This is a genomic window from Dryocola boscaweniae, assembly GCF_025215095.1.
Lineage (GTDB): Bacteria > Pseudomonadota > Gammaproteobacteria > Enterobacterales > Enterobacteriaceae > Dryocola > Dryocola boscaweniae.
In genome coordinates, this window is sequence record NZ_JALHAP010000081.1 from 230,016 (window position 1) to 287,686 (window position 57,671).

A 57,671-nucleotide genomic window follows, 5' to 3' on the forward strand; every position below is an offset into this window, starting at 1 on the left:
ATCATCGTGTTAATCGTGGTGGCCGCGTCATTTCGCTTTATGCAGCAGCGCCGTCAGAACGCTGAAAACGATGCCGCGCCGCTGAGCCAAAAAAGCGTGATAGTGGCAACCAAGCGCGAAACGCCAGCCAATGACAGGCGTTCACGTCAGCGCGAGGTTACGCCTGCCGGTAGCTCGATACGTTATGAGGTGCGGTTCCGCCCACAGACGGGCGGAATGGAGATGAAAATGCGCGTATCGGCAGCGATTTATCATGATCTGAGCGTTGGGGATAAAGGCACATTACAGTACAAAGGAACGCGCTTTATCGGCTTTATCCCTGAATCCGCTCACTGACCTTTGCGCAGATTCTTCTGCCAGGCCAGCAGTTCAAAGACTCCGAAGACGAAGATTTTAAGCTGCTGAACGCGGCTCAGCGGCGGGCCGTCTTTCGGCTGGGTTGATTTCAACAGCGCCAACTGCATGGCGTGCATAATCGCCATAAAAATCAGCGCTACGTTGACAAAAATATTCAGCGGTCGCGGGAAAGGATGGAAAATATTCAGTAACAAAAAGGCCCACACGCACAGCATCAGCAGCCTGCCCAGATTAATCAACATGGTATCTCTCCTTAAGCTTCGCGGTGATAGAGGCGATAGGCGACCTGTCCGGCCACTTTTTCACGGTGTAATGTCCAGCCTGCGGGCACCGGCGGCATGCCGTTTTCCACTTCACTTTCGATGTAGATTAGCGCGTCTTCGGCCAGCCAGCCGTTCTGCTCCAGCAGCTTAAGCGTCTCTTCCAGCAGCCCCTTACGGAACGGCGGATCGACAAACACAACGGTATGAGGTTTGCCTGGTTGTGCCAGGTAATTCAATGTATTGGTGTTTACGACGAGGCCATTTTCAGCTTTCAGCGTGACGAGGTTTTTCTGCAACTGTTGGGAGACATGGCGATCCATCTCCAGAAGCGTAGCGCTTGCGGCATAACGAGACAGTGCTTCCAGCCCCAGCGCGCCGCTGCCTGCGAAGCAGTCCAGCACGCTTGCATCCACCATTGTCGGGGCCAGCCAGTTGAACAAAGTTTCGCGTACCCGGTCGGTTGTTGGACGCAGGCCTGGGCTGTCGGGAACGGGGAGTTTTCGGCCGCGCCATTGGCCGCCAATAATACGGATCTGGCCTGTGCCTGTGGATTGGGGTTTCTTCATGAGACTCACTGCGATGCGATTTTTGACGACTATTCTAGCGGCGCGAAGAACACGGGGAAACCTTATTCCGCCAGAGTGCCGCTAGCTGTGGGAAAGTGATAGACTAACATATTCAATCGATGATTATTTTCAGTGTCCGGGGCAAGTATTCCCGGGCCTGTGCCATGAATCAACAGCGAGGAGTACGTTCGCAAATGGCGAAAGAGAAAAAACGCGGCTTTTTTTCCTGGTTGGGCTTTGGTCAGAAAGAGCAGGAACCGGAACAAGACACAGAACAAAAAGATTTAGCAGAACAACCGGTTGCTGAAGACCTTGTTGAGCAGAATGCTGAGCAAATCGTCGAACCAGAACAGCCCGCGACGGTTGAGGAAATCGCAGGCTTCGCGCAGGACGTTGTAGAAGTAAGCGAGAAGCTGGCCGAAAGCGACGCATCTGAAGCGGTGGCCGAGCCGGAAATTACCAGCGAACCAGCGCCGGTTATCGAATCGGAAGCCGTTGAGCCGGAAGTTCTGCATGAACCAGAATCCGTTGCCCGGCCGCAGGCTGCTATCGAGCATGAAGAGCTGCCCCTGCCCGAAGAAGTCGCGGAAATCGAGCCGGAAGCGGACGAGTGGCAGGCAGAACAAGAGCATATTGTCGACGAAACCGTTGCTGAAATCGAAGAAGTGGTTGCCGCGCATGTCGAATACGCGCCCGTTGAAGAAGCGCCGTCAGAAGTCGATGCTGCTGGACACGCGCAGGAAGAACTCGCGCAGCCTGACGATACGCAGCAGGAACAAGAGAGGCCGACCAAAGAAGGTTTCTTCGCTCGTCTGAAACGCAGCTTGCTGAAAACAAAGCAGAATCTCGGTTCCGGATTTATCAGTCTGTTCCGCGGCAAGAAAATCGACGACGATCTGTTTGAAGAGCTGGAAGAGCAGTTGCTGATTGCCGATGTTGGCGTTGAAACCACGCGTAAAATTATCAGCAACCTTACTGAAGGCGCGAGCCGTAAAGATCTGCGCGATGCCGAAGCGCTTTACGGCATGCTGAAAGACGAAATGGGCGAAATCCTGGCGAAAGTCGATGAGCCGCTTAACGTTGAAGGCAAAACGCCGTTTGTTATCCTGATGGTCGGCGTAAACGGCGTGGGTAAAACCACCACCATCGGTAAACTGGCGCGTCAGTTCCAGCAGGAAGGTAAATCGGTCATGCTGGCGGCGGGCGATACCTTCCGCGCCGCAGCGGTCGAGCAGCTCCAGGTGTGGGGGCAGCGCAACAATATTCCTGTTGTCGCTCAGCATACCGGGGCTGATTCCGCTTCGGTTATTTTCGATGCGATTCAGGCGGCGAAAGCGCGAGGCGTCGATGTGCTGCTGGCCGATACCGCAGGACGTTTGCAGAACAAAGCGCACCTGATGGAAGAGTTGAAGAAAATTGTGCGCGTGATGAAAAAGCTGGACGAAGACGCCCCGCATGAGGTTATGCTCACTATCGACGCCAGTACCGGCCAGAATGCGGTAAGCCAGGCGAAACTGTTCCATGAAGCCGTGGGGCTTACGGGCATTACCCTGACTAAACTGGATGGCACAGCCAAAGGCGGCGTGATTTTCTCCGTGGCCGATCAGTTTGGCATTCCGATTCGCTACATTGGCGTCGGCGAACGAATTGAGGACTTACGTCCGTTTAAAGCGGACGATTTTATTGAGGCACTTTTTGCCCGAGAGGATTAACAATGATTCGCTTTGAACACGTCAGTAAAGCCTATCTCGGTGGACGACAAGCGTTGCAGGGAGTCACCTTCCATATGCAACCCGGCGAGATGGCTTTTCTGACCGGCCACTCTGGCGCAGGGAAAAGTACCCTGCTCAAGCTTATCTGCGGTATTGAACGGCCAAGCGCCGGGAAAATCTCCTTTAGCGGCCACGATATCAGCCGTCTGAAAAGCCGGGAGGTACCGTTCCTGCGACGCCAGATTGGCATGATCTTTCAGGATCACCACCTGTTAATGGACCGAACGGTTTACGATAACGTGGCGATCCCGCTGATCATTGCCGGGGCCAGCGGTGAAGATATTCGCCGCCGCGTGAGCGCCGCTCTGGATAAGGTCGGCCTGCTGGACAAAGCGAAGAACTTCCCGATTCAGCTCTCCGGCGGTGAACAGCAGCGCGTGGGCATCGCTCGCGCGGTGGTTAATAAACCTGCCGTATTGCTGGCGGATGAACCGACAGGTAACCTGGACGATGCCCTTTCGGAAGGTATTCTGCGCCTGTTCGAAGAGTTTAACCGCGTTGGCGTTACGGTTCTGATGGCGACGCACGACCTCGGTCTTATCTCCCGTCGTAATTATCGTATGTTGACGTTAAGTGATGGCCATTTGCATGGAGGCCTGGCAGGTGAATAAACGCAATGCGCTCAATCACATCAAGCGCTTCAGCAACAAGCTGGATAAAATCAATAAGCTGAACAAGTTAGGGGATTTAGGCCGCTCGGTGAAAAAACGCGGTAAAGGGCCTCAATCGAAAGCCCGTTCGCTCAAGGGCGGCGTGAACGAACAGTTCCGCTACGCCTGGGAAGGCGCGGTACAGGACCTAAAAAGCAAGCCGCTTGCCACTTTCCTCACCATAATGGTTATCGCTATTTCGCTTACGCTGCCGAGCGTATGCTACATGGTTTACAAAAACGTGAATCAGGCCGCGACGCAGTATTATCCTTCGCCGCAAATCACCGTTTATCTCGATAAAGCGCTGGATGATAACGCAGCGCAGCAGGTGGTGGGCGCTATTCAGGCCGAAGAGGGCGTGGATAAAGTTAACTACCTGTCTCGCGATGAAGCTCTGGGTGAATTCCGTAACTGGTCAGGCTTTGGTGGCGCGCTGGATATGCTGGAAGAAAACCCGCTGCCAGCGGTGGCGGTGGTTAATCCAAAACTGGATTTCCAGAGCACAGACCATCTGAACACCTTGCGTGACCGCGTGGCGCGTATCAACGGCGTGGATGAAGTACGCATGGATGATAGCTGGTTTGCGCGGCTTGCGGCGTTGACGGGCCTGGTCGGTCGGGTATCTGCCATGATCGGCATCTTAATGATTGCCGCTGTGTTCCTGGTGATTGGTAACAGCGTGCGGCTAAGTATTTTTGCCCGCCGCGACACCATTAACGTGCAAAAACTGATTGGCGCAACGGATGGTTTTATCCTGCGGCCCTTCCTGTACGGCGGTGCGCTGTTAGGTTTTACCGGAGCGTTTTTATCGCTCATTCTTTCAGAGATTCTGGTGCTGCGGCTGTCTTCGGCGGTAACGGAAGTGGCGCAGGTATTCGGAACGAAATTCGATATTTCGGGTTTAGGTTTTGACGAATGTCTGCTGTTGCTGCTGGTATCCGCAATGATTGGCTGGACGGCCGCCTGGATCGCCACCGTGCAACATTTACGTCGCTTTACCCCAGAATAAAATTTTTTTGATATACTTTGTCCCCGGCTTACGGTGTTCCCGTTTGCAGGGGATACAGTCCCGTCTTCGGTTCGACGTATTTCCTGCCGTGTTCGTCGTGCTGTCACATTTTGTGTGTAATCTATACACAGCCATACATTGAACTTGTGGATAAGATCACTGTCTGAGTGTAGTGTGAATGGTACGGTTTGGCGCGTCGACGTGAAGTCAGTGCGTTTGCCATATGAAGAATTGCTGTGGCAACCTGTACGTTAGTCTCTAAGAGAGGGTTTGAATGACCAAAGAAATGCAAAATTTAGCTTTAGCCCCTGTTGGTAACCTGGAATCTTATATCCGGGCTGCTAATTCCTGGCCGATGTTAACGGCTGAGGAAGAGAAGGAGCTGGCTGAAAAGCTGCATTACCAGGGCTGCCTGGAATCAGCGAAAAGGCTGATCCTGTCTCACCTGCGCTTTGTTGTTCACATCGCTCGTAATTATTCGGGCTATGGTCTGCCGCAGGCCGATCTGATCCAGGAAGGTAATATCGGCCTGATGAAAGCGGTGCGCCGCTTCAACCCGGAAGTGGGTGTCCGCCTGGTTTCCTTTGCCGTGCACTGGATCAAGGCTGAAATTCACGAATACGTGCTGCGTAACTGGCGTATCGTGAAAGTGGCAACCACCAAAGCGCAGCGTAAATTGTTCTTTAATCTGCGTAAAACTAAACAACGTCTGGGGTGGTTTAATCAGGACGAAGTGGAAATGGTCGCAAGCGAGCTTGGTGTTTCCAGCAAAGACGTGCGTGAAATGGAATCCCGCATGGCGGCGCAGGACATGACCTTTGACATGGGTAACGATGACGACTCCGACAGCGCGCCAATGGCGCCGGTGCTGTTCCTGCAGGATAAATCGTCTAACTTTGCCGACGGCATCGAAGACGACAACTGGGAATCGCACGCGGCTGATAAACTCAGCGATGCCATGTTAGGCCTGGACGAGCGCAGCCAGGATATCATCCGCGCGCGCTGGCTTGATGAAGATAACAAAAGCACGCTGCAAGAACTTGCTGACCGCTACGGCGTTTCCGCAGAGCGTGTTCGTCAGCTAGAAAAGAACGCGATGAAAAAACTGCGTATGGCTATCGAAGCCTAAGCGTTTTCAATAAGATTGAAAAACCGCCTCCCGGGGCGGTTTTTTTATGCCCGTCATCTCCCGCTCGGTTAATCCCATTCTTAGGTGACAAAATTGTTATTCCAAAAACCGCAAAATCGGGTATGTTTTTAGCACGGAGTGCGGCGAAGGCCTGCGCGGTTATCTCCACATCAAAAATAAAACAGCGCCAAAACAACACAACAAATACCAATCACAACAAGAATGGGGATTCTCAGGATGAAAATGAAGGGCAAAGCGTTACTGGCTGGCTGTATCGCACTGGCGATGAGCAATGCGGCATTTGCAAAGGACATTAAAGTAGCGGTAGTTGGCGCTATGTCCGGCCCGGTTGCACAGTACGGCGATCAGGAATTCACCGGCGCAGAACAGGCGGTTGCCGATATTAATGCGAAAGGCGGAATTAAAGGCGACAAGCTGGTCATCACCAAATATGACGACGCCTGCGACCCGAAACAAGCGGTAGCGGTTGCCAACAAAGTGATTAATGACGGCATTAAATACGTTATCGGCCACCTGTGTTCCTCTTCTACTCAGCCCGCGTCGGATATCTATGAAGACGAAGGCATTCTGATGATTACGCCTGCGGCAACCGCACCGGAACTGACCGCGCGTGGCTACAAACTGACTCTGCGCACCACGGGTCTGGATTCCGATCAGGGACCAACCGCGGCAAAATATATCCTTGAGCATGTAAAACCGAAAAATATCGCGGTCATTCATGACAAACAGCAATACGGCGAAGGTCTGGCGCGTTCGGTTCAGGACAACCTGAAAAAAGGCGGCGCGAACGTAGTGTTCTTTGACGGGATCACCGCAGGCGAGAAAGACTTCTCTACGCTTGTGGCGCGTCTGAAGAAAGAAAATATCGATTTCGTTTACTACGGCGGTTATCACCCGGAAATGGGTCAGATTCTGCGTCAGTCTCGCGCAGCCGGCCTGAAAACCCAGTTTATGGGGCCAGAAGGCGTTGCGAACGTATCCCTGTCTAACATTGCCGGCGCTTCTGCTGAAGGCATGTTAGTGACCAAGCCGAAAAACTACGATCAGGTTCCTGCTAACAAACCAATCGTTGATGCGATCAAAGCGAAGAAACAGGATCCTAGCGGTGCATTCGTGTGGACGACCTATGCTGCGCTGCAATCGCTGGCGGCAGGTCTGAATAAATCAGAAGATCCGGCTGAAATCGCTACTTATCTGAAAGCGAGCTCGGTGGACACGGTCATGGGGCCGCTGTCATGGGATGAGAAGGGCGATCTGAAAGGCTTTGAATTCGGCGTGTTTACCTGGCATGCCGACGGCACGGCGACAGACGCTAAGTAAAACCTGTCGGGCGGCGCTGACGCTTGCCCGACCTACCATTGTTCAGGCGATCGTAGGTCGGATAAGCGCTGCGCCATCGGACATTTATCTTACTTCTCCCAACCGCCGGTCTGCGCCCGGAATCCCAACGCTTGCATAAACGCCGCCATCACGCCGCGGTCTTCCACGCCCACGTCGGCCATCCACCAGTGAGTGACCGCCGGATTATCACGCAGCACTTCTTCCAGTAAATATTGCCCCACGCCGCGTCGGCGGGTAATTTCGCGTACCCGCAAAGAATCCAGCGCGCCCTGCGTCCCTGTGAGCGTAACGCGTACAGCGCCCAGCAGACGCTCATTAAATTTTGCGGCGTAAATACGATGGGTGTCGCTGAGCCTGAGCGAAGCGCTGGAATATTCCGGCCAGATCTTAGCGAGATCGATTTCATCCTGGGCACTACACTCAAACAGACGAATGATGGTGAGTTTCATAAACGAGCTAACCAAAAAGCGGGAAAACACCGAGTGTAACCAATTTATTTGCGCCAGACGCTTTATCTTTTTTCAGCCGTCTGACAGTCGATTGCATTATGTGACAAACATTAAGCAGTTTGAAACGCGTCAGAATGAAATTTGCTCAGTATAAAACCCTAAAACCCAGTGATTTATTCCGCTCTTTATGCCGCTATTTTATGCTGAAAACGGCGCTTTTTTTTGTTTCACTCTGCTCAAATACAGAATAATATCTCCGCTTAATAGCCTGAAAAATAGAGCTTTTGGTTGAAAAATTGTAAATTTTGACGCTAAGCCATTAAAGGCACTGGTAAAAATCATCATTGATTACAAAAAGCACAGTCTGTTTTTTGACCAGCATAAAACCACAAAATCACGAAAGAAATGGGGATTAAAACGGATGAAGATGAACGCGAAGACATTACTCGCCGGGATTGTTGCTTTGGCGGTGTCTCACGCGGCAACCGCTAAAGACATTAAAGTGGCTGTTGTCGGGGCGATGTCAGGCCCGGTAGCGCAGTGGGGCGACATGGAGTTCAACGGCGCTCGCCAGGCTATTAAAGACATCAACGCCAAAGGCGGTATCAAAGGCGATAAGCTCGTCGCGGTTGAATACGACGATGCATGCGATCCAAAACAAGCCGTTGCGGTTGCCAACAAAATCGTTAACGACGGCGTGCGCTATGTGATTGGCCACCTGTGCTCTTCTTCTACTCAACCTGCGTCTGATATCTACGAAGACGAAGGCATTCTGATGATTACCCCTGGTGCGACAAACCCGGAGCTGACAAGCCGCGGCTACGAGATGATTATGCGCACCGCGGGGCTTGATTCCTCCCAAGGGCCGACGGCTTCTAAATATATCCTTGAACACGTTAAACCGCAGCGTATCGCCATCATTCATGACAAACAGCAATACGGCGAAGGTCTGGCGCGTTCAGTGCAGGACGGCCTGAAAAAAGCGGGTGCGAATATCGTCTTCTTCGACGGCATCACCGCGGGCGATAAAGACTTCTCCACGCTGGTTGCTCGTCTGCAAAAAGAAAATATCGATTTTGTTTACTACGGCGGTTACTACCCGGAAATGGGGCAGATCCTGCGCCAGGCGCGCGCTGTAAGCCTGAAAACTCAGTTTATGGGGCCAGAAGGCGTAGGCAACGCCTCGCTATCTAATATCGCAGGCAAGGCGGGCGAAGGCATGCTGGTGACTATGCCAAAACGCTATGACCAGGACCCGGCGAACAAAGCTATCGTTGATGCGCTCAAAGCCGACAAGAAAGACCCAAGCGGCCCGTATGTTTGGATTACCTACGCTGCGGTGCAGTCTCTGGCCACCGCGCTTGAACGCAGCGGCAGCGCAGAACCTGCCGATCTGGTTAAAGATTTAAAAGCGAACGGGGCAAAAACCGTGATTGGGCCGCTGAACTGGGATGAGAAAGGCGATCTGAAGGGATTTGAGTTTGGTGTCTTCCAGTGGCACGCCGATGGTTCGTCCTCCGTGGCGAAATAGGCGAAGGCTGCAATTTAGTCATCCCACCTTCCGGGCGCAAAACCCGGAAGGCATTAGAAAGGTTAAGTTATGTCCGAGCAGTTTCTCTATTTCCTTCAGCAGATGTTTAACGGCGTCACGCTGGGCAGCACCTACGCGCTCATCGCCATCGGCTATACCATGGTGTATGGCATTATCGGCATGATCAACTTCGCCCATGGCGAAGTGTATATGATTGGCAGCTATGTCTCGTTCATGATCATCGCAGCACTGATGATGCTGGGCATCGACGTGGGCTGGATGCTGGTTGGCGCAGGCTTTATCGGTGCGATTATTATTGCCAGCGCCTATGGCTGGAGCATTGAGCGTGTGGCCTACAAGCCGGTGCGCAATTCCAAGCGCCTGATTGCCCTTATCTCCGCCATCGGGATGTCCATCTTCCTGCAAAACTACGTCAGCCTGACGGAAGGTTCGCGTGACATTGCGTTGCCAAGCCTGTTTAACGGCCAGTGGGTTATTGGTGCGAGCGAAAACTTCACCGCCACCATCACCACTATGCAGCTTGTTATCTGGGTCGTAACCTTCCTTGCGATGCTGGCGCTGACGCTGTTTATTCGTTACTCCCGCATGGGCCGCGCCTGCCGCGCCTGCGCAGAAGATCTGAAAATGGCGAGCCTGCTTGGTATTAATACCGATCGCGTTATCTCGCTGACCTTCGTGATCGGCGCGGCGATGGCCGCGGTCGCAGGCGTGCTGCTCGGCCAGTTCTACGGCGTCATCAACCCGTACATTGGTTTTATGGCGGGTATGAAAGCCTTTACCGCAGCGGTTCTGGGCGGCATCGGCAGTATTCCTGGCGCGATGATTGGCGGTCTGATTCTGGGCGTTGCCGAAGCGCTGACCTCGGCGTATCTGAGCACCGAATATAAAGACGTCGTCTCCTTTGCCCTGCTTATTGTGGTGCTGCTGGTGATGCCTACCGGTATTCTGGGCCGTCCGGAGGTCGAAAAAGTATGAAACCGATGCATATTGTTTTCTCTGCGCTTTCGGCTGCGATGTTCTTCGTGCTGGCTGGCGTATTTATGGGCGTCCAGCTTAGCCTGGACGGTACAAAGCTGGTGGTTAACAGTGCGGATACCGTGCGCTGGGAATGGGTGTGGATTGGTACGGCGGTGGTGTTTGTATTCCAGTTGCTGCGTCCGTTATTCCACAAAGGCCTGAAAAAAGTCTCCGGGCCGAAGTTTGTGCTGCCCGCGCTGGATGGCTCAACGCCTAAACAAAAAATCTTCCTGTTTGCCTTGCTGATCCTCGCCGTCGCGTGGCCGTTTATGGTTTCACGCGGTACTGTGGATATCGCAACGCTTACAATGATCTACATCATCCTCGGCCTCGGGCTGAACGTGGTGGTTGGTCTTTCTGGCCTGCTGGTGCTGGGTTACGGCGGCTTTTACGCCATCGGCGCTTATACCTTTGCCCTGCTTAACCATTATTACGGCCTGGGATTCTGGACCTGTCTGCCGCTTGCCGGCCTGGTTTCCGCTGCGGCGGGTTTCCTGCTCGGCTTCCCGGTGCTGCGTTTGCGCGGTGACTATCTGGCGATTGTGACGCTCGGCTTCGGTGAAATCGTCCGTATTCTGCTGCTGAACAATACCGAAATTACCGGCGGCCCGAACGGCATCAGCCAGATCCCTAAACCGACGCTTTTTGGTCTGGAGTTTAGCCGCACCGCGCGCGAAGGGGGCTGGGATACGTTCAGCAACTTCTTCAATATCGCCTACAACCCCGGCGACAGGATTATCTTCCTTTACCTGGTTGCCTTGCTGCTGGTGGTGCTGTCGCTGTTTGTGATTAACCGCCTGCTGCGTATGCCGCTGGGCCGCGCGTGGGAAGCTTTGCGTGAAGACGAAATCGCCTGTCGCTCGCTGGGTCTGAACCCAACGCGCATCAAACTGACTGCTTTCACTATCAGCGCCGCCTTTGCAGGATTTGCCGGTACGCTGTTTGCCGCGCGCCAGGGTTTCGTCAGCCCGGAATCATTCACCTTCGCGGAATCCGCGTTTGTGCTGGCGATTGTGGTGCTCGGCGGGATGGGCTCGCAGTTTGCCGTTATCCTGGCGGCTGTCCTGCTGGTGGTCTCACGCGAGCTAATGCGTGATCTTAACGAATACAGCATGTTAGTACTCGGCGGCCTGATGGTGCTGATGATGATTTGGCGTCCGCAGGGCTTGCTGCCGATGACGCGCCCGCAATTGAAGCTGAAGAAAGAGCAGGTAGAACAAGTGAAAGGAGAGCAGGCATGAATCAGCCATTGTTATCCGTAAACGGCCTGATGATGCGTTTCGGCGGCCTGCTCGCCGTCAACAATGTTGCCCTGGAGCTGCGTCCACAGGAAATTGTCTCGCTCATTGGCCCGAACGGCGCTGGTAAAACCACCGTATTCAACTGCCTGACCGGCTTCTACAAGCCGACAGGCGGCACCATCGTGCTGCGCGATCAGCACCTTGAAGGGCTGCCGGGCCAGCAAATTGCCCGTATGGGCGTGGTGCGTACTTTCCAGCACGTGCGTCTGTTCCGTGAGATGACGGTCATTGAAAACCTGCTGGTGGCGCAGCATATGCAACTGAAAACCGGCGTTTTCTCCGGTCTGCTGAAAACCCCGGGCTTCCGTCGCGCGCAAAGTGAAGCGCTGGATCGCGCTGCCATCTGGCTTGACCGTATCGGTCTGCTTGAGCAGGCAAACCGCCAGGCGAGCAACCTGGCATATGGCGATCAACGTCGTCTGGAAATTGCCCGCTGCATGGTGACGCAGCCGGAAATCCTGATGCTCGATGAACCCGCCGCTGGCCTTAACCCGAAAGAAACGCATGAACTCGATGAGCTGATCATGGAACTGCGAAATCACCACAACACCACCGTGCTGCTGATTGAGCATGACATGAAACTGGTGATGGGCATTTCTGACAGGATTTACGTCGTCAACCAGGGAACGCCGTTAGCCAACGGCACGCCGGAGCAAATCCGCAATAACCCTGACGTAATCCGTGCCTATTTGGGTGAAGCATAAGAGGGCGAGGCAAGAATGGAAAATGTAATGTTGTCTTTTGACCAGGTAAGCGCCCACTACGGCAAGATTCAGGCGCTTCACGAGGTCAGTTTGCATATCAAGCAGGGTGAGATCGTCACCCTGATAGGCGCGAACGGCGCGGGTAAAACAACGCTGCTGGGCACGCTGTGCGGCGACCCACGCGCGTCCAGCGGCAAAATAACTTTTGATGGCAAAGATATTACCGACTGGCACACGGCCCGCATTATGCGTGAAGCGGTAGCGATTGTGCCGGAAGGCCGCCGCGTCTTTTCGCGCATGACGGTGGAAGAGAATCTGGCGATGGGCGGTTTTTTTGCTGAGCGCGAGCAGTATCAGGAGCGTATCAAACGCGTCTACGAACTGTTCCCGCGCCTGTTTGAACGCCGTATTCAGCGCGCTGGCACCATGTCCGGCGGTGAACAACAGATGCTGGCAATTGGCCGCGCGTTAATGAGCCAGCCGCGTCTGCTGCTGCTCGACGAGCCGTCTCTCGGCCTTGCGCCTATTATCATCCAGCAGATTTTCGACACCATCGAGCAGTTGCGTAGCGAAGGCATGACTATCTTCCTCGTCGAGCAAAACGCCAATCAGGCGCTGAAGCTTGCCGACCGTGGCTACGTGCTGGAAAACGGTCACGTCGTTCTGGAAGATACCGGCGAGCGGCTTCTGGCTAACGAAGCGGTACGTAGCGCCTACCTGGGCGGCTAGTTTTACCTGCGGCGGATGGCGCTGCGCTTATCCGCCCTACAATAGGTCGGGTAAGCGCAGCGCCACCCGACATAACTAAATCCTCCCTCTGTCATTTTTCTTTCATCTCCCCGTCACGATCCTGTCACCGCTCGGTTATTTTTCTGTCATTCGCGCATGTCATGTTTTGATGCGAACAAAAACGCGTGTTTTCGCGCTTTTAACCTCATAACAAGAGAGATAAGACATGACTGCATCGTTACGACGTACAGCCCTTTGCCTGGCGCTTGGATGCGCATTCAGCAGCAATGCATTCGCCGCAACCTCTATTCCGTTCTGGCATTCCATGGAAGGGGAGTTGGGTAAAGAGGTGGACTCCCTGGCAAGCCGCTTTAACGAAACGCATCCCGATTACAAAATCGTCCCGGTTTATAAAGGCAACTACGAACAGAACCTGGCGGCGGGTATCGCGGCTTTTCGCTCCGGTAACGCTCCGGCAATTCTTCAGGTTTACGAAGTCGGCACGGCGACCATGATGGCCTCAAAAGCCATCAAGCCGGTGTACGAAGTGTTTAGCGATGCGGGCATTAAGTTCGATGAATCTCAGTTTGTGCCGACGGTTTCCGGTTACTACACCGACTCCAAAAGCGGTCACCTGCTCTCTCAGCCGTTTAACAGCTCCACGCCGGTGTTGTACTACAACAAAGACGCCTTCAAAAAAGCTGGCCTGAACCCGGAGCAGCCGCCAAAAACCTGGCAGGAGCTGGCTGAGTACACGGCTAAGCTGAAAGCGGCCGGGATGAAGTGCGGTTACGCCAGCGGCTGGCAGGGCTGGATTCAGATTGAAAACTTCAGCGCCTGGCACGGACTGCCGGTCGCGACTCAAAACAACGGATTTGACGGCACCGACGCGGTTCTAGAGTTCAACAAGCCGGAGCAGGTCAAGCATATCGCGATGCTTGAAGAGCTCAATAAGAAAGGCGATTTCAGCTACTTTGGCCGCAAAGACGAATCCACCGAGAAGTTCTACAACGGCGATTGCGCCATCACCACGGCATCTTCTGGTTCACTGGCTGACATCCGCCAGTACGCCAAATTCAACTACGGCGTGGGCATGATGCCTTACGACGCAGACGCGCCGAAAGCGCCGCAGAACGCCATCATCGGCGGAGCGAGCCTGTGGGTTATGCAGGGCAAAGATGCGGCGACCTACAAAGGCGTCGCTGAGTTTATGCAGTTCCTCGCCCAGCCGGAAATTGCCGCGGAATGGCACCAGAAAACCGGCTATCTGCCGATCACCAAAGCTGCCTATGACCTGACTCGCGAACAGGGCTTCTACGAGAAAAATCCAGGGGCTGATATCGCTACTCGCCAGATGCTGAACAAGCCGCCGTTGTCGTTCACTAAAGGGCTGCGCCTCGGCAACATGCCGCAGATTCGCACCATCGTGGATGAAGAGCTGGAATCCGTGTGGACCGGTAAGAAGTCGCCTCAGCAGGCTTTAGACAGCGCGGTTGAGCGTGGGAACCAGTTACTGCGTCGTTTCGAGCAGTCTACGAAATCCTGAGTTTGAGCTGTGTCGGATGACGCTGCGCTTATCCGACCTACGAAGTGCTATCTGTAGGTCGGGTAAGACGAAGCCGTCAGCCAACATTTTTCAGTGGCGTAGGGTGGATAAGCGCAGCGCCATCCACCTTCGCCGTTTTAAAGAGTAATGCTATGTCTTCATCTCGTCCGGTGTTCCGCTCAGGCTGGCTTCCCTATGCGCTAGTGCTTCCGCAACTGATCGTCACCGTAATCTTTTTCATCTGGCCTGCGGGCGAAGCGCTGTGGTATTCGCTGCAAAGCGTTGATCCCTTTGGGCTTTCCAGCACCTTTGTTGGCCTGGATAATTTCACCCAGCTTTTCAATGACGGCTACTATCTGGACTCCTTCTATACCACGCTGATTTTCAGCGGCCTGGTGGCGGGTAGCGGTCTGCTGGTGTCGTTGTTTTTCGCCGCCCTGGTGGACTATGTCGTGCGCGGTAGCCGCTTATATCAGACGCTGATGCTTCTGCCCTACGCCGTTGCCCCGGCGATCGCCGCGGTGCTGTGGATCTTTTTGTTCAATCCCGGGCGCGGCCTGCTTACGCACGTACTGGAGCAGTTCGGTTATCACTGGAACCACGCTCAGAACAGCGGGCAGGCGATGTTCCTCGTGGTGTTCGCTTCGGTCTGGAAGCAAATCAGCTACAACTTCCTGTTCTTCTTTGCGGCTTTGCAATCTATTCCTCGCTCGCTGGTGGAAGCTGCCGCTATCGACGGCGCCGGGCCGGTGCGCCGCTTCTTTAAACTGTCGCTGCCGCTGATTGCTCCGGTGAGTTTCTTCCTGCTGGTAGTGAACCTGGTGTATGCGTTTTTCGATACCTTTCCGGTTATCGATGCCGCAACCGGTGGCGGTCCGGTGCAGGCCACCACCACGCTTATCTATAAAATTTATCGCGAAGGATTCGCCGGGCTGGATCTGTCCGCGTCGGCTGCGCAATCCGTCGTGCTGATGCTGTTGGTTATTGTGCTGACGGTCATCCAGTTTCGTTTCGTGGAACGTAAGGTGCGCTACCAATGATTGAGAACCGCCGTGGGCTGACAATTTTCAGCCACACTATGTTAATTCTCGGCATCGTCGTGATTCTGTTCCCGCTGTACGTCGCGTTTGTGGCGGCGACGCTGGACAGCGCCGCCGTATTCCAGACGCCGATGACGCTGATTCCCGGCGGACACCTGCTGGAAAACATGACCAATATTTGGCTACACGGCGTGGGTGCCAACAGCGCGCCGTTCGGCCTGATGTTGTTCAACAGTTTTGTGATGGCGCTGGGCATCACGATGGGCAAAATCGCCGTCTCGATGCTTTCCGCCTTTGCCATCGTCTGGTTTCGCTTTCCGCTGCGTAACCTCTTCTTCTGGATGATATTTATCACCCTGATGTTGCCGGTTGAAGTGCGTATTTTCCCGACGGTGGAAGTCATCGCGAATCTGAAAATGCTCGACAGCTACGCGGGGCTGACTTTACCGCTGATGGCTTCGGCAACCGCCACGTTCCTGTTCCGTCAGTTCTTTATGACGCTGCCGGACGAGCTGCTGGAAGCCGCACGCATTGACGGCGCATCGCCGATGCGTTTCTTCCGTGACATTGTGCTGCCGCTTTCTAAAACCAATCTGGCGGCACTGTTCGTTATCACCTTTATCTACGGCTGGAACCAGTACCTGTGGCCGCTGCTGATTATCAGCGATGTGAATCTCGGCACGGCGGTTGCGGGCATCAAAGGGATGATGTCCTCTGGCGAAGGTACGACGCAATGGAACCAGGTGATGGCGGCCATGTTGCTGACCCTTATTCCCCCGGTAATTATCGTTTTAGTAATGCAGCGCGCGTTTGTGCGTGGCCTGGTTGATAGTGAGAAATAACCCATGGCAGGACTGAAGTTACAGGCAGTAAGTAAGAGCTGGGACGGCAAAACCCAGGTGATTCAGCCGCTGACGGTTGATATAGCGGACGGCGAATTTATCGTGATGGTCGGCCCTTCCGGCTGCGGAAAATCCACGCTGTTGCGCATGGTCGCAGGGCTTGAACGCGTGACCAGCGGCGATATCTGGATTGACCGCCAGCGCGTCACCGAAATGGAGCCTAAAGAGCGCGGCATTGCCATGGTTTTCCAGAATTACGCGCTCTATCCGCATATGAGCGTGGAAGAAAACATGGCGTGGGGACTGAAAATCCGCGGCATGGGCAAAGGGCATATTCAGCAGAAGGTCGCCGAAGCGGCACGTATTCTGGAACTGGACGGCTTGTTAAAACGTCGCCCGCGCGAGCTTTCCGGCGGCCAGCGTCAGCGGGTTGCGATGGGGCGCGCTATCGTGCGCGATCCGGCGGTATTCCTGTTCGACGAACCTCTCTCTAACCTGGACGCCAAACTGCGCGTACAGATGCGCCTTGAACTGCAACAGTTGCACCGCCGACTGAATACGACAAGTCTGTACGTAACACACGATCAGGTGGAAGCGATGACCCTGGCGCAGCGCGTGATGGTGATGAACAAAGGCGTGGCCGAACAGATTGGCACGCCGGTAGAGGTTTATGAGCGTCCGGCGAGCCGCTTTGTGGCGAGTTTTATCGGCTCGCCGGCCATGAACCTGCTGGAAGGTAATATTAGCGTTGACGGCTATCGCTTTGAGATGAATGGCGGCATCTCGCTACCAACGGGCAACCAGCGGCTGATGTGGGCCGGGAGGGCCGTCACGCTGGGTATCCGTCCGGAACATATTGCGCTAAGCTCACAAGCCGCAGGCGGCATCCCGTTTGTCGTGGACACGCTTGAGATGCTCGGCGCAGATAATCTGGCCCACGGTCGTTGGGGAACGCAAAAACTGGTTGTGCGTCTGTCGCATCAGGAACGTCCGCTGCCGGGCAGCACGCTGTGGCTGCATCTGCCAGAAAACCATCTGCATTTCTTTGATAAGGAAAATGGACAACGTTTATGAGCAACTGGCCTTATCCGCACATCGTCGCCCACCGTGGCGGCGGTAAGCTGGCACCGGAAAACACGCTCGCCGCAATCGACGTTGGGGCGCGCTATGGCCACACGATGATCGAGTTTGACGCCAGGCTTTCGCAAGACGGGCAAATTTTCCTGCTGCATGACGATACGCTTGAGCGTACCAGCAATGGCTGGGGCGTGGCGGGAGAATTGCCCTGGGACAAGCTGCTTAATGTCGATGCCGGAAGCTGGTTTAGCAGCAAGTTTAAAGGCGAACCACTGCCGCTGCTTTCGCAGGTAGCGGAGCGCTGTAAACAGCACGGCATGATGGCGAACATTGAAATCAAACCGACGACCGGCACGGAAACCCAAACCGGCGAGATGGTAGCGCTGGCCGCTCGTCAATTATGGGAAGGGCAAACAGCGCCGCTGCTTTCTTCTTTCGCTATTGCCGCGCTCGAAGCCGCACAGAACGCGGCTCCGGAGTTACCGCGTGGTTTGCTGCTGGATGAGTGGCGTGACGACTGGCGCGAGTTAACCCAGCGGCTTGGCTGCGTGTCGATTCACTTGAATCATAAGCTGTTAGATGAAGCGCGCGTGCGGGAATTAAAAGCGGCAGGATTACGTATTCTGGTTTACACCGTGAACGCTCCCCAACGAGCCCGGACGCTGCTGCGCTGGGGAGTCGATGCCATTTGTACCGACAGAATCGATACCATCGGCGCGGACTTTAAGGCCCAATAGTCTTCAGCGGAATATTGGGCTGTGGGGTGGCTGCAGCGCCAGGGTTCAGCATGCTGCCGTTGGTTTTAGGCTGCAGCATGTGCTCCTGCTGCGTCGTTTGTCCGCTCCCGCTGAGCATTCCCCCGTTTGTATTCGGCAATACCTGCTGTTTGCCTGGGTCCAGCTCGTTTGGCAACGTCTGCCTGACTCGTAGCTGCTGCTGCGAGTTGTTGTTTATCTGCGATTCCAGATGCTGTTGCTGAACGCGCGTCTGGGTCTGGAGCTGCTGATTCAGCATCCCTTTTTGTTGCGTCTGCTGCGTTTGCATCTGTTGCTGCATGCGCTGCTGGCTGGGGATCTGATAATTCGGCAGATTCGGGTTATTCATCGTATTGACCGGCTGTGCGAAACTGAAAAATGGCACCAGGGCCGTCAGAAGCAGTAATTTTTTCATCATCACCTCCTCCATTTGGGGGATCTTCTAAGTTTACTCGTTTTCCACAGTCGCGATGATTATTTAGGATTTATAGACCAGGCTTATCTGGGGATTGTCCCTGAAAAGCCTGGAGAAAATAACATGAAGCAGTGGAATGATTTTCATTGGAAAACAAGGCGCTGGCTTGCCGCTCCTGCGCTGATGCTGGCGCTGTGTTTTAGTGCCGGCGCCGCACCGCCTCCGGTAGCCACACCGGTTGCCGCTCCCGTTTCCTACGGCGTTGAAACGGATGTTTACCACCCGGTTCGCGCGCAGCATGGCATGGTCGCTTCTGTTGATGCGCTGGCAACACAGGTAGGCGTGGATATCCTCAGGCAGGGCGGCAATGCGGTAGATGCGGCGGTTGCGGTTGGCTTCGCGCTGGCGGTCACGCACCCGCAGGCCGGTAATCTTGGCGGCGGCGGCTTTATGATGCTGCGCACTAAAGACGGTAAAACCACCGCCATCGACTTCCGAGAAATGGCGCCGGAAAAGGCGACCCGCGACATGTTCCTGGATGAAAAAGGGAACGCCGACAGCAAAAAATCCCTTACTTCACCGCTTGCATCCGGCACGCCGGGCACGGTGGCAGGCTTCGCCCTGGCGCTGGAGAAATACGGCACTTTGCCGCTCAATAAAGTTATCCAGCCCGCTATCAAACTGGCGCGGGACGGCATCACGGTTAACGATGCGCTGGCCGACGACCTGAAGCAGTACGGCGCGGAAGTTATTCCCAATCATGAAAACAGCAAAGCGATTTTCTGGAAAGCCGACGGCAATCCGCTGCAAAAAGGCGACAGGCTGGTGCAAACCAACCTCGCCAAAAGCCTGGAGATGATTGCCGAACTGGGGCCGGATGCTTTCTATAAAGGAGCAATCGCCGATCAGATAGCGGATGAAATGGCCAAAAATGGCGGGCTGCTTAGCAAGGCCGATCTTGCGAATTATAAAGCAGTGGAGCGCGAACCTGTCAGCGGGGACTATCGGGGCTATCAGGTTTTCTCCATGCCGCCGCCTTCTTCCGGCGGTATCCACATCGTGCAGATCCTTAATATTCTTGAGAACTTTGACCTGGCTAAATATGGTTTCGGCAGCGCGGATGCGATGCAGCTAACGGCTGAAGCGGAAAAATACGCTTACGCAGATCGCTCGGAGTATCTTGGCGATCCTGATTTTGTGAAGGTGCCGTGGCAGGTGCTTACCAGCAAGGCCTACGCCAAATCCCTTGCTGAGAAAATCGATATCAACAAAGCGCGCCCGTCGAGCGAAATCAAACCGGGAAATCTCGCGCCGTATGAAAGCAACCAGACCACGCATTTCTCGGTGGTGGATAAAGACGGGAACGCCGTAGCGGTAACCTATACGCTGAACACCACTTTCGGTACGGGCATTGTGGCGGGCAATACCGGTATTCTGATGAATAACGAAATGGATGATTTCTCCGCTAAACCGGGCGTGCCGAACGTATACGGATTGGTCGGCGGCGATGCCAACGCCGTTGGGCCGCATAAACGTCCGCTCTCTTCCATGTCGCCAACCATTGTGGTGAAAGACGGCAAAACCTGGCTGGTGACGGGCAGTCCGGGCGGCAGCCGAATCATCACCACCGTACTGCAAATGGTGGTCAACAGTATCGACTTTGGGATGAACGTTGCTGAAGCGACCAATGCGCCACGCTTCCATCATCAATGGTTACCGGATCAGCTATGGGTCGAAAAAGGCTTTAGCCCGGACACGCTAAAACTGCTGAAAGATAAAGGGCAGAACGTGGAAGTCAAAGAGGCGATGGGCAGCACGCAAAGCATTATGATCGCACCGGACGGCGTGCTCTATGGCGCATCAGATCCGCGTACGACGGATGATTTAACGGCAGGATACTGAGCTACCATCAATTTGGCGGATGGCGCTTGCGCTATCCGCCTTCTCTTATCAAATTACACAGGTCTAAACCGCGCCATAAAATACGCGTCGACATACTTCCCGTCACGCAGAGCGAAGTTTTTACCGGTGCCTTCCACTGCAAAACCAAACTTGCGATAGACCGCCAGAGCAGCTTCGTTATCCACGAATACCGTCAATTCTATGCGTTCTATTCGCAGCCAGTTGTCACAGAGGTTAACCATCTCCGTCAGCAGGGCCGTAGCGACGCCTTTGCCCTGATAATAACCGTCCACGCCCATGCCGAAGGTGGCGACGTGGCTGCGGCGCGGCGACTGTTCTACCAGTAGCGTTAACTGGCCGACAACTTTGCCATCTATGCATGCCACAAGGTTGCGGCTGCCGGGTTTCGGCGACGTGATGCGTTCTGTCCAGGCGTGTAGGGGTGGATGTGGAAGCTGTAGCGTGTCACCGTATACCGCAGGTTGGGCATAAATTTGCAGCAATGCCTGCGCATCTTCGATTTCAGCGTGACGTACTACGATTTCTTTCATCCTTTTGTCCTCAATGGGTTAGATAAACCCTTTAAACATCATTGACTTTCAATATGAAGTCAACCGCACATTTTTTGAAATTTAGCTTTACAAGTGCGAATGATAATGATTATTATTGCCATGCGTTCAGGGGAGACCCTTACGGAGACAACCTGAAAGCACGACATTGCTCACATTGCTTCCAGTATTACTTTAGCCAGCCGGGTGCTGGCTTTTTTTTTGAGCTTGTTTCGAGCTACCTTACTTGCCATTTTGTCCCCAAGCTGTGCCCGGAATTTCACGTACGTTTAGTACGCTGCGGTTCCTGCGCGCAGGTCGTGAACAAACTGCCTGCGCCGGCCACGCTCGACCTTTTCCAGTGAGGATTCCTGGACTGATAAACGCAGTGCCATCCGCCGCAGACTGAAGTAAGGTTAAAGGAACTCAAAGTCAAAAAGGACGAAGCAATGACCCTCCACTGCGCTTTTATTGGTTTTGGCAAAAGCACCACCCGCTACCATCTTCCTTACGTTCTGTTTCGCAAAGATAAGTTCCACGTTGCCCATATTTTTCGCCGTCATGAAAAGCCGGAAATCGAGCAGCAGCCTCAGTACAGCCATATTCATTTCACCAGCCGACTGGATGAAGCGCTTTACGACCCGCAGGTCAAACTGGTTGTGGTATGTACGCACGCCGACAGCCATTTTGAATATGCTAAACGAGCCCTCGAAGCGGGCAAAAACGTGCTGGTGGAAAAGCCATTTACCCCTACGCTTGCCGAAGCAAAAACGCTTTTTGAGCTGGCGCGCGCCAAAGGGCTGACCGTCTCGCCTTACCAGAATCGCCGTTTTGACTCCTGTTTTCTGACGATGAAAAAAGCCGTTGAGAGCGGCAAGCTGGGCAAAATCGTGGAAGTTGAAAGCCACTTTGATATGTATCGCCCGGAAGCTGAAACTAAACCGGGTCTGCCTGCGGATGGCGCGTTCTATGGCCTGGGCGTTCATACGATGGATCAGATTATTTCGCTGTTTGGCCGCCCGGATCACGTGTCTTATGACATTCGCAGCGTGCGCAACAAAGCCAATCCGGACGATACCTTCGAAGCGCAGTTGTTCTATGGCGATATGAAAGCCATCGTCAAAACCAGCCATCTGGTGAAAATCGACTATCCAAAATTTATCGTTCACGGCACCAGAGGTTCGTTTGTTAAATACGGTATCGACCAGCAGGAAACCAGCCTGAAAGCATACGTCATGCCGGGCGAGCCGGGTTTCGCCGCTGACAGCAGCGTCGGCGTCCTTGAGTATGTGAACGACGCCGGAGAAACGGTGCGTGAAGAGTTAAAGCCGGAGCAGGGCGATTATGGCCGCGTGTACGACGCGCTGTATGAAACCATCGTCAACGGTAAAGCAAATTTCGTCAGTGAAACTGAAGCATTAACCAACCTGGAAATTCTCGAACGCGGCTTCGAGCAGGCCTCGCCGTCAACGGTGACGCTGGCCTGATAGCCCGTCTGACGCCTCAAAGTCGTTCACTTTTTTTGAACAGAGGCGTCAAACTTCACCCTCTATGATCGCGGCCTGAACGGGTCCACACTTATTCCATCAAACGAATTGAGGAGAAGTGAAATGATCTACTTAAGAAAAGCCGAAGAACGAGGACATGCTAATCATGGTTGGCTGGATAGCTGGCACACCTTCTCTTTTGCCAACTATTACGACGCCAATTTTATGGGCTTCTCCGCGCTGCGCGTCATCAACGAAGACGTGGTGGAAGCCGGTGAGGGCTTTGGTACTCATCCGCACAAAGACATGGAAATCCTGACCTATGTACTCGAAGGCGCGGTAGCGCACCGTGACAGCATGGGTAATGAAGAGAAAGTGCCTGCGGGCGAGTTCCAGATTATGAGCGCCGGGACGGGCATCACGCACTCTGAGTACAACCCAAGCAAAACCGAGCGTCTGCGCCTGTACCAAATCTGGATCATCCCAGAAAAAACCGGCATTACGCCGCGCTACGATCAGCGCCGTTTTGACGCGCCGCAGGGCCGCCAACTGGTGCTTTCTCCCGATGCGCGAGACGGTTCTCTGAAGGTGAATCAGGATATGGAGCTGTCGCGCTGGGCGCTGGCGAAAGATGAACAATCTGTCTGGCAAATCCCGGCAAACCGCCGCATCTGGATTCAGGTTGTGAAGGGCAATGTCTCCATTAACGGCACGCAGGCAAAAACCAGCGATGCCATCGCCGTGTGGGATGAACAGGCTATTTCCATTCATGCCAGCGAAGCCTGCGAAATTCTGCTGTTTGATTTGCCACCGGTCTGATAATTCTCGTTAGTTACCCGTCACACCCTTCTCCTGAAACAGGGGAAGGTTGTGCTTGAGACGTGCTAAACTTCGTCGTCAATATCGAAGAAGCCCGCACGGAATATGAAAAAGAAAAGACCGGTACTACAGGATGTTGCTGATCGCGTAGGGATCACCAAAATGACGGTGAGCCGTTTTCTGCGCAACCCCGATCAGGTATCTGCCGCGCTGCAGGTAAAAATTGCCGCCGCGTTGGACGAACTGGGCTATATCCCGAACCGGGCTCCCGATATTCTTTCTAACTCCACCAGTCGCGCCATCGGCGTTTTGCTGCCTTCGCTGACCAACCAGGTATTTGCGGAAGTGCTGCGCGGCATTGAAAACGTGATTGATGCTTACGGCTATCAGACCATGCTTGCCCACTACGGTTATAAACCGGAGCTGGAAGAAGAGCGTCTGGAATCGATGCTTTCCTGGAATATTGACGGTCTTATTCTCACCGAACGTACCCATACCGCGCGCACGCTTAAAATGATTGAAGTGGCCGGTATTCCGGTAGTGGAACTTATGGACAGCATTTCGCCGTGCCTCGATATCGCCGTTGGCTTCGATAACTTCGAAGCGGCGCGCCAGATGACGGCCGCCATTATTTCCCGCGGGCACCGCCACGTGGCCTACCTTGGCGCACGTCTTGATGAACGTACGGTTATCAAGCAGCACGGCTACGAACAGGCGATGCGCGATGCAGGCCTGGTGCCGTATAGCGTGATGGTTGAGCAATCCTCTTCTTATTCCACCGGTATTGAGCTGTTCCGTCAGGCTAAGCGCGAATATCCCCAGCTCGACAGCATCTTTTGCACCAACGATGACTTAGCTATCGGCGCTGCCTTTGAATGTCAGCGCCAGGGGTTACGCATTCCGCAGGATATGGCGATTGCCGGTTTCCACGGCCATGATATTGGCCAGGTGATGGAACCACGGCTGGCAAGCGTTCTGACGCCGCGCGAACGCATGGGCCGCATTGGCGCAGAGCGTTTGCTGGCGAGAATTCGTGGCGAAGAAATTACCCCGAAGATGCTGGATCTGGGCTTTACGCTCTCGCCGGGCGGCTCAATCTAGCGGCAACAAAACTTGACCTGGTTCACACTTATTCACTTTTGAACAGAATGGTTATTGCTTATTGCCCGACCACTCATGACAATGTTACCGATAACAGTTACCCGTAACAACGCATTTGCGCGCGGTGGCTGATAATTACGTAATCATTGTGCCAGTCGGAGCTACGCTATGAGCACTACGAACCATGACCACCATATCTATGTCCTGATGGGCGTTTCTGGCAGCGGCAAGTCAGTTGTTGCAAGTGAAGTCTCGCACCAGCTAAAAGCTGCTTTCCTGGACGGCGATTTCCTGCATCCTCGCTGCAACATCATGAAAATGGCCTCCGGCGAGCCGTTAAACGATGAAGACCGCAAGCCGTGGCTGCAAGCGTTAAACGATGCCGCGTTTGCGATGCAGCGTACCAACAAAGTTTCCCTGATTGTCTGCTCCGCACTGAAAAAGAGCTATCGCGACCAACTGCGTGACGGCAACCCGAATCTCTCCTTCATTTACATGAAAGGCGATTACGAAGTGATTGAAAGCCGCCTGAAAGCGCGCAAAGGCCACTTCTTCAAAACTCAAATGTTAGTGACTCAGTTTGAAACTCTGGAAGAGCCGCAGGCGGATGAAAAAGATGTGCTGGTTGTTGATATCGACCAGTCGCTGGAAGGCGTGGTCGCCAGCACAATTGAGTTGATTAACAAAGGCAGTGCGCAGTGAGTACATTAACGCTTGTTTTAACAGCAGTAGGATCGGTTTTACTGCTGCTGTTTTTAGTGATGAAGGCGCGCATGCACGCTTTCGTAGCTTTGATGGTGGTTTCTATTGGCGCAGGACTGTTTTCCGGGATGCCGCTCGATAAGATTGCGGCAACCATGGAAAAGGGGATGGGCGGTACGCTGGGTTTCCTGGCTATCGTCGTCGCGCTTGGCGCGATGTTCGGTAAAATTCTTCACGAGACGGGAGCCGTTGACCAGATTGCGGTCAAAATGCTCAAGTCTTTCGGCCACAGTCGCGCGCATTACGCGATTGGTCTGGCGGGTTTAATCTGCGCGCTGCCGCTGTTCTTTGAAGTGGCGATTGTGCTGCTGATTAGCGTGGCGTTCTCCATGGCGCGTCATACCGGTACTAACCTCGTTAAGCTGGTGATTCCTTTGTTTGCCGGCGTGGCCGCGGCTGCGGCGTTCCTGCTGCCGGGACCTGCGCCGATGCTGCTGGCTTCTCAGATGCACGCCGACTTCGGCTGGATGATCCTCATTGGCCTGTGCGCGGCAATTCCGGGCATGATCATCGCCGGTCCGCTGTTTGGTAATTTCATCAGCAAATACGTTGAGCTGCGCATTCCGGATGACATCACCGAGCCGCATTTGGGCGAGGGCAAACTGCCGTCGTTCGGCTTCAGCCTATCGCTGATCCTGCTGCCGCTGGTGCTGGTTGGTCTGAAGACTATTGCCGCTCGCTTCGTTGCCGAAGGCTCGACTCTGTACCAGTGGCTGGAGTTTATCGGACATCCGTTCACGGCGATTCTGGTTGCCTGTCTGGTGGCGATTTACGGTCTGGCCTACCGCCAGGGCATGGCGAAACAGAAAGTCATGGAAATCTGCGGCCACGCCCTGCAGCCTGCGGGCATTATTCTGCTGGTCATTGGCGCAGGCGGCGTGTTCAAACAGGTGCTGGTGGATTCAGGCGTAGGTCCGGCGTTAGGTGAAGCGTTGACCGGCATGGGACTGCCGATTGCCGTGACCTGTTTTGTGCTGGCCGCTGCGGTGCGAATCATTCAGGGCTCTGCAACCGTCGCCTGTCTGACGGCCGTGGGCCTGGTGATGCCGGTTATTGAGCAACTGAACTACAGCGGCGCGCAGATGGCGGCGCTGTCCATTTGTATCGCAGGCGGTTCTATCGTGGTGAGCCACGTAAACGACGCAGGCTTCTGGCTATTCGGTAAGTTTACCGGCGCAACGGAAGGCCAGACCCTGAAAACCTGGACGATGATGGAAACCATCCTTGGCACCACCGGCGCTATCGTCGGGATGATTGCGTTTACGCTTCTGTCCTAATCTGTTGCGGAAATAAAAAAGGCAGCCGCGTAAGCGCGCTGCCTTTTTTATTTCTCTATTAAAGCGAGAGTAAGGGGAGATTCAAATTATCCCTGCATCCACGCCCGAATGCCGTCCAGGAACATCTGGGTGGCAAGCATAATCAGCACCAGCCCCATCAGACGTTCCAGCGCGTTTACGCCCTTTTCACCTAACAGACGCAAAAATAGCGATGACTGCAGCAAAATGGCGACTGTGCCGCCCCACGCCAGCATTAGCGCCGCCACCAGATGGCCCATTTGATTTGGGTACTGGTGCGAGAGCAGCATTAATGTCGCCAGCAGCGACGGGCCGGCGACCAGCGGAATAGCCAGCGGCACGATAAAAGGCTCTTCGCCCGCAGGCAGGCCGGTGGTGCTGCCCTCCTGGCCTGGGAAAATCATTTTGATGGCGATAAGGAACAGGATAATCCCGCCTGAAATCGACACGGTTTCCGCGCGCAGGTTAAGAAACGCCAGAATTTTTTCGCCGGCAAAGAGGAAAATCAGCATCAATAACAGGGCGATAAGCAACTCGCGGATCATGATTTTCCGGCGGCGTTTAGGCTCCGTATGTTTGAGTACGGACATGAAAATGGGCAGGTTGCCTAAGGGATCCATAATCAGGATCAGCAAGACCGCCGCGGAGATAATTTCGTTCATTTGTCTTCCCCAAAAATCGAACAACTTTTCCGCTAATAAGCTCTGTTACTGATGCAGCGGATATCATTGATTAATTTCACTTGCGACTTTGGCTGCATTTTGTAAGGTGGATGGCAGTTGCAATTACTGCACACAACGCAAACACTTCAGCACGGATATGTCGCTATGAAAAATGTAGGTTTTATTGGCTGGCGCGGTATGGTCGGCTCTGTACTCATGCAACGCATGGTAGAAGAGCGTGATTTTGACGCCATTCGTCCCGTTTTCTTCTCTACTTCTCAGTTAGGCCAGGCTGCCCCTTCTTTTGCAGGCCAGTCTACCGGCACGCTTCAGGATGCTTATTCGCTGGAAGCGCTGAAGGCGCTGGATATCATCATTACTTGCCAGGGCGGCGATTATACCAATGAAATCTACCCAAAGCTCCGTGAAAGCGGCTGGCAGGGCTACTGGATTGACGCCGCTTCTTCGCTGCGCATGAAAGATGACGCCATTATTATTCTCGACCCGGTAAACCAGCACGTTATCCAGGAAGGCCTGAATAAAGGCGTGAAAACCTTTGTCGGCGGCAACTGCACCGTTAGCCTGATGCTGATGTCTCTTGGCGGTCTGTTTGCCAACGATCTGGTGGACTGGGTTTCCGTGGCGACCTATCAGGCTGCATCCGGCGGCGGCGCGCGCCATATGCGCGAACTGCTAAGCCAGATGGGCCAACTGCACAACCATGTTGCCAGTGAGCTGGCTGACCCGGCTTCCGCCATCCTCGATATTGAGCGCAAAGTCACCGACCTGTCTCGCGGCGGCAACCTGCCGGTGGACAACTTTGGCGTACCGCTGGCGGGCAGCCTGATTCCCTGGATCGACAAACAGCTTGATAACGGCCAGAGCCGTGAAGAGTGGAAAGGGCAGGCGGAAACCAACAAGATCCTTAACACCAGCACCGTTATCCCTGTTGACGGGCTGTGCGTACGTGTCGGCGCGCTGCGCTGCCACAGCCAGGCATTTACCATCAAACTTAAGAAAGACGTTTCGATCCCGACTATCGAAGCGATGCTTAGCGCACATAACGATTGGGCGAAAGTCGTGCCAAACGATCGCGAAATCACCATGCGAGAACTGACTCCGGCCGCCGTTACCGGCACGTTGACTACTCCGGTCGGCCGTCTGCGCAAGCTGAACATGGGGCCGGAATATCTTTCGGCATTCACCGTCGGCGACCAGCTATTATGGGGCGCGGCGGAACCGTTGCGCAGAATGTTGCGGTTGCTCGCATAATTACATTTTCATACTAAAGGGGCATTGCAGCCCCTTTTTTTCGCGTCATACATGATGTATGCGCAGGTCTTTCGTTAATTCCCCAGGAGTAAAACAGTACGTTGGCTATGCTTAAGTCAGGGCGGTAGAAATCGCTGTGGTGGTTAGTTGGGCGGAACGGCTTACAGGAAGTTTTTTACGCTGTCCGTTAGGGTCAATGATAAGTGTCACGTCAACGCGTAAGCTTCGCGTTGAGTCCGGTGGCACATACAATAAACAGGACGAATGCCATGTCTGTTCTTCCAGAAAAAGACGTGATAAATGCGCTCATTGCGGGTCATTTTGCAGACCCCTTCTCCCTGCTGGGGATGCACAAAACGGAAGCCGGGCTGGAAGTCCGCGCGCTGCTGCCAGACGCAACCGAAGTCTGGGTTATCGAACCAAAAACCGGGCGCAAAGTCGGCAAGCTCGAATGCCTCGACTCGCGTGGTTTTTTCAGCGGGCTTATCCCGCGTCGTAAAAACCCTTTTCGCTACCAGCTAGCTGTTATCTGGCACGGCCAGGAAAACCTGATTGACGACCCTTATCGGTTTGGCCCGCTTATCCAGGAAATGGATAGCTGGCTGCTTTCTGAAGGCACACATCTTCGCCCTTACGAAACGCTTGGCGCCCATGCCGATACTATGGACGGTGTGACCGGCACGCGATTCTCTGTTTGGGCGCCTAACGCTCGCCGCGTTTCTGTGGTGGGACAGTTTAACTATTGGGACGGTCGCCGCCACCCGATGCGCCTGCGTCGTGAAAGCGGGATCTGGGAATTGTTTATTCCCGGCGCGCATCCCGGCCAGCTCTACAAATTTGAACTGATTGATACTGAAGGCAATCTGCGTCTTAAAGCCGATCCTTACGCTTTTGAATCGCAGATGCGCCCGGAAACGGCCTCGCTGATTTGCGGCCTGCCGGAGAAAACCACGCTTAGTCCGGCGCGTCAGAAAGCCAACGGTTTCGATCAGCCAATCTCCATTTACGAGGTTCATCTCGGCTCCTGGCGCCGCCATGCCGACAATAATTTCTGGCTCAGCTACCGTGAACTGGCGGACCAGCTTGTGCCCTATGTCAAAGAGATGGGCTTTACCCATATTGAACTTCTGCCGATTAACGAGCATCCGTTTGACGGCAGTTGGGGCTATCAGCCGCAGGGTCTGTATGCGCCTACACGTCGTTTCGGCACGCGTGAAGATTTCCGCTACTTCGTCAATGCGGCACATGCCGCAGGGCTGAACGTGCTGCTCGACTGGGTGCCGGGACATTTCCCGACGGATGATGCGGGGCTTGCGAAATTTGACGGCACTTCGCTCTACGAACACGGTGACCCGCGCGAAGGCTTTCACCAGGACTGGAACACGCTGATTTATAACTACGGGCGGCGCGAAGTCAGCAACTATCTGGTCGGCAACGCGCTGTACTGGATTGAGCGTTTTGGCATTGACGGCCTGCGCGTGGATGCGGTGGCATCAATGATCTATCGCGACTACAGCCGTCAGCCGGGGGAATGGATACCCAATGACAAAGGCGGGCGCGAAAATTTAGAGGCCATTGAATTCCTGCGCAATACCAACCGCATTATTGGCGAGCAAACGCCCGGCGCGGTAACGATGGCGGAAGAATCGACCGATTTTTCTGGCGTGTCGCGCCCGTCATCGATGGGCGGCCTGGGCTTCTGGTTCAAATGGAATCTGGGCTGGATGCACGACACACTCGACTACATGAAGCTCGACCCGGTGCATCGCCAGTACCATCACGACAAAATGACCTTCGGCATGCTCTATAACAGCACCGAAAATTTCGTTTTGCCGCTCTCGCACGATGAGGTTGTTCACGGTAAGAAATCTATTCTCGACAGGATGCCGGGCGATGCCTGGCAGAAGTTCGCCAACCTGCGCGCTTACTACGGCTGGATGTGGGCTTTCCCGGGTAAAAAACTGCTGTTTATGGGCAACGAGTTCGCTCAGGGGCGCGAATGGAATCACGACGGCAGCCTGGACTGGCACCTGCTTGAAGGCGACGACAACTGGCACCACGGCGTGAAACGCCTGGTGCGCGATCTGAATCATACCTATCGCCATCACGCCGCGCTGCACGAGCTGGATTTTGACGCGTACGGTTTCGAATGGCTGGTGGTGGAAGATAAGGTCAATTCGGTGTTTATCTTTGTGCGCCGCGATTCGAACGGCAATGAACTGATTGTCGCCAGCAACTTTACTCCGGTGCCGCGCTATAACTATCGTTTTGGCATCAACCAGCCGGGCCGCTGGCGCGAAGAGTTGAATACCGACTCTATGCATTACCACGGCAGCAATACCGGCAACAGCGGGTTAGTGCAAAGCGATGAGATCCCAAGCCACGGGCGCGAACACTCCCTGAACTTAACGCTACCGCCGCTCGCAACCATCTGGCTGGTTCGGGAGGGTGAATGACGCTACTTACCGCCGGAAACTCGGCACCGTACGGTTCGCACTACGACGGAAAAGGCGTGAATTTCACCCTTTTTTCCGCGCATGCCCACAAGGTTGAACTGTGCGTTTTTGACGAGCATGGGCACGAGCAGCGCTACGATTTACCGATGCGTACCGGGGATATCTGGCATGGTTATCTGCCCGGCGCCAAACCCGGTTTGCATTATGGCTATCGTGTTCACGGGCCATGGGAACCGCATAACGGGCACCGCTTTAATCCAGCCAAATTATTGCTCGACCCCTGCGCTCGCGTGGTAGTCGGCGGGTTGAATGATCATCCTTATTTCCACGGCGGGCATGGCCAGCCAGACATGCAGGACGACGCTGCCGAAATGGCAAAATGCGTGGTGGTGCAGGATAAATTCGACTGGGAAGACGACGAGCATCCACGCACGCCGTGGGGCAACACCGTTATCTACGAAGCCCATGTTCGAGGTTTGACGCTGCGCCATCCGGATATTCCGCAAGAGATACGCGGCACTTACGCAGCGCTTGGTCATCCGGTCATGATCGCTTATTTCAAACGCCTCGGCATTACGGCGATTGAATTGTTGCCCGTGGCGCATTTTGTCACCGAACCACGCGTTGCCCATTTAGGGCTGAGCAATTACTGGGGCTACAACCCGCGAGCGTTCTACGCCGTTGAGGGCTACTACGCTGTTGATCACGATCCGCTGAATGCCGCTAACGAATTACGTGGGGCAATCAGAGAGCTACATAAAGCCGGTATCGAAGTGATCCTTGATATCGTGCTCAATCACAGCGCGGAACTCGATCTCGACGGCCCGACCTTCTCCCTGCGCGGAATCGATAACCGTAGCTATTATTGGTTAATGGATAACGGCGATTACCACAACTGGACGGGCTGCGGTAACGCATTGAATCTAAGTACGCCGGGCGTCGTCGCCCAAATGGTGGATTGTCTGCGTTACTGGGTCGACAGCCTGCACGTGGACGGTTTCCGTTTCGATCTGGCGTCGGTAATGGGGCGAACGCCTGAATTTCGGCAGGATGCGCCGCTGTTCGAAGCGATCAAAAACGATCCCGTACTTTCGCAGATCAAACTGATCGCCGAACCCTGGGATATCGGGGCGGGCGGCTATCAGGTCGGTAACTATCCGCCGTTATTTGCCGAGTGGAACGATCATTTTCGTGACGGCATGCGTCGCTTCTGGCTGCAACAGGATCTTTCGCTGGGAGGATTCGCCTGCCGTTTTGCCGGTTCCAGCGATGTTTACCGCCACGACGAACGGCTTCCCTCAAACAGCATTAATTTAATTACCGCCCACGACGGCTTTACCCTGCGCGACTGCGTGAGTTTTAACAATAAGCACAATGAAGCCAACGGCGAAGATAACGGCGATGGTACAAGTAATAACCACAGCAACAACCACGGATTTGAAGGACTGGAAGCCAGTCTGAATATCAAAGAACGACGACGCGACAGCATTCACGCGTTGCTCACGCTGTTATTGCTCTCCCAGGGCACACCGATGCTGCTTGCCGGTGACGAACACGGGCACAGCCAGCATGGCAACAACAACGCTTACTGTCAGGACAACGCCCTGACGTGGCTTGACTGGGAACATTGTAATGACGGGTTAACGACTTTTACCGCGGCATTGATTCATCTGCGCCAGACTATTCCGGCATTGACCCGAAATACCTGGTGGGAGGAAGGCGATGACAATGTGCGTTGGTTAAATAAAGAGGCTCAACCTCTTGGCGCCGACGAGTGGCAAAGCGGGATTCATCGCCTGCAGATCCAACTCAGTGAACGTTGGCTTATTACGATAAATGCCACCGAAGAAGTTGCAGATATCGTATTACCTGAAGGGGAGTGGCGAGCCATTCCTCCTTTTGCCGGAGATGATAATCCGGTGGTGATGGCTGTATGGCATGGGCCTGCGCACGGAGTCTGCGTATTCCAGAAGTCATGAAAAAGGAGTCAGTCATGGTTAGGTTTGAGAAGAACGATCCTCTGATGTTGGCTAGACAACTGCCCAATAAATCTGTTGCTCTGATTTTGGCAGGCGGCCGCGGTACCCGATTAAAAGATTTAACCTCGACACGTGCGAAGCCCGCTGTGCACTTTGGCGGCAAGTTCCGCATTATTGATTTTGCGTTATCCAATTGCATTAACTCGGGGATTCGCCGTATCGGCGTGATTACCCAGTATCAGTCCCATACGCTGGTGCAGCATATCCAGCGCGGCTGGTCTTTTTTCAGCGAAGAGATGAACGAGTTTGTCGACCTGTTGCCCGCACAGCAGCGCGTGCACGGGGAAAACTGGTATCGCGGTACGGCAGATGCGGTAACCCAGAACCTCGATATTATTCGTCGCTACAAAGCTGAATACGTGGTGATTCTGGCCGGGGACCATATCTACAAGCAGGACTACTCGCGCATGCTTATTGACCATGTCGAGAAGGGCGCGCGCTGTACGGTGGCCTGTATGCCGGTGCCGCTGCACGAAGCGACGGCGTTTGGCGTGATGGCCGTAGACGAAGAAGACAAGATAATCGAATTCGTCGAAAAACCGGCTAATCCGCCGTCTATGCCGGGCGACGACAGCAAAGCGTTAGCCAGCATGGGGATTTATGTCTTTGACGCCGACTACCTCTACGAACTGCTTGAGGCCGACGACGTGGACGAGAGCTCCAGCCACGATTTCGGCAAAGACATTATTCCCTACGTGATGAAATCCGGCCAGGCGTTCGCTCATCCATTCCCGCTTTCCTGCGTGCAATCTGACCCGGACGCAGAGCCTTACTGGCGCGATGTGGGAACGCTTGAAGCCTACTGGAAAGCCAACCTCGATCTCGCCTCGGTCACGCCGGAACTGGATATGTACGATCAGGAATGGCCTATCCGTACCCACATGGAACCCCTGCCGCCGGCGAAGTTTGTACAAGACCGCTCGGGCAGCCACGGCATGACGCTGAACTCGCTGGTTTCCGGCGGTTGCATTATTTCCGGTTCGGTTGTGGTGCAGTCAGTTCTGTTTCCGCGAGTGCGGGTCAACTCGTTTTGTAATATCGATTCGTCAGTCCTGCTGCCGGATGTGAAAGTCGGACGTTCATGCCGTTTGCGTCGCTGCATTATCGACAGGGCGTGCGTGATCCCGGAAGGCATGGTGATAGGCGAAAACGCTGAAGAAGACGGGCGTCGTTTCTACCGCTCGGAAGAAGGCATTGTACTGGTAACCCGGGACATGCTGGCCAAACTACAAGGTTGAGAGTGAAGGATTGACCCACGCGCGGCGCGTGCCGCGCGTTGTCATTTTATCGTTCGGCGCTGTACCTGACTAAAAATGGCGCCGCGACTTGCTATACGGGAGCGATAATGCAGGTCTTACATGTATGTTCTGAAATATTCCCACTGTTAAAAACCGGTGGTCTTGCCGATGTTATCGGCGCTCTGCCTGCAGCCCAAATAGCCGGAGGCGTAGAGACTCGTGTATTGCTGCCCGCTTTCCCGGATATTCGTCGTGGTATCGCCGATGTGCAGGTCGTTGCCCACCGGGATACCTTTGCGGGTCATATGACTTTGTTATATGGCCACTTCCACGGCGTGGGAATTTACCTGATCGATGCGCCCCATTTATACGACAGGCCAGGAAGTCCTTATCACGACACTAACCAGTTCGCCTATCCCGATAACGTGTTGCGTTTTGCGTTACTTGGCTGGGTTGCCTGCGAGATGGCATGTGGCCTGGATCCCTTCTGGCACCCGGATATCGTGCATGCTCATGACTGGCATGCGGGTCTGGCGCCTGCCTATTTGCACGCGCGCGGCAACCCGGCAAAGTCGGTATTTACCGTCCACAATCTGGCTTATCAGGGGCTGTTTTACGCCCATCATATGAATGACATCGGCCTGCCCTGGTCGTTCTTCGATATGAACGGCCTGGAGTTTAACGGTCAAATTTCGTACTTGAAAGCCGGGCTTTACTATGCTGATCATATTACGGCGGTGAGCCCGACCTATGCGCGGGAAATCACCGAGCCGCATTTTGCCTACGGCATGGAAGGGCTGCTGCGTCAGCGCCACCGTGAAGGGCGTCTGTCCGGCATCCTCAATGGCGTTGATGATAAAATTTGGGACCCATCCCATGACCTGCTGCTTGCCGCTCGCTACAACCGCGACACGCTTGAGGACAAGGCTGAGAACAAGCGCCAACTGCAAATCGCTATGGGCCTGAAGGTTAACGACAAAGCGCCGCTGTTTGCGGTAGTGAGCCGTTTAACCAGCCAGAAAGGGCTTGATCTGGTGCTTGAAGCGCTGCCGGGACTATTGGAGCAGGGCGGGCAACTGGCGCTGTTAGGCGCGGGCGACCCCGTGATGCAGGAAGGTTTCCTGGCGGCGGCAGCAGAGCATCCAGGCCAGGTTGGCGTGCAAATCGGCTATCACGAAGCGTTCTCTCACCGAATTATGGGCGGCGCGGATGTGATACTGGTGCCCAGTCGGTTTGAGCCCTGTGGTTTAACGCAGTTGTACGGACTGAAGTACGGCACCTTACCGCTGGTGCGGCGGACAGGTGGGCTTGCGGATACCGTTGCAGATAGTTCGCTGGAAAATCTGGCGGACGGTATCGCCAGTGGATTCGTCTTTGAAGACAGTAATGCCTGGTCGCTGTTAAGAGCGATTCGGCGTGCCTTCGTGTTGTGGTCCCGCCCGTCGCTGTGGCGATTTGTCCAGCGCCAGGCCATGGGTATGGATTTTAGCTGGCAGGTGGCGGCGCAGTCTTACCGCGATCTTTATCAACGCTTGATGTAATCATCCAGGAATCACTGATATGAACGCACCCTTTTCCTATGCATCACCCACGCTTAGCGTCGAGGCTCTGAAGCACTCGATTGCCTATAAGCTGATGTTTACGGTGGGGAAAGACCCTGCCATCGCCAATAAACATGAGTGGCTTAACGCTACGCTGTTTGCGGTTCGCGACCGGTTAGTGGAGCGCTGGCTGCGCTCTAACCGCGCCCAGCTTTCGCAAGAGGTTCGTCAGGTTTATTACCTGTCGATGGAGTTTCTGATTGGCCGTACGCTCTCTAATGCGCTGCTTTCACTGGGTATTTACGACGATGTGAAAAACGCTCTTGAAGAAATGGGCCTCGACCTGGAAGAGCTTATCGACGAAGAGAACGACCCCGGGCTCGGTAACGGCGGCCTTGGGCGTCTCGCCGCCTGCTTTCTTGATTCACTGGCAACGCTCGGTTTACCAGGGCGTGGCTACGGTATTCGCTACGACTACGGCATGTTTAAACAAAACATCGTCGACGGGCGTCAGAAAGAGTCCCCGGATTACTGGCTGGAATACGGTAATCCGTGGGAATTCAAACGCCACAACACGCGTTATAAAGTGCGTTTCGGCGGGCGAGTTCAGCTCGAAGGCAAAAAATCCCGCTGGGTAGAAACCGAAGAGATCCTTGCGGTCGCCTATGACCAGATTATCCCCGGTTACGATACCGACGCGACTAACACGCTGCGCCTGTGGAACGCGCAGGCAAGCAGCGAAATCAACCTCGGTAAATTCAACCAGGGCGACTACTTTGCGGCGGTAGAAGATAAGAATCATTCGGAAAACGTATCGCGCGTGCTCTATCCGGACGATTCCACCTATTCCGGACGCGAACTGCGTCTGCGGCAGGAGTATTTCCTCGTCTCGGCCACCGTGCAGGATATCCTCAGCCGCCATTATCAGCTCCATAAAACCTACGCCAACCTGGCGGACAAAGTCGCGATTCACCTCAATGACACCCATCCTGTGTTGTCTATCCCTGAACTGATGCGTTTGTTAATTGACGAGCATAAATTCAGTTGGGAGGATGCCTTTGAGGTGACCTGCCAGGTGTTCTCATATACCAACCACACGCTGATGAGCGAAGCGCTGGAAACCTGGCCGGTGGATATGCTCGGCAAAATTCTGCCGCGCCATCTGCAAATCATCTTTGAGATTAACGATTATTTCCTGAAAACCATTCAGGAACAGCATCCCAACGATACCGGCCTGCTGGGGCGCACCTCGATTATCGACGAATCAAACGGACGCCAGGTGCGTATGGCCTGGCTTGCGGTGGTCGCCAGCCATAAAGTGAACGGCGTTTCCGAGCTGCACTCCAACCTGATGGTGCAATCGCTGTTTGCGGACTTCGCCGCCATCTTCCCGATGCGTTTTTGCAATAAAACCAACGGCGTGACGCCAAGGCGCTGGCTGGCTCTGGCGAATCCGCCGCTTTCGGAAGTGCTGGATGAAAACATTGGTCGCACCTGGCGTACCGATCTCAGCCAGCTTAACGATCTGAAACAGCATATTGACTACCCGACGGTTCATCAGGCCGTGCGCAAAGCGAAGCTCGCCAATAAAAAACGGCTGGCGGAGTACATTGGTCAGCAGCTTAACGTGGTGGTGAACCCGAACGCGCTCTTTGATGTGCAGATCAAGCGTATCCACGAATACAAACGCCAGTTGATGAACGTGCTGCACGTCATCACACGTTATAACCGCATCAAAGCCGACCCAACGGCCGAGTGGGTTCCGCGCGTGAATATTTTTGCCGGCAAGGCCGCTTCGGCCTATTACATGGCGAAGCACATCATCCATCTTATTAACGATGTGGCGGCGGTTATCAACAATGATCCGGTTGTCAAAGATCGCCTGAAAGTGGTGTTTATCCCGAACTATAGCGTGAGTCTGGCGCAGATTATTATTCCGGCGGCGGATCTCTCTGAGCAGATCTCACTCGCAGGAACCGAGGCATCAGGCACCAGTAACATGAAGTTTGGCCTGAACGGCGCGCTGACCATCGGCACGCTCGACGGCGCAAATGTCGAAATGCTGGAGCACGTCGGGGCGGATAACATCTTTATCTTTGGTAATACGGCGGAAGAGGTTGAAGAGCTGCGGCGCAACGGCTATAAACCGCGCGAATATTATGAAAAAGATGAAGAGCTGCATCAGGTGCTGACGCAAATAGGCACCGGTATGTTTAGTCCCGGCGAGCCAACTCGCTACCGCGATCTGTTGGATTCACTGATTAACTTTGGCGACCACTATCAGGTGCTGGCGGATTACCGCAGCTACGTGGATTGCCAGGACAAGGTGGATGAGCTGTACCGCCAGCCGGAAGAGTGGACGATTCGCGCTATGCACAATATCGCCAATATGGGTTATTTCTCATCCGATCGGACGATTCAGGAATACGCCGACGAGATTTGGCATATTAAGCCGGTGCGGTTGTAAAGCGCAGGACGGCTAAGCATGGCAGTGACGCTGCGCTTAGCCGCCCCGTATGTGCTCGGTAGGGGCTGAATTGTAGGGTGGATAAGCAACGCGCCATCCACCGTTAATGGTTCAGCACAGCTCCAACTGCACGTTGTTATCCCCAATCACCTGCATTACGCCCGCCGGCGGCAGAATGTCCGTATAGACCTGATCGACCAGGCTGATGCTGCCCAGGTTAACCATCGCGTTGCGGCCAAACTTCGAATGGTCGACAACCAGCATCACGCAGCGGGAGTTATCAATAATCGCCCGTTTGGTACGCACTTCGTGATAGTCGAATTCCAGCAGCGAGCCGTCGCTGTCGATGCCGCTTATCCCCAGAATGCCGAAGTCCAGGCGGAACTGGGAGATAAAATCCAGCGTCGCTTCGCCGATTATCCCGCCGTCGCGGCTGCGCAACTCACCGCCTGCCAGGATAATGCGGAAGTCTTCTTTTACCATTAGCGTGTTGGCGACGTTGAGGTTGTTGGTGACCACGCGCAAGTTGCTGTGATCTAAAAGCGCATGGGCGACGGCTTCCGGCGTGGTGCCAATATCAATAAACAGCGTGGCGCCGTTTGGGATCTGGCTGGCAACTTTACGAGCGATTCGCTCTTTTTCCGCCGTCTGGGTTGCTTTGCGGTCATGCCATGAGGTGTTCACCGAGCTTGACGGCAGCGCAGCGCCGCCGTGATGGCGCATGATCATATTTTGATCGGCAAGGTCATTCAGGTCGCGGCGAATAGTTTGCGGGCTGACCGAAAACTGCTCTACCAGCTCTTCGGTGCTGACATACCCCTGTTTTTTAACCAGTTCTACAATGGCGTCGTGTCGTTGTGTTTGCTTCACGCTCTACTCCTGATTTTTATGTTCGTTTTCGCGCATGCAGAGTATCGACCAGCGCCATCGTGAGGCCCACCAGTAAACCGGTAACGTGTGCGGCGTTGGCAATCGACATACCTAAAATATCGAAGTAGCCCACGACTATCCACAGCACCGCAAAGGCCATCAGGCCGCGCTGCATATAGATTCCGCTTTCAGGATCACGCTCGCCTCTGAGCCACACATAGCCCATCAGCGCGTAAACCGTTCCGGATAATCCACCGAACAACGGGCCGCTGAATTTGGCCTGTACGTAGCCGCTTAGCAGGGCTGAGATTATAGTCAGGGTGATGAGTTTTCCGCTGCCAAGACGCTTTTCCAGCGGGCCGCCAAGATACCACCACCATAGCAGGTTGAAAGTGATATGCAGCAGTGAAAAATGCATTAAGGCATGGCTGAAATAGCGCCAGAATTCATAGTGCAAACTGTCGGCGTAAGGCCAGGCAAGCCAGACCATAACATTCCGATCGCCAAGCACCTGCATGGCCAGATAAACCAGCACGCACGCGGCAATTATCGCAAGCGTAAACGGCCCGGCTTTTTGCTGGATAGTCGCAAGAAAAGGGTAACGCTGGTAGCGCAGGCCGCTTGCGGTATCGCCTGCGGCCCAGCTTGCCGCCAGATAGCGGGAGTCGCCGGGGTTGGCGAGAAACCGTTCCAGCTCGTTGCGCACTCTGGTTTCCTGGCTGTCATCCGCAAGCCAGACGTCGCTTTGATTATGCTGTTGAATCGTAAGGACAATGCCCTGCGTTGCCATATAGTCGACAAACGCCTGCGCGACGCGCGGGTTGGCAAACGAGGTGATCATGATCATAGGGTTTCAACCAAATCCGTACAAAAGGAAGCAGTATACCTGCAATGCGCAGGTTTCCTGAACCTTATGCAGCGCCGTGAGCGACTTCCGCCGGGAAATGGCGATGCCAGGCATCAAAGCCGCCGTCAACGCTATAAACATTGTCGTAGCCCTGCTGTAGCAGATACTGGGCCGCGCCTTTGCTGCTGTTGCCGTGATAGCACATCACCATCACGGGCGTGTCGAAATCGGTCTGCTGCATAAAGGCCACCAGACGATCGTTTGTCAGATGAAAAGCGCCTGGGGTGTGGCCCATCGCAAAGCTCTGCGGATCGCGAATATCCACTAATACCGCGAGTTTCTGGTGCAGCTTCTGGTGCGCTTCTTCCACACCAATACATTCAAATTGATCCATAGCTTGCTCATGTACAGATAAAGGAAAGGGGACGGGCTCGACGACATATTAAGCGAAACCTGTCTCTGGCCGCTGATATTAACGCCATTGTGTTATCCATATCACGCAGAAATGTTTTTTTTTCGTTATCAAAACGCCGGGTACTTGCTATTATGAGCGATAACGAACATTTGTGAGCTTTAACGAAAGTGTGAGGGCAGCATGGAAACCAAAGATCTGATTGTTATTGGCGGCGGTATTAACGGTGCCGGAATCGCGGCTGATGCAGCAGGCCGCGGCCTGTCTGTATTAATGCTGGAGGGACAAGACCTGGCCTGCGCAACGTCCTCCGCCAGCTCAAAATTGATCCACGGCGGCCTGCGCTATCTGGAACACTACGAGTTTCGGCTGGTCAGCGAGGCGCTGGCCGAACGCGAAGTGCTGCTGAATATGGCTCCGCACATCGCCTTCCCGATGCGCTTCCGTTTGCCCCACCGCCCACATTTGCGTCCGGCCTGGATGATTCGTGTAGGTCTGTTTATGTACGACCACCTCGGTAAACGCACCAGCCTGCCTGCGTCGACCGGTTTGCGTTTTGGCGCAGATTCGGTCCTTAAACCTGAAATCGTGCGCGGTTTCGAATATTCCGACTGCTGGGTGGACGATGCGCGTCTGGTTCTGGCAAACGCGCAGATGGTGACGCGCAAAGGCGGCGAGGTGAAAACCCGCACCCGCGCAACCAGCGCCCGCCGCGAAAACGGCCACTGGATTGTTGAAGCACAGGATATTGATACCGGTGAAACCTTTACCTGGCGCGCTCGTGGTCTGGTTAACGCCACCGGCCCGTGGGTAAAAGATTTCTTCGATGACGGCCTGAAGCTTCCTTCGCCATACGGCATCCGCCTGATCAAAGGCAGCCATATCGTTGTGCCGCGTGTGCACAGCCAGAAGCAGGCCTATATCCTGCAAAATGAAGATAAACGTATTGTGTTTGTTATTCCGTGGATGGATGAGTTCTCGATTATCGGCACCACCGATGTGGAATATAAAGGCGATCCGAAAGCCGTCCATATCGACGAGAGCGAAGTGAAATACCTGCTGGATGTGTACAACGAGCACTTTAACAAGACGCTTTCACGTGAAGACGTGGTATGGACATATTCTGGCGTACGCCCGCTTTGTGATGATGAATCGGATTCTCCGCAGGCTATCACCCGTGATTACACGCTTGATATTCATGATGAAAATGGCAAGGCGCCTCTGCTTTCCGTCTTCGGCGGCAAGCTGACAACCTACCGCAAACTTGCGGAGCATGCGCTGGACAAGCTGCAGGCGTATTACCCGAAAATCGGCCCGGCGTGGACCAAAGGCAGCAAATTGCCAGGCGGGGATATTACCGGCGATCGCGATGATTTCGCCGCTCAGCTACGCCGCCGATATTCATTCCTGAGCGAAGGTCTGGCACGCCGCTTTGCCCGCACCTATGGCAGCAACAGCGAGCTAATACTCAAAGAGGCGAAATCGCTTGAGGATTTAGGCGAGAACTTCGGACACGAGTTTTATGAAGCCGAGCTGCGTTATCTGGCCGAGCACGAATGGGTTAAGCGTGTCGATGATGCTATCTGGCGCCGCACCAAGTTAGGCATGTGGCTGACGGACGAACAGCAGGCGCGGGTGGCGCAATGGCTGGCAAAGCGGAACGGTAAGGCGCAGCTTTCTTTAGCTTCGTAATTTTAAACGGCGGATGGCGCTTACGCTTATCCGCCCTGCAACATTACAAAACTTAGAATTCGTAGGTCGGATAAGCCTGCGCCATCCGACAGTTATCAGACTCCATATCCCATCATCTTCAGCAGCTTCTGCGCATGTTGCACAGCATCCTGACGGTGCGCCACGCCCAGCTTCTGGTACAGATTACGGATATGCGTTTTGATAGTGGTCGCCGCCACGTCCAGCTCGCCTGCGATTTGCTCGTTGCTGTAGCCTGAATAAATCAGCCCCAGAACCTGCCATTCACGTTGCGTTAATGGGCTGGTGCGAATCAGCTCCGGGACTTCCGGATGCGTCAGCAGACGGTTCACAAAATTCTCATCGAAGTGCGCGAATTTGTGGCGATGATGCTGGTTAATCTCGCGAAGAATGCGCTGAGCCCGGTGCTGATCCAGTTCTGGCAGAGTATTGAGCTGGATTAACTGACGCAGTTGCTGCGCCATGGCTTCACCTTCGATCACAAAGTGGCTGATAAACCCGGTGCGGTTAGCAAGCGACAGCGCTTCAAGCAGCACGCGCTGCGCATCGCTTTTCCGCCCAGACTGCCAGTAGAGCTGGTTTAACAGCAGCAGGTTGCGATTGAGATCGCTCATCAGACGCAGGCTGCGCGCGTTTTCGTTTAACTCTTCCAGCACCATTTCCGCCGGGTCGAATTCACCCAGCAGAATTTGCGCGCGAGCAATGTTGCGCCACTGGCTTTGCAGGAAGTGATTATTGGCAAATTCCGGTTTTGGCGTCTGGCGTAACCAGTTGGCGGCAGACTTTTTATCGCCAATCATTTGCCAGTAAATCACCCGGACTTTATCGGCGTTAGAGACCCAGTCGCTGTGATAGGGGCCGTTGCCCAGCAGATTTTCAAGACGGTTCAGGTGATTGCGCGCGTTATCCAGATCGCCGCGTGCCAGAGAGCACTGCACCAGCAGCGCAAGGCATTGCAACTGTTGCTGGGGCTGGTAGCCGGAAAGGACTTCCACACCGTTTCGGGCGGAAGCTTCGGCTTCGTCCAGGCGTGACCATGCCCACAGCAGTTGCGCGCGAATACGCAGCAGGAACTCATGCAGCGGCAACTGCTCCAGATGTTGTTCGCGAATCAGGATGAAGGCTTTTTCCTGCGTTTCCCACGCGGCCTGCAAGAAACCCTGCGCCAGCAGAATTTCGCTTTGCTGAATCAGGCTCCACAGCGCGTAATGCCAGACATCATGGCGACGAGACATTTGCTCAGTTTGCTGCATCACCGACAGGGATTTTGTCAGATCGCCTTTACAGTGCAGCACCTCGCCGTGAACGGAAGTGGCAACGATGCGGCTGTAATAATTCGCCAGCGGCAGCATATCGAGCGCGATCATCGCCAGCCGCTCGGCCTCGACCGGGTCGCCGTCGTTAATGGCGACCTGAGCGCGCAGGGCGTTAAATTCGCCGTGCAGCGTGTTGTCCATGTCCAGATTCATTTCCTGCTCGGCTCGCGCCAGCAGCAGATTGACTTCGCTGTAGCGATGCTGGCTTTGCATCAGCCAGGCCTGCAAAAGCACAAGTTTCGGATTCTCCAGCAGGCTTTCCCACGGCAGCGCTTTCAGCGATTCTTCCAGCAGCGTCAGTTCGCTATGGTTAAACAGCGCCCAGGCGTGATGCAGCAGGATATCGCGCAGCATGCTGGCATCGCCTGCGGCTAACGCGTGATGAATGGCTTCGCTCGGGAAACCCTGCGCCATCCAACTTTCGGCGGCGGCACGGTGAATATCGGGCAGTTCAGCGGCAAGCTCCCACTGACAGCGCTGGCGCAGGAAGCTGCCAAATAATGGATGGAAACAGAACCATTCGCCGGAGTCGTCCATGCGCTGCATGAAAAGCCCCTGACGCTCGGTCTCTTCCAGACGCATCTGGCCATTTTCTTCGCCCGTGACGCGCACAATCAGCGCATCGTTCATCGAACGCAAAATTGAGCTGCGCAGCAGGAAGTTACGTGTGTCCGCATCCACGTTATCAAGCACCTCATCCACCAGATAATCAGAAAGGTGGCTGGCGTTGATGCCGGAAAGGCGACGCGCGGAGTGGTGCGCCGAGGTGTTGCTTTGACGTGCGGAAAGAGCGATGAGCTGCAATGCCGTAGCCCAGCCGGCGACATCATCGCACAGGCGGCTGCTGTCCACAGGCTCAATCGGCGTATTCAGTCGACAGTCAAAGAACTGTTTCGCTTCCTGATGGGTAAAGGCGAGCTGCTGGCTGCCGATTTCCAGAAGCTGATCGCGCACGCGCAGGTTGGCGATACCAAGCTGCGGCAGGTTGCGCGATAACACCACCAGCGTCAGATTCTCTGGCTGATGGCGAATGAAAAAACGCATCGCTTCGTGAATAACCGGGTTGTTGATTAAGTGGTAATCATCAATCACCAGGAATAAAGGGCGATGCCATTCCGCCAGCTCGATAAAGAGCTGCGCGAACAGCGACGAGAGGCTTGCATACTGGCGCTTTTGCGCCATGACTTCACTGCTGACGCAATGACCGCCGGTTGCTTGCTGAATAGCGGTAATCAAATAACTGGCAAAGCGTTCTTGTTGGTTGTCGCCCTCATCAAGAGAGTACCAACCTAACTCATTTTTCCCTGCAGCCCACTGGGAGACCAGTGTGGTTTTGCCATAGCCTGCGGGGCTGGTTATCAACGCCAGACGATAATTTGCGGCGGTTGATAGCTTTACCAACAGGCGGTCGCGAACCACGGTATTTTCCAGACGAACCGGGCGACTCAATTTGGATGGGATCAACATAGTGTCACTTCACTGTGTGTAAATTGCGTACAGAGATGAATTTTTTTACGCTTCGTAATTAATGCTTACGTAAAGGTCGGCCAGATTGGGTCTTATTGCAAGATTGTTGAAGTTTCTGTGAGTGTTAAGTTGCACCTTGTCACAATTCCATATTTTTATTGAATGGCTTTCGCGGAAATCATGCATTTTTCTTTATTCCAGACCGCTATTTTTCCGCGCCCTGCCTGAAAAGAAAACGGTTTCAGTCGTAAGGAAGACGCGGACATAACCTGGCCTTTGTTGTCCGAATTCAGCGCGGGATTTTGCGTCTGCCGGCCGGGTTTTAAGTGGTCGCGATCACACTTTTAGCTCATCCCCGCCACTCATCCCTGCCTAATCCCCCTCAGGATGAGGAATAAGCCCAGACCGCCCGGCACACTAGCGGGCAATGAATTAAGAACATCACAGGATTCCCTATGTCACAGCCGACCTTCAATCAAGCACAATTTCAGGCTGCCCTGACCCGTCAGTGGCAGCGCTTTGGACTTCAGTCTGCTCAGGAAATGACTCAGCATCAGTGGTGGCAGGCCGTAAGCGGCGCATTGGCCGAGCTGCTGGCAGCCCAGCCGGTCGTAAAACCGCAGGCGAAACAGCGCCACGTCAACTACATCTCAATGGAGTTTCTGATTGGCCGCCTGACCGGCAACAACCTGCTGAATCTCGGCTGGTATCAGGACGTGGCGGATGAGCTGAAAGCATTTGATATCAACCTGACGGACCTGCTTGAAGAAGAGACAGACCCGGCGCTGGGCAACGGCGGTCTGGGGCGCCTGGCGGCGTGCTTCCTGGATTCTATGGCGACGGTAGGCCAGTCAGCGATCGGGTATGGACTGAACTATCAGTACGGCCTGTTCCGCCAGTCCTTCAAGGACGGGCAGCAGATGGAAGCGCCGGACGACTGGCATCGCGGGAGCTATCCGTGGTTCCAGCATAACTCAGCTCTCGACGTGCAGGTTGGCGTGGGCGGTAAGGTAATCAAAGACGGTAAAAACGTGCGCTGGGAACCGGCGTTTATCTTCCAGGGCGAAGCCTGGGATTTACCGGTGCTCGGCTACCGTAACGGCGTCGCCCAGCCGCTGCGTCTGTGGCAGGCAAAGCACGCCCATCCGTTTGACCTGACTAAATTCAACGACGGCGATTTCCTGAAAGCAGAGCAAGCCGGCATCGACGCTGAAAAACTGACCAAAGTTCTCTACCCGAACGACAACCACTTAAACGGCAAGAAGCTGCGCCTGATGCAGCAGTATTTCCAGTGCGCCTGCTCGGTGGCGGATATTTTACGTCGTCACCATCTGGCGGGCCGCAAGCTGGCGGAGCTTGCAGATTACGAAGTGATTCAGCTTAACGATACGCACCCGACCATCGCCATTCCGGAGCTGCTGCGCGTGCTGATTGACGAGCGCCAGTTGAGCTGGGACGACGCCTGGGCCATCACCAGCAAAACTTTCGCCTACACCAACCACACCCTGATGCCGGAAGCGCTGGAGTGCTGGGACGAAAAACTGGTGAAAGCGCTGCTGCCGCGCCATATGCAAATCATCAATGAAATCAACGCCCGCTTTAAAAAACGGGTCGTCAAAACCTGGCCGGGCGATGAAGCGGTCTGGGCGAAGCTGGCGGTGGTTTACGATAAACAGGTACGCATGGCGAATATGTGCGTAGTAAGCGGCTTTGCGGTGAACGGCGTGGCCGCGCTGCACTCCGATCTGGTAGTCAAAGATCTGTTCCCGGAATACCACCAGCTATGGCCAAACAAATTCCACAACGTCACCAACGGCATCACGCCGCGTCGCTGGATCAAACAATGTAACCCGGCGCTTTCCGCGCTTATCGACAAGAAGCTGAAGAAAGAGTGGGCCAACGATCTGGACGCGCTGGAAGGGCTGGAAAAATATGCCGACGACGCGAAATTCCGTCAACAATACCGCGAAATCAAATACCAGAATAAAGTCAAGCTGGCGGCGTTTGTGAAGGCGCGTACCGGCATCGTCATCAGCCCGGATGCGCTGTTCGACGTGCAGATTAAACGCCTGCACGAGTACAAACGTCAGCACCTGAATCTGCTGCACATTCTGGCGCTTTATAAAGAAATCCGCGAAAACCCGCAGGCGGCCCGCGTGCCGCGCGTGTTCCTGTTCGGTGCGAAAGCGGCGCCGGGTTATTACCTGGCGAAAAACATTATCTTCGCCATCAACAAAGTGGCGCAGGCGATTAACAACGACCCGGTCGTAGGCGATCAACTGAAAGTCGTATTCCTGCCGGATTACTGCGTTTCTGCCGCGGAAATCATGATCCCGGCGGCGGATATCTCCGAACAAATCTCTACCGCAGGCAAAGAAGCCTCCGGCACCGGCAATATGAAGCTTGCGCTAAACGGCGCGCTGACCGTGGGCACGCTGGACGGCGCCAACGTTGAAATCGCCGAGAAAGTGGGCGACGAGAATATCTTCATCTTTGGTCATACCGTAGAAGAAGTGAAAGCCCTGAAAGCTAAAGGCTACGACCCGGTGAAATGGCGTAAGAAAGACAAGGCGTTGGATGCGGTGCTGAAAGAACTGGAGAAGGGCGTCTACGCCGATGGCGATAAGCACGCTTTCGATCAGATGCTGCACAGCATCGGTAAACAAGGCGGCGACCCGTATCTGGTGATGGCTGACTTCACGGCTTACGCTGCGGCGCAAAAGCAAGCTGATGCGCTGTACCTCGACCAGGAGGCCTGGACGCGCGCCGCTATTCTGAACACCGCGCGCTGCGGCATGTTCAGCTCGGATCGTTCGATTCGCGATTATCAGCAACGCATCTGGCAGGCTAAGCGCTAAGGGAAGGTCATGGATAGCAAACGCCTTGATAACGCCGCGCTGGCGGCAGGAATTGCAGCTAATTACATCAATGCTCACGGCAAGCCGCAGGCCATTGGGGCGGATACCAAGCTGCGCTTGCTGGAAGCCATGAGCCGTACCGCTAGCCCTAAAAAGGTGGCGGTGACCCCGGTGCCGAACGTGCAGGTATTTACCGCCGGAACGAAAATGGCGCTGCCGCTGGAAGGCCACGGCGAGTTTAGCTGGCAGATGACAACGGAAGAAGGAAAGCAACATAACGGGCATGCGCTGGCCGGCGGGAAGCTGACGCTGCCTTCCCGGCTGCCGGAAGGCTATCACATGCTTACCGTTAGCCAGAGCGAACATCTATGGCAGTGCCGCGTAATTGTCGCGCCGAAGCGCTGTTACGAACCTGACGCGCTGTTGCAGGACAAGAAGCTGTGGGGCGCCTGCGTGCAGCTTTACACTTTGCGGTCTGCGCATAACTGGGGCATCGGCGATTTTGGCGATTTACAGCGCATGCTGGTGGACGTTGCGCAGCGCGGCGGGTCGTTTATCGGCCTGAACCCGATTCATGCGCTCTATCCGGCGAACCCGGAAAGCGCAAGTCCGTACAGCCCGTCTTCCCGCCGCTGGCTGAACGTTATCTATATCGATGTTAACGCGGTGGATGACTTTCTGCTTAGCGACGAAGCCCAGGTCTGGTGGAAGATGCCGACCACGCAGCAGTCTCTGAAGTCTGTGCGTGACGCAGAATGGGTCGATTATTCCACCGTGACCGTGCTGAAAATAGCAGCGCTGCGCATGGCCTGGAAACAGTTCTCAAAACGCACGGCGCGCGATGAACAGGTGCAGGCTTTCCGCTCTTTTGTCGAAGGCGGTGGCGAGAGCCTTTACTTCCAGGCTGCGTTTGACGCGCTACACGCATATCAGGTTAAAGAGGATGAAATGCGCTGGGGCTGGCCGGTGTGGCCAGAAGGTTTCCGCGATGCGCATAATCCGGAAGTGAAAGCTTTCTGTAGCGAGTACAGCGACGAAGTAGATTTCTTTCTGTGGCTGCAGTATCTGGCCCACATTCAGTTCGAAGCATGCTGGCAAACCAGCCAGGGCTTTAAAATGCCAATCGGCCTGTACCGTGATTTGGCGGTTGGCGTGGCGGAAGGCGGCTCGGAAACCTGGTGCGACCGTGAACTGTACTGCCTGAAAGCTTCCGTTGGCGCGCCGCCGGATATTCTTGGGCCTCTTGGCCAGAACTGGGGTCTGCCGCCAATGGACCCGCACGTCATTACCGCGCGTGCCTATGAGCCCTATATCGATCTGTTGCGCGCCAATATGACTAACTGCGGCGCGCTGCGTATCGACCATGTTATGTCGATGCTGCGCCTGTGGTGGATCCCTTACGGCGAAACGGCGGATAAAGGCGCGTATGTGCATTATCCGGTAGACGATTTGCTGTCGATTCTGGCGCTGGAAAGTAAGCGACATAACTGCATGGTGATCGGCGAGGATTTGGGTACGGTGCCGGTTGAGATCGTAGCTAAACTACGCGATAGCGGCGTTTACTCCTACAAAGTGCTTTATTTCGAACACGACAACGAGAAGCAGTTCCGCGCGCCAAAAGCGTGGCCGAAGCAGTCGATGGCCGTTGCCACTACGCACGATCTGCCAACGTTACGCGGCTACTGGGAAAGCGGAGATTTAACGCTGGGCAAAACGCTGGGGCTTTATCCGGACGAAGAGGTGCTGGCCGGTTTATACCAGGATCGCGAGCGCGCCAAACAGGGTTTGCTGGATAGTTTGCATGAATACGGTTGTTTGCCGAAGCGTGCGGGCCACAAAGCTTCGCTGATGGCGATGACGGCAACGCTTAATCGCGGCATGCAGCGTTATATCGCCGACAGCAACAGCGCCCTGCTGGGCCTGCAGCCGGAAGACTGGCTGGGCATGGCGGAGCCGGTAAATATTCCGGGCACCAGCTACCAGTATAAAAACTGGCGTCGCAAACTATCGACATCTCTTGAGACGATGTTTGCCGATGAAGGGGTAAATAAGCTGCTGAAGGATTTAGATAAGCGGCGTAAAAAAGGATAAGGGTTTAATGGCGGATAGCGCGTTGCTTACCGCCCTGCAACCGGCTTCGTAGGGTGGATAAGCGCGAGCGCCATCCACCGCTACTTTGCATCAGTAGTAAGAGTGCTCGCCGCGCTGGTGTTCGGTCAGGTCGCGAACGCCTTTCAGTTCCGGGAACTCTGCCAGCAACTGCTTCTCGATGCCTTCTTTCAGGGTCACATCGACCATGGAACAGCCGTTACAACCGCCGCCGAACTGCAGAATAGCCAGCCCGTCATCGGTAATTTCCATCAGCGTAACGCGACCGCCGTGGCCTGCTAACTGTGGGTTAACGGTTGCCTGCAGCATATATTCCACACGCTCCATCAGCGGCGCATCGTCGGATACTTTACGCATTTTGGCGTTCGGGGCCTTCAGCGTTAGCTGAGAGCCGAGCTGGTCGGTAACAAAATCGATTTCTGCGTCTTCGAGGTAAGGTGCGCTCAGTTCGTCGACATAAGCGGTTAGCTGCTCGAATTTTAACGCTGTGTCACTTGCTTCAACCGCATCCGGCGGACAATAGGACACCCCGCACTCCGCATTAGGAGTACCAGGATTGATAACGAATACGCGGATTTGCGTCCCTTCTTCCTGACCTGCCAGCAGTTTGGCAAAGTGAGATTGTGCAGTATCGGAAATACGGATCATAACGATTGCTCAATAGTTGACTATTTTAGTCGGTTATAATACGCCCATCATCGAGGGTCTACAAGGTTCGACAAAGGCACCATACCTGGACAGTCGCCGCGCCCTGCTTTTTCAGCAATCTCGCGATTTCCGCCACGGTACTGCCCGTCGTGACGACATCATCCACAATAACCATATGGCGACCCGCCGCTGGAAATTCAACCCTGAAAGCCCCCTTGAGATTGCCGCGGCGCAGCTTCGCGCTTAGCTCATGCTGGGTTGCCGTGGCGCGGACCCTTCTGACAAACGCATCCTGATATTCACATTGTAGCCAATGCGCCAGAGGGGTGGCGAGCAGGGCGCTTTGGTTAAAACCTCTGCGCCAGGCGCGGCGGGAGTGTAACGGTACGCTGACGATCGCTTCTGGTTTTGGAACGGAACCGACACGCTTCGCAGCAATAATTTTTAGCAGGATCAATCGCGCCAGCGCCGGGGCAAGCGCGGTGGCGGCGGTGAATTTCAGCCGGTGAACGAGCGCGTTGAGCGGCAGGCGGTAATCGGTGACGAATATCAATCTGTCCCATGGCGGCGGTTCCTGCAGGCAGCGGCCACATTGTGAAACACCGGGCGCGGCGGGTAATCCGCAGCGCGGGCAGGCGGGGGGTGGAGCTGGCAGCGCGGAGACGCAGCGTGAGCAAAACCCCCATGTCGGACAAGCAAGCGGCATACGGCATAGCCAACACAGCCCCGGGATTGTTAGCATATTCGCTTCCATGTATTTGAAAACGAGAACAGTAACCGATGAGCGAACTTTGGTGGCAGACAAAAGGTGAAGGAAATATCGATCTTGTGCTGCTGCACGGATGGGGGCTGAACGCCGAGGTATGGCATTGCATTAGTGCGGAATTAAGCTCGCAGTTTCGTTTACACCTGGTCGACCTGCCGGGTTACGGGCGCAGCCAGAACTTCGGGGCGCTGACGCTACCGGAGATGGCCGAAATCGTGCTGGCGCAGGCGCCGGAACAGGCTGTCTTCCTTGGCTGGAGCTTGGGTGGGCTGGTAGCAAGCCAGATTGCGCTTACTCATCCCGGGCGCGTGCGCGCGTTAATCACCGTCGCCTCATCGCCATGCTTCACCGCCCGGGGAGACTGGCCGGGTATCAAACCTGAGGTACTGGCCGGTTTCCAGCAGCAGCTAAGCGAAGATTTTCAGCGTACCGTTGAGCGCTTCCTTGCTTTGCAAACGCTCGGGACGCAAACCGCCCGTCAGGACGCTCGCGCGTTAAAAGCCGTTGTACTTGAGCAGCCGATGCCGGAGGTGGAGGTATTGAACGGCGGTCTTGAGATCCTGAAAACCGTTGATTTACGTGAGCAGCTTGCAGAGCTTCAGATGCCTTTGCTGCGTTTGTACGGTTATCTTGATGGCCTGGTTCCACGTAAAGTCGCCGCTTTGCTGGACGAGCGCTGCCCGCAAAGCGAATCGGTTATTTTCCCGAAAGCCGGCCATGCGCCTTTTATTTCTCATCCGCAGGCGTTTTGCGAGCAGATTTTCGCCTTTGAAAAAAGCTTAAAAATAACTGATTAGCTTTATTAAGGCCTAAAAGAAAAAACGCCCGATGCGGCGCATCAGGCGTTTTACTGGCACAGCCTTATCAACGCTAGCCCAAAAGCGTCCAGATTTCCCGTACGCATTTTTTCCCTTCCGGGCAGCTTTTGCAGCTTCCTGTCAGACAGTCGGTCGGGTCTTCCGTCACTCGCATCGCTTTACCCATCGCTTCTAAGCGACTTAGCATCGCATTCACTAACGGCTGCGGGATGGCAAGCTGCTGGCTTATCTGCTTCGCCTCAAGACGCCCTTGCAGCGCCAGGGCATTACGGATCTCGATTAAGCTCGCCATGTCTCCCCCTTAATGACAGTCGCCGGTGCTGCTTTCGCAGCAGGCTGCCGCGGCAGTTTTACGAGTGCTCAAAAGACTTACATCCACCCGGCTACGCGCCCGACGCAGCGCGCCGATAAGCACCACGTTAAACAGCAGCACCGCGAGGATGCAAACCAGGCTGTATTGCGGATGAGCCTTAAACGACACGGTCTGGTAATAGAGCGTTGAGAGCGAGTACGCGATGTTCAGTCCCCACAGAACGGAGAATGTCATCCAGCCGCGGCTTGATTCGCGCGCGACTGCGCCCATCACCGAGATACACGGAATATAGAGCAACACGAAAATCAGATAGCTGTAGGCTGCCGCTGCGCTGCCGAATTTGCTGCTCATCACGCCCATCGCCCCGCCAGCCATTTCACCGTCGCCTTTGCTGGCTTCGATAGGGTTGGCGAGCACGCTCAGGCTGAAGGTGTCTTTCAGGCTCTGCCAGGTTTCACCCGCAGCCTCGCCTAATTCGTCCAGCAGATTGAAGTTTTCGGCATCGAAGGCTTCATTATGCATATCTTCGGCGGTGTAAAGAGTGTTCAGCGTGCCGACCACCACTTCTTTTGCCATCGCTCCGGTAAACAGACCAACGGTGGCCTGCCAGTTATCTTCGTGTACGCCAATGGGTTTTAGCAGCGGCGTTAATACTTTACTTACCGAAGCCAGCGCGGAGTCGTTAATGTTATCAACGGCTTTGCCGCTAAACGAGAAGCTGTTTAGCGCACCGATGAAGATACTCACGATGACAATCACTTTACCAGCACGCAGCACGAAGCCTTTCAGGCGCTGCCAGGTTTGCATCAGCAGGCTTTTCAGATGCGGTACGTGGTAAACCGGCAGCTCCATGACAAACGGCGATGCTTCGCCGCGCATAATGGTGTGTTTGAGCATCAGGCCGGTGAGAATCGCCATCACGATGCCGAGCATATAAAGCGAGAAGACAACCAGCGCGCCTTGCTGGCCGAAGAATGCCGCGGCGAAGACTGCGAAGATAGCCAGGCGCGCGCCGCAGGACATAAACGGCGCCATCATGATGGTCATCAGACGTTCGCGCGGCGCATCAAGCGTACGCGCGCCCATCACCGACGGCACGTTGCAGCCGAAGCCGACAATCAGCGGGACGAACGATTTGCCCGGCAGACCAAGAGATTGCATTAGCCTGTCCATAACGAACGCCGCGCGCGCCATATACCCGGAATCCTCAAGGAAGGAGAGGAACAGATACATCATGCCGATTTGCGGTACCAGCGGCAGCACGGTGTTGATCCCGCCGCCAATCCCCTGGGCGAGGAAAATGGTCAGCCAGTCCGGGAAATGCAGCGTGTAGCCAATCCACTGAATGCCGTGGATAAAGATAGCGGCGGAACCGCCGTCGAAAATAGGCTGCAACGCGCCGCCGATGTTAATCGCCAGCAGGAACATCAGGTACATCACCAGCATAAAGATCGGCAGGCCGAGGAAGCGGTTGAGGATGATTTTATCCATCATGGCGGTCAGGCGGTGCGGCTCGGCTGTCAGGCTGTTGCTGACCGTGTCGCAGATAGCGGCGATGCACTGGTAGCGCGCATCGGCAATTAGCAGCGCCGGGTCTTCAATAGTCTCTGCAAGGTGAACGCGCACGCTTGCCAGTTTATCCGCGGCGCTTCCGACAAAGGCCTGGCTGTAGATATCTCCTTCCAGCATTTGCAGCGCCAGCCAGCGGCGCTGCTGTTCAGGCATCTCTTCTGACATCTCTGCTGCGAGGTTATCGACCCCCTGCAATAGCGCCTGCGGATAGAGCACCAGATCTGAGCGGGTGTTCGGCTGACGGCGATCAATGGCTAATTTCAGCCCTTCGATACCGCGTCCACGCGTGGAGACCAGCGGAATAACCGGACAGCCCAGGCGAGCGGCGAGGGCATCGATATCAATGCGAATAGCCTGCTTTTCGGCGATATCAAGCATGTTCAGCGCAACGACGCAGGGAATGCCGAGCTCCAGAAGTTGCAAAGTCAGGTAGAGGTTACGCTCAAGGTTTGAAGCATCCACCACGTTAATCAGCAGATCGGCGTCGCCGCTGAGGATGTAGTGGCAGGCGATTTGCTCATCCAGCGAAGTCTGCGAGGAAATGGTGGTGAGAGAGTATGTCCCCGGCAGGTCAACCAGCGTGACCTGGTGGGTCAGCGTTGAAAATTGTCCTTCTTTTCGTTCGACAGTGACCCCCGCCCAGTTGCCGACTCGCTGACGTGAACCAGTAAGCTGGTTAAACAGCGTAGTTTTACCTGAATTAGGGTTACCGATTAAACCTATGGTTAAGTTTTTCATTTTTTCGTGAACTAAAGAGAGTGAAAACCGGAGCGCGAACGCCCATCCCGTTTGTCAGGCAAGGGCTTCGACGTTTAATAATTCGAGATCTTTTTTACGCAAAACCAAATTAACGCGGCGTGTTTCGATATGAACCGGATCGCCAAGCGGCGCCACGCGTACAACGTTAAAAGAAGAACCAGGCAACATGCCCAGCGATAATAATTTTTGACGATAGGCCGGGCTTATTTCATGGGCAAAACCGGTAATTTTCCACGCGCTGTTCGGTAAAAAATTCATAGGACCTTCTTAGAGCTAAACTCTGTTTTATTACTCACTGAGTTACTGTATTCACCGGCACGTCCCATCGCCCGGCGAAAGCCAACTACCTTTGCGGTAAAAGGAGAAATAACAAACAAAGCAATGATAATGAGAATGGTTTTTATCTTCAATAATTATTTTATGAACGAGCAGGCATTTTGAATAATTAAATGAAACAAGAAGTGTTTTAGTTTAACAGGCGTCTTTAGAATCTGTTTTTCATTTAAATGATTATTATCAATAAGTTACTGGCGGTGTTTAAGAAAGATTTAAATATGTTTCTGAAGCTAATGTTGTTTTAATATTTCATCTGTTACGTAAATGATGCCGGTTAGTTTCTGTTTTGAGTATCTATTGCAATAATTACCCTAAAAGGAAAGCTGTTGCCTGTTTAAAAATAAATTCGGCTGATAATGAAATATTATTAATAAATCGAATGGCGAGGGGAAAGAGTAATGCTTACTAAATAAAAGGGCCGACTAAAATCGGCCCTTTTTATATCATAATTATTTCTTACCAAACGCGGCGGCCAGCGCATCGCTCATCGCGCTGTTACCGCTGCCGGCATTATCCTTTCCGCGCGGTTTGGTCTGCTGTTGGGCAGGCCTGCGGGCACTGTTTTGCTCACGCGGCGCGCTGCCGCGGCGGCTGTTGGTTTCGCCCGGCTGCTCGTCAAGACGCATGGTCAGTGCAATGCGCTTACGCTGCAAATCCACCTCAAGCACCTTCACTTTGACGATATCGCCGGCTTTCACTACTTTGTGCGGGTCGTCGATGAATTTATCGGAAAGCGAAGAGATGTGAACCAGACCGTCCTGGTGAACGCCGATATCCACGAACGCGCCGAAGTTGGTTACGTTTGTCACCGCGCCTTCCAGCACCATGCCCGGCGTGAGGTCGTTCATGGTTTCCACGCCGTCGGCGAATTTGGCGGTTTTGAACTCAGGGCGCGGATCGCGGCCTGGCTTTTCCAGCTCCTTGATGATGTCGGTCACCGTCGGCACGCCGAAGCGCTCATCGGTGAACTCGCTCGCCTTCAGGCCGCGTAACGCTTCGCCGTTACCCATCAGGTCAGCCAGCGCCTGCTCGGTGGCAGCCAGAATGCGTTCTACAACCGGGTAAGCCTCCGGGTGAACGGTGGAAGCATCCAGCGGGTTATTACCGTGGTTAATTCGCAGGAAGCCCGCACACTGTTCAAAAGCTTTCGGCCCAAGGCGGCTGACTTTCAGCAGTTGCTGGCGATCCTGGAAGCGACCGTTTTCGTTGCGCCAGTTAACGATATTCTGCGCCATCATGCGCGTTAAGCCCGCCACGCGGGTTAATAAAGGCACTGATGCGGTGTTCAGATCGACGCCCACGGCGTTTACGCAGTCTTCCACAACGGCGTCCAGTTTTTTCGCCAGTTGCGACTGGCTGACGTCGTGCTGATACTGGCCGACACCGATGGATTTCGGATCGATTTTCACAAGCTCGGCGAGCGGGTCCTGCAGGCGGCGAGCGATAGAAACCGCGCCGCGAATCGAGACGTCCAGATCCGGGAATTCCAGCGCTGCCAGCTCAGAAGCTGAATAAACGGAGGCGCCCGCTTCGCTGACAATCACTTTCTGCGCGGTCACTTTCGGGAACTGCTGCTGCACATCGAGGAAGAAACGCTCGGTTTCGCGTGAAGCCGTGCCGTTGCCGATGGCAACCAGCTCCACGTTGTGTTTCTCGCACAACGCCGCAACGACAACAGCGGCTTTCGCGGCCTGGCCGGTATGCGGATAAATGGTATCGGTAGCGACCAGCTTACCGGTTGAATCAACAACCGCCACTTTAACGCCGGTACGCAGACCCGGATCGAGGCCCATTGTTGCCCGCAGGCCCGCAGGCGCGGCCATTAATAAATCATGCAGGTTGCGAGCGAAGACGTTAATCGCTTCTTCTTCGGCGCGTTCGCGCACGGTGCCCATCAGCTCGGTTTCCAGATGCATCAGCACCTTGATGCGCCAGGTCCAGCTCACCACGCCACGACGCCAGGCGTCCGCCGGGGCGCTGTTCAGGCGCAGCCCGAGATGATCGATAATTATCTGTTCGCAATAGCTTTCACGCGGCGGTTCGTCGTGCTGCGGGTCGGCATTCAGCGCAAGCTGCAAAATGCCTTCGTTGCGGCCACGGAACATAGCGAGCGCGCGGTGGGAAGGAATGGTGGCGATAGGCTCGTGATGATCGAAATAATCACGGAATTTTGCGCCTTCCTCTTCTTTACCGCTGACAACGGTGGCAACCAGATGCGCGTTCTTCCACAGATAATTACGCACTTTTGCCAGCAGCGCGGCGTCTTCGGCGAAACGCTCCATCAGAATGTAACGGGCACCGTCAAGCGCGGCTTTGGTATCGGCAACGCCTTTATCGGCATCAACGTAGCGGGCAGCTTCCTGTTCCGGCTCGTGAGAAGGTTCGTCCCACAAAAGCTCGGCCAGCGGCTCAAGACCCGCTTCGATAGCAATTTGCCCGCGCGTGCGGCGTTTTGGCTTATACGGCAGATACAAATCTTCCAGCTCGGTTTTGCTCAGCGTGCCGTTAATGGCGCAGGCTAGCTCATCGCTCAGTTTGCCCTGCTCGGTGATGGATTTCAGAATGGCCTGGCGGCGATCGGACAGCTCGCGCAGGTAGCTTAGACGAGTCTCAAGCTGGCGTAGCTGCGTATCATCCAGACCGCCGGTGACTTCCTTACGATAGCGTGCAATAAACGGCACGGTATTCCCTTCGTCAAGCAGGCGAACGGCTGCTTCAACCTGTTCATTTCGGGCCTTTAGCTCAC

48 protein-coding genes (2 of these 48 cut by a window edge) are annotated in these 57,671 nt (G+C 54.6%); 32 read left to right on the forward strand and 16 right to left on the reverse strand.

Annotated features, from left to right (window positions below; all coding sequences use genetic code 11):
- Nucleotides 1–336 carry the 3' portion of a DUF2500 domain-containing protein gene (locus MUA00_RS16615; protein ID WP_271124134.1) on the forward strand. It extends 30 nt beyond the left edge of the window, so the window shows 336 of its 366 coding nt (coding positions 31–366); the start codon falls outside the window, past its left edge; its stop codon occupies nt 334–336.
- On the opposite strand, the gene MUA00_RS16620 is transcribed toward MUA00_RS16615, so the two are convergent.
- Both MUA00_RS16620 and rsmD read right to left on the reverse strand, forming a co-directional pair.
- Entirely contained in the window at nt 330–599 is a 270-nt protein-coding gene (locus MUA00_RS16620) for a DUF1145 family protein (RefSeq protein ID WP_167614118.1), read from the reverse strand. The genes MUA00_RS16615 and MUA00_RS16620 overlap by 7 nt on opposite strands.
- Nucleotides 600–610: 11 nt before the next feature.
- Nucleotides 611–1,186, reverse strand: a complete 576-nt coding sequence (rsmD, locus tag MUA00_RS16625; RefSeq protein WP_271124135.1) for a 16S rRNA (guanine(966)-N(2))-methyltransferase — start codon at nt 1,184–1,186, stop codon at nt 611–613.
- A 194-nt stretch (nt 1,187–1,380) separates the two neighbouring features.
- On the opposite strand from rsmD, the gene ftsY reads away from it, so the two are divergent.
- The 5 genes from ftsY to MUA00_RS16650 all read left to right on the forward strand — a co-directional run bounded on the left by ftsY (nt 1,381) and on the right by MUA00_RS16650 (nt 7,087).
- The gene (gene ftsY, locus MUA00_RS16630) at nt 1,381–2,898 is read left to right on the forward strand and encodes a signal recognition particle-docking protein FtsY (RefSeq protein ID WP_271124258.1); all 1,518 of its coding nucleotides are present in this window, start codon (nt 1,381–1,383) and stop codon (nt 2,896–2,898) included.
- Nucleotides 2,899–2,900: 2 nt separating this feature from the next.
- The gene (ftsE, locus tag MUA00_RS16635) at nt 2,901–3,569 is read left to right on the forward strand and encodes a cell division ATP-binding protein FtsE (protein ID WP_271124136.1); all 669 of its coding nucleotides are present in this window, start codon (nt 2,901–2,903) and stop codon (nt 3,567–3,569) included.
- Nucleotides 3,562–4,617 carry a permease-like cell division protein FtsX gene (gene ftsX, locus MUA00_RS16640; protein WP_271124137.1) on the forward strand — a complete coding sequence of 352 codons (1,056 nt, stop codon included), beginning with the start codon at nt 3,562–3,564 and terminating at the stop codon, nt 4,615–4,617. The genes ftsE and ftsX overlap by 8 nt, the downstream gene beginning before the upstream one ends.
- Before the next feature lie 274 nt (nt 4,618–4,891).
- Entirely contained in the window at nt 4,892–5,746 is an 855-nt protein-coding gene (gene rpoH / locus MUA00_RS16645) for an RNA polymerase sigma factor RpoH (RefSeq protein ID WP_271124138.1), read from the forward strand.
- Between the two features lie 237 nt (nt 5,747–5,983).
- Nucleotides 5,984–7,087 carry a branched-chain amino acid ABC transporter substrate-binding protein gene (locus MUA00_RS16650; RefSeq protein WP_271124139.1) on the forward strand — a complete coding sequence of 368 codons (1,104 nt, stop codon included), beginning with the start codon at nt 5,984–5,986 and terminating at the stop codon, nt 7,085–7,087.
- A gap of 89 nt (nt 7,088–7,176) precedes the next feature.
- Here MUA00_RS16650 and panM read toward each other — a convergent pair whose 3' ends face one another.
- Nucleotides 7,177–7,557: an aspartate 1-decarboxylase autocleavage activator PanM gene (gene panM, locus MUA00_RS16655; RefSeq protein ID WP_271124140.1), complete on the reverse strand. Its 381-nt coding sequence runs from the start codon at nt 7,555–7,557 to the stop codon at nt 7,177–7,179.
- 421 nt (nt 7,558–7,978) lie between these two features.
- On the opposite strand from panM, the gene livK reads away from it, so the two are divergent.
- The 10 genes from livK (at nt 7,979) to ugpQ (ending at nt 18,102) form a co-directional block, all read left to right on the forward strand.
- The gene (gene livK, locus MUA00_RS16660) at nt 7,979–9,088 is read left to right on the forward strand and encodes a high-affinity branched-chain amino acid ABC transporter substrate-binding protein LivK (protein ID WP_271124141.1); all 1,110 of its coding nucleotides are present in this window, start codon (nt 7,979–7,981) and stop codon (nt 9,086–9,088) included.
- 69 nt (nt 9,089–9,157) lie between these two features.
- A complete protein-coding gene (gene livH, locus MUA00_RS16665; RefSeq protein ID WP_271124142.1) occupies nt 9,158–10,084 on the forward strand; it encodes a high-affinity branched-chain amino acid ABC transporter permease LivH in 927 nt (308 codons plus the stop codon).
- A complete protein-coding gene (locus tag MUA00_RS16670; protein ID WP_271124143.1) occupies nt 10,081–11,367 on the forward strand; it encodes a high-affinity branched-chain amino acid ABC transporter permease LivM in 1,287 nt (428 codons plus the stop codon). Before livH ends, MUA00_RS16670 begins: the two co-directional genes overlap by 4 nt.
- Nucleotides 11,364–12,131 carry a high-affinity branched-chain amino acid ABC transporter ATP-binding protein LivG gene (gene livG / locus MUA00_RS16675; RefSeq protein WP_271124144.1) on the forward strand — a complete coding sequence of 256 codons (768 nt, stop codon included), beginning with the start codon at nt 11,364–11,366 and terminating at the stop codon, nt 12,129–12,131. The genes MUA00_RS16670 and livG overlap by 4 nt, the downstream gene beginning before the upstream one ends.
- Before the next feature lie 15 nt (nt 12,132–12,146).
- The gene (gene livF, locus MUA00_RS16680; RefSeq protein ID WP_271124145.1) at nt 12,147–12,860 is read left to right on the forward strand and encodes a high-affinity branched-chain amino acid ABC transporter ATP-binding protein LivF; all 714 of its coding nucleotides are present in this window, start codon (nt 12,147–12,149) and stop codon (nt 12,858–12,860) included.
- A gap of 226 nt (nt 12,861–13,086) precedes the next feature.
- Nucleotides 13,087–14,406, forward strand: a complete 1,320-nt coding sequence (ugpB, locus tag MUA00_RS16685; protein ID WP_271124146.1) for a sn-glycerol-3-phosphate ABC transporter substrate-binding protein UgpB — start codon at nt 13,087–13,089, stop codon at nt 14,404–14,406.
- 152 nt (nt 14,407–14,558) lie between these two features.
- Entirely contained in the window at nt 14,559–15,446 is an 888-nt protein-coding gene (ugpA, locus tag MUA00_RS16690; RefSeq protein WP_271124147.1) for a sn-glycerol-3-phosphate ABC transporter permease UgpA, read from the forward strand.
- Nucleotides 15,443–16,288 carry a sn-glycerol-3-phosphate ABC transporter permease UgpE gene (ugpE, locus tag MUA00_RS16695; RefSeq protein ID WP_271124148.1) on the forward strand — a complete coding sequence of 282 codons (846 nt, stop codon included), beginning with the start codon at nt 15,443–15,445 and terminating at the stop codon, nt 16,286–16,288. Before ugpA ends, ugpE begins: the two co-directional genes overlap by 4 nt.
- Before the next feature lie 3 nt (nt 16,289–16,291).
- Nucleotides 16,292–17,362, forward strand: coding sequence for a sn-glycerol-3-phosphate import ATP-binding protein UgpC (locus tag MUA00_RS16700; RefSeq protein ID WP_271124149.1), 1,071 nt, complete (start codon nt 16,292–16,294; stop codon nt 17,360–17,362).
- Complete coding sequence (ugpQ, locus tag MUA00_RS16705; protein ID WP_271124150.1) at nt 17,359–18,102, forward strand: glycerophosphodiester phosphodiesterase; 744 nt, start codon at nt 17,359–17,361, stop codon at nt 18,100–18,102. Before MUA00_RS16700 ends, ugpQ begins: the two co-directional genes overlap by 4 nt.
- On the opposite strand, the gene MUA00_RS16710 is transcribed toward ugpQ, so the two are convergent.
- Nucleotides 18,089–18,535: a DUF2756 family protein gene (locus tag MUA00_RS16710; protein WP_271124259.1), complete on the reverse strand. Its 447-nt coding sequence runs from the start codon at nt 18,533–18,535 to the stop codon at nt 18,089–18,091. The two genes, ugpQ and MUA00_RS16710, sit on opposite strands and share 14 nt — an antisense overlap.
- A gap of 123 nt (nt 18,536–18,658) precedes the next feature.
- Between MUA00_RS16710 and ggt the strand changes: the two genes are divergently transcribed.
- The gene (gene ggt / locus MUA00_RS16715; protein WP_271124151.1) at nt 18,659–20,437 is read left to right on the forward strand and encodes a gamma-glutamyltransferase; all 1,779 of its coding nucleotides are present in this window, start codon (nt 18,659–18,661) and stop codon (nt 20,435–20,437) included.
- A 53-nt stretch (nt 20,438–20,490) separates the two neighbouring features.
- Here the strand turns inward: ggt and yhhY are convergent, their stop codons facing one another.
- Nucleotides 20,491–20,988, reverse strand: coding sequence for an N-acetyltransferase (gene yhhY, locus MUA00_RS16720; protein ID WP_271124152.1), 498 nt, complete (start codon nt 20,986–20,988; stop codon nt 20,491–20,493).
- Between the two features lie 446 nt (nt 20,989–21,434).
- Here yhhY and MUA00_RS16725 point away from each other — a divergent pair, with 446 nt between their 5' ends.
- From MUA00_RS16725 to gntU, 5 genes are all read left to right on the forward strand, one after another.
- On the forward strand, nt 21,435–22,472 hold the full coding sequence (locus tag MUA00_RS16725) for an oxidoreductase (protein ID WP_271124153.1): 1,038 nt from the start codon (nt 21,435–21,437) through the stop codon (nt 22,470–22,472).
- Between the two features lie 123 nt (nt 22,473–22,595).
- Nucleotides 22,596–23,291 (forward strand): pirin family protein, encoded by a 696-nt coding sequence (locus MUA00_RS16730; RefSeq protein WP_271124154.1) that lies wholly within the window; start codon nt 22,596–22,598, stop codon nt 23,289–23,291.
- Nucleotides 23,292–23,396: 105 nt separating this feature from the next.
- Nucleotides 23,397–24,392: a gluconate operon transcriptional repressor GntR gene (gene gntR, locus MUA00_RS16735; RefSeq protein WP_271124155.1), complete on the forward strand. Its 996-nt coding sequence runs from the start codon at nt 23,397–23,399 to the stop codon at nt 24,390–24,392.
- 168 nt (nt 24,393–24,560) lie between these two features.
- Nucleotides 24,561–25,094 (forward strand): gluconokinase, encoded by a 534-nt coding sequence (gene gntK / locus MUA00_RS16740; RefSeq protein WP_271124156.1) that lies wholly within the window; start codon nt 24,561–24,563, stop codon nt 25,092–25,094.
- Nucleotides 25,091–26,431, forward strand: a complete 1,341-nt coding sequence (gene gntU / locus MUA00_RS16745; RefSeq protein WP_271124157.1) for a gluconate transporter — start codon at nt 25,091–25,093, stop codon at nt 26,429–26,431. Before gntK ends, gntU begins: the two co-directional genes overlap by 4 nt.
- Before the next feature lie 86 nt (nt 26,432–26,517).
- Here gntU and MUA00_RS16750 read toward each other — a convergent pair whose 3' ends face one another.
- Nucleotides 26,518–27,111, reverse strand: a complete 594-nt coding sequence (locus tag MUA00_RS16750) for a YhgN family NAAT transporter (RefSeq protein ID WP_271124158.1) — start codon at nt 27,109–27,111, stop codon at nt 26,518–26,520.
- A 165-nt stretch (nt 27,112–27,276) separates the two neighbouring features.
- Here MUA00_RS16750 and asd point away from each other — a divergent pair, with 165 nt between their 5' ends.
- The 6 genes from asd (at nt 27,277) to glgP (ending at nt 38,124) form a co-directional block, all read left to right on the forward strand.
- Nucleotides 27,277–28,383, forward strand: a complete 1,107-nt coding sequence (gene asd / locus MUA00_RS16755) for an aspartate-semialdehyde dehydrogenase (protein ID WP_271124159.1) — start codon at nt 27,277–27,279, stop codon at nt 28,381–28,383.
- A gap of 269 nt (nt 28,384–28,652) precedes the next feature.
- Entirely contained in the window at nt 28,653–30,839 is a 2,187-nt protein-coding gene (glgB, locus tag MUA00_RS16760) for a 1,4-alpha-glucan branching enzyme (RefSeq protein ID WP_271124160.1), read from the forward strand.
- Nucleotides 30,836–32,818, forward strand: a complete 1,983-nt coding sequence (gene glgX / locus MUA00_RS16765; protein WP_271124161.1) for a glycogen debranching protein GlgX — start codon at nt 30,836–30,838, stop codon at nt 32,816–32,818. Before glgB ends, glgX begins: the two co-directional genes overlap by 4 nt.
- Nucleotides 32,819–32,832: 14 nt before the next feature.
- On the forward strand, nt 32,833–34,116 hold the full coding sequence (glgC, locus tag MUA00_RS16770) for a glucose-1-phosphate adenylyltransferase (RefSeq protein WP_271124162.1): 1,284 nt from the start codon (nt 32,833–32,835) through the stop codon (nt 34,114–34,116).
- Between the two features lie 107 nt (nt 34,117–34,223).
- Nucleotides 34,224–35,657 carry a glycogen synthase GlgA gene (gene glgA / locus MUA00_RS16775; protein ID WP_271124163.1) on the forward strand — a complete coding sequence of 478 codons (1,434 nt, stop codon included), beginning with the start codon at nt 34,224–34,226 and terminating at the stop codon, nt 35,655–35,657.
- 19 nt (nt 35,658–35,676) lie between these two features.
- Nucleotides 35,677–38,124 (forward strand): glycogen phosphorylase, encoded by a 2,448-nt coding sequence (gene glgP, locus MUA00_RS16780; RefSeq protein WP_271124164.1) that lies wholly within the window; start codon nt 35,677–35,679, stop codon nt 38,122–38,124.
- Nucleotides 38,125–38,235: 111 nt separating this feature from the next.
- Here glgP and MUA00_RS16785 read toward each other — a convergent pair whose 3' ends face one another.
- The 3 genes from MUA00_RS16785 to glpE form a co-directional block, all read right to left on the reverse strand.
- Nucleotides 38,236–38,994 (reverse strand): DeoR/GlpR family transcriptional regulator, encoded by a 759-nt coding sequence (locus tag MUA00_RS16785; protein WP_271124165.1) that lies wholly within the window; start codon nt 38,992–38,994, stop codon nt 38,236–38,238.
- 16 nt (nt 38,995–39,010) lie between these two features.
- The gene (gene glpG, locus MUA00_RS16790; protein ID WP_271124166.1) at nt 39,011–39,841 is read right to left on the reverse strand and encodes a rhomboid family intramembrane serine protease GlpG; all 831 of its coding nucleotides are present in this window, start codon (nt 39,839–39,841) and stop codon (nt 39,011–39,013) included.
- A gap of 64 nt (nt 39,842–39,905) precedes the next feature.
- Nucleotides 39,906–40,235 carry a thiosulfate sulfurtransferase GlpE gene (glpE, locus tag MUA00_RS16795; protein WP_271124167.1) on the reverse strand — a complete coding sequence of 110 codons (330 nt, stop codon included), beginning with the start codon at nt 40,233–40,235 and terminating at the stop codon, nt 39,906–39,908.
- Between the two features lie 201 nt (nt 40,236–40,436).
- On the opposite strand from glpE, the gene glpD reads away from it, so the two are divergent.
- Nucleotides 40,437–41,945 (forward strand): glycerol-3-phosphate dehydrogenase, encoded by a 1,509-nt coding sequence (gene glpD / locus MUA00_RS16800; RefSeq protein WP_271124168.1) that lies wholly within the window; start codon nt 40,437–40,439, stop codon nt 41,943–41,945.
- A 95-nt stretch (nt 41,946–42,040) separates the two neighbouring features.
- On the opposite strand, the gene malT is transcribed toward glpD, so the two are convergent.
- Nucleotides 42,041–44,746 (reverse strand): HTH-type transcriptional regulator MalT, encoded by a 2,706-nt coding sequence (malT, locus tag MUA00_RS16805; RefSeq protein WP_271124169.1) that lies wholly within the window; start codon nt 44,744–44,746, stop codon nt 42,041–42,043.
- A 455-nt stretch (nt 44,747–45,201) separates the two neighbouring features.
- On the opposite strand from malT, the gene malP reads away from it, so the two are divergent.
- Complete coding sequence (gene malP, locus MUA00_RS16810) at nt 45,202–47,604, forward strand: maltodextrin phosphorylase (protein ID WP_271124170.1); 2,403 nt, start codon at nt 45,202–45,204, stop codon at nt 47,602–47,604.
- Between the two features lie 9 nt (nt 47,605–47,613).
- Nucleotides 47,614–49,695 (forward strand): 4-alpha-glucanotransferase, encoded by a 2,082-nt coding sequence (gene malQ, locus MUA00_RS16815; RefSeq protein ID WP_271124171.1) that lies wholly within the window; start codon nt 47,614–47,616, stop codon nt 49,693–49,695.
- 90 nt (nt 49,696–49,785) lie between these two features.
- On the opposite strand, the gene nfuA is transcribed toward malQ, so the two are convergent.
- Nucleotides 49,786–50,361 (reverse strand): Fe-S biogenesis protein NfuA, encoded by a 576-nt coding sequence (gene nfuA / locus MUA00_RS16820; RefSeq protein WP_271124172.1) that lies wholly within the window; start codon nt 50,359–50,361, stop codon nt 49,786–49,788.
- A 58-nt stretch (nt 50,362–50,419) separates the two neighbouring features.
- The gene (gene gntX / locus MUA00_RS16825) at nt 50,420–51,103 is read right to left on the reverse strand and encodes a DNA utilization protein GntX (protein WP_271124173.1); all 684 of its coding nucleotides are present in this window, start codon (nt 51,101–51,103) and stop codon (nt 50,420–50,422) included.
- Nucleotides 51,104–51,141: 38 nt separating this feature from the next.
- Here gntX and bioH point away from each other — a divergent pair, with 38 nt between their 5' ends.
- Nucleotides 51,142–51,924 carry a pimeloyl-ACP methyl ester esterase BioH gene (gene bioH / locus MUA00_RS16830; RefSeq protein WP_271124174.1) on the forward strand — a complete coding sequence of 261 codons (783 nt, stop codon included), beginning with the start codon at nt 51,142–51,144 and terminating at the stop codon, nt 51,922–51,924.
- Nucleotides 51,925–51,997: 73 nt separating this feature from the next.
- On the opposite strand, the gene feoC is transcribed toward bioH, so the two are convergent.
- The 4 genes from feoC to MUA00_RS16850 all read right to left on the reverse strand — a co-directional run.
- Complete coding sequence (feoC, locus tag MUA00_RS16835) at nt 51,998–52,237, reverse strand: [Fe-S]-dependent transcriptional repressor FeoC (RefSeq protein WP_271124175.1); 240 nt, start codon at nt 52,235–52,237, stop codon at nt 51,998–52,000.
- Nucleotides 52,238–52,246: 9 nt separating this feature from the next.
- The gene (gene feoB, locus MUA00_RS16840; RefSeq protein WP_271124176.1) at nt 52,247–54,568 is read right to left on the reverse strand and encodes a Fe(2+) transporter permease subunit FeoB; all 2,322 of its coding nucleotides are present in this window, start codon (nt 54,566–54,568) and stop codon (nt 52,247–52,249) included.
- A 54-nt stretch (nt 54,569–54,622) separates the two neighbouring features.
- Complete coding sequence (gene feoA, locus MUA00_RS16845) at nt 54,623–54,847, reverse strand: ferrous iron transporter A (RefSeq protein WP_271124177.1); 225 nt, start codon at nt 54,845–54,847, stop codon at nt 54,623–54,625.
- 527 nt (nt 54,848–55,374) lie between these two features.
- Nucleotides 55,375–57,671: the 3' portion of a Tex family protein gene (locus tag MUA00_RS16850; protein ID WP_271124178.1), read on the reverse strand. The gene runs 34 nt beyond the window's last position; 2,297 of the gene's 2,331 nt are visible here — the last part of the coding sequence; the start codon falls outside the window, past its right edge — the gene reads right to left on this strand; it ends in the stop codon at nt 55,375–55,377.

Bases quoted from the DNA above. Each gene is read 5' to 3' on its own strand.
- MUA00_RS16620 (WP_167614118.1), bottom strand. From the start codon at position 599: ATGTTGATTAATCTGGGCAGGCTGCTGATGCTGTGCGTGTGGGCCTTT.
- rsmD (WP_271124135.1), bottom strand. From the start codon at position 1,186: ATGAAGAAACCCCAATCCACAGGCACAGGCCAGATCCGTATTATTGGC.
- ftsY (WP_271124258.1), top strand. From the start codon at position 1,381: ATGGCGAAAGAGAAAAAACGCGGCTTTTTTTCCTGGTTGGGCTTTGGT.
- ftsE (WP_271124136.1), top strand. From the start codon at position 2,901: ATGATTCGCTTTGAACACGTCAGTAAAGCCTATCTCGGTGGACGACAA.
- rpoH (WP_271124138.1), top strand. From the start codon at position 4,892: ATGACCAAAGAAATGCAAAATTTAGCTTTAGCCCCTGTTGGTAACCTG.
- MUA00_RS16650 (WP_271124139.1), top strand. From the start codon at position 5,984: ATGAAAATGAAGGGCAAAGCGTTACTGGCTGGCTGTATCGCACTGGCG.
- panM (WP_271124140.1), bottom strand. From the start codon at position 7,557: ATGAAACTCACCATCATTCGTCTGTTTGAGTGTAGTGCCCAGGATGAA.
- livK (WP_271124141.1), top strand. From the start codon at position 7,979: ATGAAGATGAACGCGAAGACATTACTCGCCGGGATTGTTGCTTTGGCG.
- livH (WP_271124142.1), top strand. From the start codon at position 9,158: ATGTCCGAGCAGTTTCTCTATTTCCTTCAGCAGATGTTTAACGGCGTC.
- MUA00_RS16670 (WP_271124143.1), top strand. From the start codon at position 10,081: ATGAAACCGATGCATATTGTTTTCTCTGCGCTTTCGGCTGCGATGTTC.
- livG (WP_271124144.1), top strand. From the start codon at position 11,364: ATGAATCAGCCATTGTTATCCGTAAACGGCCTGATGATGCGTTTCGGC.
- livF (WP_271124145.1), top strand. From the start codon at position 12,147: ATGGAAAATGTAATGTTGTCTTTTGACCAGGTAAGCGCCCACTACGGC.
- ugpB (WP_271124146.1), top strand. From the start codon at position 13,087: ATGACTGCATCGTTACGACGTACAGCCCTTTGCCTGGCGCTTGGATGC.
- ugpA (WP_271124147.1), top strand. From the start codon at position 14,559: ATGTCTTCATCTCGTCCGGTGTTCCGCTCAGGCTGGCTTCCCTATGCG.
- ugpE (WP_271124148.1), top strand. From the start codon at position 15,443: ATGATTGAGAACCGCCGTGGGCTGACAATTTTCAGCCACACTATGTTA.
- MUA00_RS16700 (WP_271124149.1), top strand. From the start codon at position 16,292: ATGGCAGGACTGAAGTTACAGGCAGTAAGTAAGAGCTGGGACGGCAAA.
- ugpQ (WP_271124150.1), top strand. From the start codon at position 17,359: ATGAGCAACTGGCCTTATCCGCACATCGTCGCCCACCGTGGCGGCGGT.
- MUA00_RS16710 (WP_271124259.1), bottom strand. From the start codon at position 18,535: ATGAAAAAATTACTGCTTCTGACGGCCCTGGTGCCATTTTTCAGTTTC.
- ggt (WP_271124151.1), top strand. From the start codon at position 18,659: ATGAAGCAGTGGAATGATTTTCATTGGAAAACAAGGCGCTGGCTTGCC.
- yhhY (WP_271124152.1), bottom strand. From the start codon at position 20,988: ATGAAAGAAATCGTAGTACGTCACGCTGAAATCGAAGATGCGCAGGCA.
- MUA00_RS16725 (WP_271124153.1), top strand. From the start codon at position 21,435: ATGACCCTCCACTGCGCTTTTATTGGTTTTGGCAAAAGCACCACCCGC.
- MUA00_RS16730 (WP_271124154.1), top strand. From the start codon at position 22,596: ATGATCTACTTAAGAAAAGCCGAAGAACGAGGACATGCTAATCATGGT.
- gntR (WP_271124155.1), top strand. From the start codon at position 23,397: ATGAAAAAGAAAAGACCGGTACTACAGGATGTTGCTGATCGCGTAGGG.
- gntK (WP_271124156.1), top strand. From the start codon at position 24,561: ATGAGCACTACGAACCATGACCACCATATCTATGTCCTGATGGGCGTT.
- MUA00_RS16750 (WP_271124158.1), bottom strand. From the start codon at position 27,111: ATGAACGAAATTATCTCCGCGGCGGTCTTGCTGATCCTGATTATGGAT.
- asd (WP_271124159.1), top strand. From the start codon at position 27,277: ATGAAAAATGTAGGTTTTATTGGCTGGCGCGGTATGGTCGGCTCTGTA.
- glgB (WP_271124160.1), top strand. From the start codon at position 28,653: ATGTCTGTTCTTCCAGAAAAAGACGTGATAAATGCGCTCATTGCGGGT.
- glgX (WP_271124161.1), top strand. From the start codon at position 30,836: ATGACGCTACTTACCGCCGGAAACTCGGCACCGTACGGTTCGCACTAC.
- glgC (WP_271124162.1), top strand. From the start codon at position 32,833: ATGGTTAGGTTTGAGAAGAACGATCCTCTGATGTTGGCTAGACAACTG.
- glgA (WP_271124163.1), top strand. From the start codon at position 34,224: ATGCAGGTCTTACATGTATGTTCTGAAATATTCCCACTGTTAAAAACC.
- glgP (WP_271124164.1), top strand. From the start codon at position 35,677: ATGAACGCACCCTTTTCCTATGCATCACCCACGCTTAGCGTCGAGGCT.
- glpG (WP_271124166.1), bottom strand. From the start codon at position 39,841: ATGATCATGATCACCTCGTTTGCCAACCCGCGCGTCGCGCAGGCGTTT.
- glpE (WP_271124167.1), bottom strand. From the start codon at position 40,235: ATGGATCAATTTGAATGTATTGGTGTGGAAGAAGCGCACCAGAAGCTG.
- glpD (WP_271124168.1), top strand. From the start codon at position 40,437: ATGGAAACCAAAGATCTGATTGTTATTGGCGGCGGTATTAACGGTGCC.
- malT (WP_271124169.1), bottom strand. From the start codon at position 44,746: ATGTTGATCCCATCCAAATTGAGTCGCCCGGTTCGTCTGGAAAATACC.
- malP (WP_271124170.1), top strand. From the start codon at position 45,202: ATGTCACAGCCGACCTTCAATCAAGCACAATTTCAGGCTGCCCTGACC.
- malQ (WP_271124171.1), top strand. From the start codon at position 47,614: ATGGATAGCAAACGCCTTGATAACGCCGCGCTGGCGGCAGGAATTGCA.
- nfuA (WP_271124172.1), bottom strand. From the start codon at position 50,361: ATGATCCGTATTTCCGATACTGCACAATCTCACTTTGCCAAACTGCTG.
- gntX (WP_271124173.1), bottom strand. From the start codon at position 51,103: ATGCTAACAATCCCGGGGCTGTGTTGGCTATGCCGTATGCCGCTTGCT.
- bioH (WP_271124174.1), top strand. From the start codon at position 51,142: ATGAGCGAACTTTGGTGGCAGACAAAAGGTGAAGGAAATATCGATCTT.
- feoC (WP_271124175.1), bottom strand. From the start codon at position 52,237: ATGGCGAGCTTAATCGAGATCCGTAATGCCCTGGCGCTGCAAGGGCGT.
- feoB (WP_271124176.1), bottom strand. From the start codon at position 54,568: ATGAAAAACTTAACCATAGGTTTAATCGGTAACCCTAATTCAGGTAAA.
- feoA (WP_271124177.1), bottom strand. From the start codon at position 54,847: ATGAATTTTTTACCGAACAGCGCGTGGAAAATTACCGGTTTTGCCCAT.